At 41.9% G+C, this 57,671-nt stretch carries 57 protein-coding genes and 1 pseudogene (1 of these 58 running past the window's edge); 48 read left to right on the top strand and 10 right to left on the bottom strand.

The annotated features are described in order from the left end of the window. From FCL54_RS17605 to FCL54_RS17535, 15 genes and pseudogenes are all read left to right on the top strand, one after another. Window positions 1-657 carry the 3' portion of a sensor histidine kinase gene (locus FCL54_RS17605; RefSeq protein WP_138128206.1) on the top strand. The gene continues 1,113 nt to the left of window position 1, outside the view, so 657 of the gene's 1,770 nt are visible here — the last part of the coding sequence; its start codon lies beyond the left edge, outside the window; it ends in the stop codon at window positions 655-657. Then, the gene (locus FCL54_RS17600; protein ID WP_138128204.1) at window positions 623-1,354 is read left to right on the top strand and encodes a LytR/AlgR family response regulator transcription factor; all 732 of its coding nucleotides are present in this window, start codon (window positions 623-625) and stop codon (window positions 1,352-1,354) included. Before FCL54_RS17605 ends, FCL54_RS17600 begins: the two co-directional genes overlap by 35 nt. 427 nt (window positions 1,355-1,781) lie before the next feature. After that, window positions 1,782-3,233: a carbon starvation CstA family protein gene (locus FCL54_RS17595; RefSeq protein ID WP_138128202.1), complete on the top strand. Its 1,452-nt coding sequence runs from the start codon at window positions 1,782-1,784 to the stop codon at window positions 3,231-3,233. A 445-nt stretch (window positions 3,234-3,678) separates the two neighbouring features. Further along, window positions 3,679-4,467, top strand: a pseudogene (locus tag FCL54_RS24765) (peptidoglycan-binding protein); the annotation flags it as partial. 111 nt (window positions 4,468-4,578) lie between these two features. Then, a complete protein-coding gene (locus FCL54_RS17585) occupies window positions 4,579-5,550 on the top strand; it encodes an alpha/beta hydrolase (protein WP_138128201.1) in 972 nt (323 codons plus the stop codon). A gap of 139 nt (window positions 5,551-5,689) precedes the next feature. Then, a complete protein-coding gene (locus tag FCL54_RS17580; protein WP_138128199.1) occupies window positions 5,690-6,001 on the top strand; it encodes a hypothetical protein in 312 nt (103 codons plus the stop codon). Continuing rightward, complete coding sequence (locus tag FCL54_RS17575; RefSeq protein WP_138128197.1) at window positions 5,998-6,930, top strand: FAD:protein FMN transferase; 933 nt, start codon at window positions 5,998-6,000, stop codon at window positions 6,928-6,930. Before FCL54_RS17580 ends, FCL54_RS17575 begins: the two co-directional genes overlap by 4 nt. Further along, window positions 6,888-7,448, top strand: coding sequence for a ferric reductase-like transmembrane domain-containing protein (locus FCL54_RS17570; RefSeq protein ID WP_138128195.1), 561 nt, complete (start codon window positions 6,888-6,890; stop codon window positions 7,446-7,448). The genes FCL54_RS17575 and FCL54_RS17570 overlap by 43 nt, the downstream gene beginning before the upstream one ends. Beyond that, window positions 7,449-8,126 (top strand): response regulator transcription factor, encoded by a 678-nt coding sequence (locus FCL54_RS17565; RefSeq protein WP_138128193.1) that lies wholly within the window; start codon window positions 7,449-7,451, stop codon window positions 8,124-8,126. It begins immediately after the preceding gene. Further along, window positions 8,123-9,328, top strand: coding sequence for a sensor histidine kinase (locus FCL54_RS17560; RefSeq protein WP_171016903.1), 1,206 nt, complete (start codon window positions 8,123-8,125; stop codon window positions 9,326-9,328). The genes FCL54_RS17565 and FCL54_RS17560 overlap by 4 nt, the downstream gene beginning before the upstream one ends. A 117-nt stretch (window positions 9,329-9,445) precedes the next feature. Next, window positions 9,446-10,546, top strand: a complete 1,101-nt coding sequence (locus FCL54_RS17555) for a beta-eliminating lyase-related protein (RefSeq protein ID WP_138128189.1) — start codon at window positions 9,446-9,448, stop codon at window positions 10,544-10,546. A 306-nt stretch (window positions 10,547-10,852) separates the two neighbouring features. Beyond that, window positions 10,853-11,239, top strand: a complete 387-nt coding sequence (locus FCL54_RS17550; protein WP_138128187.1) for a GntR family transcriptional regulator — start codon at window positions 10,853-10,855, stop codon at window positions 11,237-11,239. Next, the gene (locus FCL54_RS17545; protein WP_138128185.1) at window positions 11,236-12,138 is read left to right on the top strand and encodes an ABC transporter ATP-binding protein; all 903 of its coding nucleotides are present in this window, start codon (window positions 11,236-11,238) and stop codon (window positions 12,136-12,138) included. Before FCL54_RS17550 ends, FCL54_RS17545 begins: the two co-directional genes overlap by 4 nt. Then, the gene (locus tag FCL54_RS17540; protein WP_171016902.1) at window positions 12,116-12,856 is read left to right on the top strand and encodes a hypothetical protein; all 741 of its coding nucleotides are present in this window, start codon (window positions 12,116-12,118) and stop codon (window positions 12,854-12,856) included. The genes FCL54_RS17545 and FCL54_RS17540 overlap by 23 nt, the downstream gene beginning before the upstream one ends. Further along, on the top strand, window positions 12,853-13,542 hold the full coding sequence (locus FCL54_RS17535) for a hypothetical protein (protein WP_138128181.1): 690 nt from the start codon (window positions 12,853-12,855) through the stop codon (window positions 13,540-13,542). The genes FCL54_RS17540 and FCL54_RS17535 overlap by 4 nt, the downstream gene beginning before the upstream one ends. Window positions 13,543-13,594: 52 nt before the next feature. On the opposite strand, the gene FCL54_RS17530 is transcribed toward FCL54_RS17535, so the two are convergent. Together FCL54_RS17530 and FCL54_RS17525 are read right to left on the bottom strand one after the other, a co-directional pair. Beyond that, window positions 13,595-14,398 carry an alpha/beta hydrolase family protein gene (locus FCL54_RS17530; RefSeq protein WP_138128180.1) on the bottom strand — a complete coding sequence of 268 codons (804 nt, stop codon included), beginning with the start codon at window positions 14,396-14,398 and terminating at the stop codon, window positions 13,595-13,597. A 38-nt stretch (window positions 14,399-14,436) separates the two neighbouring features. Then, window positions 14,437-14,853 carry a VOC family protein gene (locus FCL54_RS17525; RefSeq protein WP_138128178.1) on the bottom strand — a complete coding sequence of 139 codons (417 nt, stop codon included), beginning with the start codon at window positions 14,851-14,853 and terminating at the stop codon, window positions 14,437-14,439. Between the two features lie 118 nt (window positions 14,854-14,971). Between FCL54_RS17525 and FCL54_RS17520 the strand changes: the two genes are divergently transcribed. After that, window positions 14,972-15,439: a hypothetical protein gene (locus tag FCL54_RS17520; RefSeq protein WP_138128176.1), complete on the top strand. Its 468-nt coding sequence runs from the start codon at window positions 14,972-14,974 to the stop codon at window positions 15,437-15,439. A gap of 75 nt (window positions 15,440-15,514) precedes the next feature. Here the strand turns inward: FCL54_RS17520 and FCL54_RS17515 are convergent, their stop codons facing one another. Continuing rightward, a complete protein-coding gene (locus FCL54_RS17515; RefSeq protein WP_138128174.1) occupies window positions 15,515-15,697 on the bottom strand; it encodes a hypothetical protein in 183 nt (60 codons plus the stop codon). A 474-nt stretch (window positions 15,698-16,171) separates the two neighbouring features. Here FCL54_RS17515 and FCL54_RS17510 point away from each other — a divergent pair, with 474 nt between their 5' ends. Together FCL54_RS17510 and mnmH are read left to right on the top strand one after the other, a co-directional pair. Further along, window positions 16,172-16,588: a hypothetical protein gene (locus tag FCL54_RS17510; RefSeq protein WP_138128172.1), complete on the top strand. Its 417-nt coding sequence runs from the start codon at window positions 16,172-16,174 to the stop codon at window positions 16,586-16,588. Window positions 16,589-16,657: 69 nt separating this feature from the next. Further along, on the top strand, window positions 16,658-17,743 hold the full coding sequence (mnmH, locus tag FCL54_RS17505) for a tRNA 2-selenouridine(34) synthase MnmH (RefSeq protein ID WP_138128170.1): 1,086 nt from the start codon (window positions 16,658-16,660) through the stop codon (window positions 17,741-17,743). 33 nt (window positions 17,744-17,776) lie between these two features. Here the strand turns inward: mnmH and FCL54_RS17500 are convergent, their stop codons facing one another. Continuing rightward, the gene (locus FCL54_RS17500; protein ID WP_138128168.1) at window positions 17,777-18,844 is read right to left on the bottom strand and encodes a DUF3900 domain-containing protein; all 1,068 of its coding nucleotides are present in this window, start codon (window positions 18,842-18,844) and stop codon (window positions 17,777-17,779) included. A 274-nt stretch (window positions 18,845-19,118) separates the two neighbouring features. Here FCL54_RS17500 and FCL54_RS17495 point away from each other — a divergent pair, with 274 nt between their 5' ends. The 10 genes from FCL54_RS17495 (at window position 19,119) to FCL54_RS17450 (ending at window position 29,504) form a co-directional block, all read left to right on the top strand. Further along, window positions 19,119-20,105: a ring-cleaving dioxygenase gene (locus FCL54_RS17495; RefSeq protein ID WP_138128166.1), complete on the top strand. Its 987-nt coding sequence runs from the start codon at window positions 19,119-19,121 to the stop codon at window positions 20,103-20,105. Window positions 20,106-20,126: 21 nt separating this feature from the next. Next, window positions 20,127-20,738 carry an alpha/beta hydrolase gene (locus FCL54_RS17490; RefSeq protein ID WP_138128164.1) on the top strand — a complete coding sequence of 204 codons (612 nt, stop codon included), beginning with the start codon at window positions 20,127-20,129 and terminating at the stop codon, window positions 20,736-20,738. A 124-nt stretch (window positions 20,739-20,862) separates the two neighbouring features. Beyond that, window positions 20,863-21,813 (top strand): heme-dependent oxidative N-demethylase family protein, encoded by a 951-nt coding sequence (locus tag FCL54_RS17485; protein ID WP_138128162.1) that lies wholly within the window; start codon window positions 20,863-20,865, stop codon window positions 21,811-21,813. 4 nt (window positions 21,814-21,817) lie between these two features. Next, the gene (locus tag FCL54_RS17480) at window positions 21,818-22,312 is read left to right on the top strand and encodes a hypothetical protein (protein WP_138128160.1); all 495 of its coding nucleotides are present in this window, start codon (window positions 21,818-21,820) and stop codon (window positions 22,310-22,312) included. Window positions 22,313-22,331: 19 nt separating this feature from the next. Then, entirely contained in the window at window positions 22,332-23,294 is a 963-nt protein-coding gene (locus FCL54_RS17475; protein ID WP_138128158.1) for a PDR/VanB family oxidoreductase, read from the top strand. Between the two features lie 302 nt (window positions 23,295-23,596). Continuing rightward, complete coding sequence (locus FCL54_RS17470; RefSeq protein ID WP_138128156.1) at window positions 23,597-24,865, top strand: L-lactate MFS transporter; 1,269 nt, start codon at window positions 23,597-23,599, stop codon at window positions 24,863-24,865. Between the two features lie 61 nt (window positions 24,866-24,926). Then, window positions 24,927-25,292, top strand: coding sequence for a Na-translocating system protein MpsC family protein (locus tag FCL54_RS17465; protein WP_138128154.1), 366 nt, complete (start codon window positions 24,927-24,929; stop codon window positions 25,290-25,292). A gap of 134 nt (window positions 25,293-25,426) precedes the next feature. Next, window positions 25,427-27,784: an FdhF/YdeP family oxidoreductase gene (locus FCL54_RS17460; protein WP_138128152.1), complete on the top strand. Its 2,358-nt coding sequence runs from the start codon at window positions 25,427-25,429 to the stop codon at window positions 27,782-27,784. 12 nt (window positions 27,785-27,796) lie between these two features. Next, the gene (gene fdhD / locus FCL54_RS17455; protein ID WP_138128150.1) at window positions 27,797-28,591 is read left to right on the top strand and encodes a formate dehydrogenase accessory sulfurtransferase FdhD; all 795 of its coding nucleotides are present in this window, start codon (window positions 27,797-27,799) and stop codon (window positions 28,589-28,591) included. A 175-nt stretch (window positions 28,592-28,766) separates the two neighbouring features. Next, the gene (locus FCL54_RS17450; protein ID WP_138128148.1) at window positions 28,767-29,504 is read left to right on the top strand and encodes an SDR family oxidoreductase; all 738 of its coding nucleotides are present in this window, start codon (window positions 28,767-28,769) and stop codon (window positions 29,502-29,504) included. 108 nt (window positions 29,505-29,612) lie between these two features. Here FCL54_RS17450 and FCL54_RS17445 read toward each other — a convergent pair whose 3' ends face one another. Next, entirely contained in the window at window positions 29,613-30,575 is a 963-nt protein-coding gene (locus tag FCL54_RS17445; protein WP_138128146.1) for a D-2-hydroxyacid dehydrogenase, read from the bottom strand. A gap of 185 nt (window positions 30,576-30,760) precedes the next feature. Here FCL54_RS17445 and FCL54_RS17440 point away from each other — a divergent pair, with 185 nt between their 5' ends. The 3 genes from FCL54_RS17440 (at window position 30,761) to FCL54_RS17430 (ending at window position 34,648) form a co-directional block, all read left to right on the top strand. Continuing rightward, entirely contained in the window at window positions 30,761-32,065 is a 1,305-nt protein-coding gene (locus tag FCL54_RS17440; RefSeq protein ID WP_138128144.1) for a lysine N(6)-hydroxylase/L-ornithine N(5)-oxygenase family protein, read from the top strand. Window positions 32,066-32,273: 208 nt separating this feature from the next. Then, window positions 32,274-33,482, top strand: a complete 1,209-nt coding sequence (locus FCL54_RS17435; RefSeq protein WP_138128142.1) for an MFS transporter — start codon at window positions 32,274-32,276, stop codon at window positions 33,480-33,482. Between the two features lie 146 nt (window positions 33,483-33,628). Beyond that, window positions 33,629-34,648, top strand: coding sequence for a TIGR00341 family protein (locus FCL54_RS17430; RefSeq protein ID WP_138128269.1), 1,020 nt, complete (start codon window positions 33,629-33,631; stop codon window positions 34,646-34,648). A 39-nt stretch (window positions 34,649-34,687) separates the two neighbouring features. Here the strand turns inward: FCL54_RS17430 and FCL54_RS17425 are convergent, their stop codons facing one another. Then, entirely contained in the window at window positions 34,688-35,833 is a 1,146-nt protein-coding gene (locus FCL54_RS17425) for a cation:proton antiporter (protein WP_138128140.1), read from the bottom strand. Between the two features lie 308 nt (window positions 35,834-36,141). Here FCL54_RS17425 and FCL54_RS17420 point away from each other — a divergent pair, with 308 nt between their 5' ends. Further along, window positions 36,142-37,074 (top strand): c-type cytochrome, encoded by a 933-nt coding sequence (locus FCL54_RS17420; RefSeq protein WP_138128138.1) that lies wholly within the window; start codon window positions 36,142-36,144, stop codon window positions 37,072-37,074. A gap of 83 nt (window positions 37,075-37,157) precedes the next feature. Here the strand turns inward: FCL54_RS17420 and FCL54_RS17415 are convergent, their stop codons facing one another. Further along, window positions 37,158-37,343, bottom strand: a complete 186-nt coding sequence (locus FCL54_RS17415; protein ID WP_246055332.1) for a YiaA/YiaB family inner membrane protein — start codon at window positions 37,341-37,343, stop codon at window positions 37,158-37,160. 402 nt (window positions 37,344-37,745) lie between these two features. Here FCL54_RS17415 and FCL54_RS17410 point away from each other — a divergent pair, with 402 nt between their 5' ends. From FCL54_RS17410 to FCL54_RS17390, 5 genes are all read left to right on the top strand, one after another. Beyond that, window positions 37,746-38,306: an RNA polymerase sigma factor gene (locus FCL54_RS17410; RefSeq protein WP_138128136.1), complete on the top strand. Its 561-nt coding sequence runs from the start codon at window positions 37,746-37,748 to the stop codon at window positions 38,304-38,306. Further along, window positions 38,303-39,055 carry an anti-sigma factor gene (locus tag FCL54_RS17405; RefSeq protein ID WP_138128134.1) on the top strand — a complete coding sequence of 251 codons (753 nt, stop codon included), beginning with the start codon at window positions 38,303-38,305 and terminating at the stop codon, window positions 39,053-39,055. The genes FCL54_RS17410 and FCL54_RS17405 overlap by 4 nt, the downstream gene beginning before the upstream one ends. A 288-nt stretch (window positions 39,056-39,343) precedes the next feature. Further along, window positions 39,344-40,693: a copper amine oxidase gene (locus FCL54_RS17400; protein ID WP_138128132.1), complete on the top strand. Its 1,350-nt coding sequence runs from the start codon at window positions 39,344-39,346 to the stop codon at window positions 40,691-40,693. 21 nt (window positions 40,694-40,714) lie between these two features. Continuing rightward, the gene (locus FCL54_RS17395; RefSeq protein WP_138128130.1) at window positions 40,715-41,359 is read left to right on the top strand and encodes a class F sortase; all 645 of its coding nucleotides are present in this window, start codon (window positions 40,715-40,717) and stop codon (window positions 41,357-41,359) included. A gap of 128 nt (window positions 41,360-41,487) precedes the next feature. Beyond that, entirely contained in the window at window positions 41,488-43,776 is a 2,289-nt protein-coding gene (locus FCL54_RS17390; RefSeq protein ID WP_138128267.1) for an ATP-dependent DNA helicase, read from the top strand. Window positions 43,777-43,819: 43 nt separating this feature from the next. On the opposite strand, the gene FCL54_RS17385 is transcribed toward FCL54_RS17390, so the two are convergent. Continuing rightward, complete coding sequence (locus FCL54_RS17385; protein WP_138128128.1) at window positions 43,820-45,043, bottom strand: serine hydrolase domain-containing protein; 1,224 nt, start codon at window positions 45,041-45,043, stop codon at window positions 43,820-43,822. Window positions 45,044-45,214: 171 nt separating this feature from the next. Here FCL54_RS17385 and FCL54_RS17380 point away from each other — a divergent pair, with 171 nt between their 5' ends. Together FCL54_RS17380 and FCL54_RS17375 are read left to right on the top strand one after the other, a co-directional pair. Continuing rightward, window positions 45,215-45,871: a hypothetical protein gene (locus FCL54_RS17380; RefSeq protein WP_138128126.1), complete on the top strand. Its 657-nt coding sequence runs from the start codon at window positions 45,215-45,217 to the stop codon at window positions 45,869-45,871. A gap of 97 nt (window positions 45,872-45,968) precedes the next feature. Further along, on the top strand, window positions 45,969-47,297 hold the full coding sequence (locus FCL54_RS17375) for a polysaccharide biosynthesis protein (RefSeq protein ID WP_138128124.1): 1,329 nt from the start codon (window positions 45,969-45,971) through the stop codon (window positions 47,295-47,297). A gap of 57 nt (window positions 47,298-47,354) precedes the next feature. On the opposite strand, the gene FCL54_RS17370 is transcribed toward FCL54_RS17375, so the two are convergent. Then, window positions 47,355-48,560, bottom strand: a complete 1,206-nt coding sequence (locus FCL54_RS17370) for an alanyl-tRNA editing protein (RefSeq protein WP_138128122.1) — start codon at window positions 48,558-48,560, stop codon at window positions 47,355-47,357. Between the two features lie 281 nt (window positions 48,561-48,841). Here FCL54_RS17370 and FCL54_RS17365 point away from each other — a divergent pair, with 281 nt between their 5' ends. From FCL54_RS17365 to FCL54_RS17345, 5 genes are all read left to right on the top strand, one after another. Further along, window positions 48,842-49,189 (top strand): lmo0954 family membrane protein, encoded by a 348-nt coding sequence (locus FCL54_RS17365; protein WP_138128120.1) that lies wholly within the window; start codon window positions 48,842-48,844, stop codon window positions 49,187-49,189. 239 nt (window positions 49,190-49,428) lie between these two features. Further along, a complete protein-coding gene (locus FCL54_RS17360) occupies window positions 49,429-50,076 on the top strand; it encodes a PspA/IM30 family protein (protein WP_138128118.1) in 648 nt (215 codons plus the stop codon). 106 nt (window positions 50,077-50,182) lie between these two features. Continuing rightward, complete coding sequence (liaF, locus tag FCL54_RS17355; protein WP_138128116.1) at window positions 50,183-50,923, top strand: cell wall-active antibiotics response protein LiaF; 741 nt, start codon at window positions 50,183-50,185, stop codon at window positions 50,921-50,923. After that, window positions 50,920-51,960, top strand: coding sequence for a sensor histidine kinase (locus tag FCL54_RS17350; protein ID WP_138128114.1), 1,041 nt, complete (start codon window positions 50,920-50,922; stop codon window positions 51,958-51,960). Before liaF ends, FCL54_RS17350 begins: the two co-directional genes overlap by 4 nt. Further along, window positions 51,953-52,585 (top strand): response regulator, encoded by a 633-nt coding sequence (locus tag FCL54_RS17345; RefSeq protein WP_138128112.1) that lies wholly within the window; start codon window positions 51,953-51,955, stop codon window positions 52,583-52,585. The genes FCL54_RS17350 and FCL54_RS17345 overlap by 8 nt, the downstream gene beginning before the upstream one ends. Before the next feature lie 87 nt (window positions 52,586-52,672). On the opposite strand, the gene FCL54_RS17340 is transcribed toward FCL54_RS17345, so the two are convergent. After that, window positions 52,673-54,073, bottom strand: a complete 1,401-nt coding sequence (locus FCL54_RS17340; RefSeq protein WP_138128110.1) for a tetratricopeptide repeat protein — start codon at window positions 54,071-54,073, stop codon at window positions 52,673-52,675. A 344-nt stretch (window positions 54,074-54,417) separates the two neighbouring features. Here FCL54_RS17340 and FCL54_RS17335 point away from each other — a divergent pair, with 344 nt between their 5' ends. The 4 genes from FCL54_RS17335 to FCL54_RS17320 all read left to right on the top strand — a co-directional run bounded on the left by FCL54_RS17335 (window position 54,418) and on the right by FCL54_RS17320 (window position 57,562). Continuing rightward, on the top strand, window positions 54,418-54,618 hold the full coding sequence (locus FCL54_RS17335; protein ID WP_138128108.1) for a hypothetical protein: 201 nt from the start codon (window positions 54,418-54,420) through the stop codon (window positions 54,616-54,618). 93 nt (window positions 54,619-54,711) lie between these two features. Continuing rightward, entirely contained in the window at window positions 54,712-56,094 is a 1,383-nt protein-coding gene (locus FCL54_RS17330; protein ID WP_138128106.1) for an L-cystine transporter, read from the top strand. 229 nt (window positions 56,095-56,323) lie between these two features. Further along, window positions 56,324-56,536 carry a hypothetical protein gene (locus tag FCL54_RS17325; protein ID WP_138128104.1) on the top strand — a complete coding sequence of 71 codons (213 nt, stop codon included), beginning with the start codon at window positions 56,324-56,326 and terminating at the stop codon, window positions 56,534-56,536. A gap of 177 nt (window positions 56,537-56,713) precedes the next feature. Then, entirely contained in the window at window positions 56,714-57,562 is an 849-nt protein-coding gene (locus tag FCL54_RS17320; RefSeq protein ID WP_138128102.1) for a YitT family protein, read from the top strand. Window positions 57,563-57,671 lie beyond the last annotated feature (109 nt).

Below are 57,671 nucleotides of genomic sequence, written 5' to 3'. Positions count from 1 at the left end.
AAAGAAGCAGAAATCAAGGCACTTCAAGCCCAGATAAGCCCTCACTTTTTGTTTAATACGATGAATGTGATCGGCTCTTTGATCCGGATCGACCCCGCACAGGCCCGGAAACTGTTGATCTCATTATCCAACTTTTTACGGCAAAACTTAACTGGAACAACTGTAGAGGTCACTTCTTTAGAACAAGAACTAAAGCACGTCAAAGCTTATCTCGCAATCGAAGAGGCAAGGTTTGTCGACAAGTTGAAAGTTGAATATGAAATTGATGAAAACGCCCTGGCAGAAAGGGTTCCCCCTTTAACCCTTCAGCCGATAGTCGAAAATGCGATTAAGCACGGCATAAAGGATAAAGACGAAGACTGTGTGGTAAAAATAATCATCAAGAAAGCAGCTTCTGGTGTGGAAATTACAGTGAAAGACAACGGGCAGGGCATCAAGCAGGATAGATTAAAACTTATTGGCGAAAACAGCATGGAATCTGAGACAGGTACCGGTTTTGCGCTGTATAATATCAACCGCAGGCTCACGATGATGTTTGGTGAAAAGGCGGCATTGAATATAAAAAGCGAATTTGGCCTGGGAACAGAAGTTTTCTTTTTTATTCCGGGAATGGAGGATAACAGTGGAAAAATCAATCAAAGCATTAATAGTGGATGATGAACGATATAGCCGAGATGAATTAAAGCATCTATTAAGTGTTTTTCCTTCCATTCAAATTGTAGGAGAGGCAGATTCAGGAGAAAGTGCTGTTCTTCAGGCCATTCAACATGGACCGGATGTTGTGTTTTTGGATGTAGAAATGCCGAAAATGAACGGACTGGAAGCGGCAAAATCGCTTTTAGAGTTAAAGAAACGGCCGTTGATCGTTTTCGCTACAGCTTATCCCCAGTTTGCGGCAGAAGCCTTTCGGTATGAGGCGATCGATTATATCTTAAAGCCCTATGATGAAGAGCAATTAGAGCAAACAGTGTCCAGAATCGAAAGGCAGCTTATTCCGGAACCAAAAACGGATGTTCCTAAACCGCCAGGAAAGCTCGCTGTCGAAAATGAAGGGGAAATTCGTTACATCGATCCAAATGATATCCTTTATATCTACCGGGAAGAAAAGGTGTCCAAGATCACCACAAAAACCGGGGAATTTGAAATAAAGACTCCGTTAAAAGACCTTGAAAATCGTTTGGTTTCTTATCCGTTTTTCCGCATCCATAAGAGCTACATCGTAAACCTCGATTATGTAACAAGATTGATCCCATGGTTTAATGGTGCATATCAGCTTGAAATAGAAGGGACAACTGAAAAACTTTCTGTCAGCAGAAATTATGCAAAACCTCTGAGGCGGAAGCTGGAACTTTAAAAGGGTCTAGTCGAGCTTTTTTTATATCGACTACGCCTTACCTTTAAAACGATACTGGGGCACCTGAACGCCTACGAAAATACACTTCGCTAGAATAGGAGTAATATTGATCTTTTTGCAGGAGATCACTTCCAGCGCAGGTGGTCTGCCGCAAAGGTTTGCAACTTAAGAAAACGGCCCGAAGGAAAAATCCGAACCGATTCGAATTCTGATCAAAGAATTTTGAATCGGTTCGGATTTTTTTTCGGTTAAATACTTTTGTCCAGACCCCTATAGTGCACCATGCTTTCAAAAAGCTGCATCTTATCCTCTAATTTATGCATCATACACCTTCTATTTTACATCTTGGACTCGATTTTCACATTTTTGACACAGTTCGACTTATAATCTATGTAAACGCATTCATATTTCGTGAGGAGGATTTATCATGTATACATTTTTAGCCGGTATCGCTCTTTTGATTATAGGATACTTTACGTACGGTAAATTTGTTGAAAAAGTTTTCGGTGTGAACGAAGCAAGAACAACACCAGCCTTTACCCATAAGGATGGCGTCGACTACCTTCCGATGAATACAAAGAAAAATTCACTCATCCAGCTTTTGAACATAGCAGGTGTTGGTCCCATTTTTGGCCCGATTATGGGAGCTCTATACGGTCCCGTAGCCTTTCTCTGGATTGTATTAGGAGCTATCTTTGCGGGAGCTGTACATGATTATTTAACTGGAATGATTTCCATCCGTAACCGTGGTGCCCATCTTCCAGAGCTTGCAGGAAAATTTCTAGGCAAGTTTATGAAACATGTCGTAAACGCTTTCGCGGTTTTGCTGTTATTGTTAGTTGGTACTGTTTTCGTGACAGCTCCAGCAGGTTTACTTCATAATTTGATGAACGGTTGGGCTTCTATGGGCTTAATCCTCGGAGCTATCTTTGTATACTATATTTTGGCTACGTTGCTTCCGATCGATAAAATTATCGGCCGTTTTTATCCAGTTTTCGGTGCGCTTCTGTTGATCAGTGCCTTTGGAGTCGGTGGTATGCTTATCTTTACTGGAGCACCGATCCCTGAACTGGCGTTTACTAACTTACACCCTGATAATGCGCCGATTTTCCCATTGTTGTTCTTGACGATTTCTTGTGGAGCTCTTTCTGGATTCCATGCAACACAGACTCCGATTATCTCCCGTACAACTGAAAACGAAAAGAACGGTCGCAAAATCTTCTACGGCATGATGATCGCTGAAGGAATTATCGCAATGATCTGGGCTGCAGCAGCAATGAGTTTATTTGGTGGCTCTGTAGGACTAAACGAGCTTCTTGCTAACGGTGGACCGGCTGCTATAGTGAGTGAAGCTTCAACATTAATGCTCGGAGCAATCGGTGGTACGCTGGCAGTGCTTGGGGTTATCGTCCTTCCTATCACTTCCGGAGATACTGCTTTCCGAAGCTTAAGAATGATTATCGCGGATTACTTTAACTTTTCTCAAAAGAAAGTGGCGAGCAGACTTGTGATCGCACTTCCGCTGTTTGTTATCTCTTTTGCACTTACTAAAATTGACTTTACACTTCTATGGCGTTATTTCTCCTGGGCGAACCAATCAACAGCTGTCATTGCACTGTTCGTCGGAGCGATGTATCTCTATATCGCAAAGAAAAATTATTGGATTCCGCTGCTGCCAGGGGTGTTCATGCTAATGGCGACAACAACCTATATTTTAAATGCACCAATCGGATTTGGAATGGCTTTAAGCAGTTCCTATATAGGAGCCGCGACCATCTCTGTTATTCTTGTCGCAATCTTTTTCATCGCTGCTAAAAAGGCAAGAGCAAACGAAATTCCGCTTGAAGACGATATTTCAGGATGGAAGAAAACTGCATAGTTGTTTGTTGTACTCGATATGAAGATAACAATGCTAGAGGGATCGGTTCTCTCTGGTATTGTTATCATAACTCTATAAAAAGCGGGAATCTGTTTTGGATTCCTGTTTTTTAATTATACTGAGGGAAATCATTGGTGTTTTGCGAACATACATATCAAACAAACGTTTATTTGAAATATCAAACATTTATTTTATTGTAGTAAAAAAGACTTCGTTTTGGGGTGCTTTAGTTAGTAAAAATGCAACTTCACCCTTTTGCAAAATTCACGTAATATAGTCAGCGTTAGACAAATATTGCTAAATTTTTCATTAGGGGGAAACAAAATTGTTTAAGAAAGCTTTGGTTACTTCAGCCGTGGCCGGTGCTCTATTTTTAGCACCTGCGACAGGTGAGGCAGCATTAGGGGGACAAATCTTAAAGCAGGGTATGTCTAATTCAGACGTAAAAGAGTTGCAAACATTGCTTATGAGCAAAGGATACTTCTCATACCCTACTGCAACAGGTTATTTTGGTTCTATCACCACTTCAGATGTAAAAGATTTTCAGCGTTCAGCCGGAATAAAAGTTGATGGAATCGTAGGGCCGCAGACGGTAAGCGTATTAAAAAGCGCCGGTAGCAGTAGCAGCTTCGATCGGACGTTACGAATCGGATCAACCGGAAACGATGTAGAAGAGCTTCAGAAGAAATTAAAAACGCTGGGGCATTTTACCTTCTATAAAACGACAAATTATTATGGAACAATTACGGCAGATGCGGTGAAAAGCTTCCAACGCGCGAATGGCTTAACAGCCGATGGAATCGCAGGGTCAAATACTTTTCATGCTTTAAACAAGAAGTCTAGCTTCATGAAACCCACATCAGGAACTTTAACAGCTAAAACAGGAATGAGATGGGGAAGCAGACATACAGGCGTTGACATAGCTAAAGCTGGAACTGTTTCTGTTGTAGCGGCAGCTTCTGGAACAGTAGAACGTTCATATTATTCATCTACATACGGCAATGTTGTGTTTATCGCACATTCGATAGGTGGTCAAAAGTATACGACAGTTTATGCTCACATGAGAGAGAGAAAGGTGTCGGCAGGGCAAAGGGTATCCCAAGGGCAATTGCTCGGGCACCAGGGAAACACTGGAGATTCTTACGGCCAGCACTTGCACTTCGAACTTCATAAAGGATCATGGAACATTAACAAGACGAACATGGTTGATCCACTGGATTATATAACACTATAATTGCTGGGTGAAAGAGAGTCTGCCAATCTTAAAAGGTTGGCAGGCTTTTTCTGTTTTTACATAAAAAAACAGTTATAATTAACATAACAGAAACAGGAAAAGGAGTTAAGAATGATAAAAAGAATGGTTTGGATAACTAGTAGTCTCGTTGTTTTCATAACAGTTTCCTTATTGGTCGCAGGTGAATACTTTTATAATGTTGCGGTCAGTAGAAGCCATGATGCAGTCGACTTATATGGTGGAAGTGATGGAAAAGTAGAGGCGGCAAGCGCCATGGTCGAAGAAGAAAAACAGGCGAAACTTGAAGAAATCATGAAATGGACAGAAAGGCAGTCGTTTGAAACGGCTGAAATAGAATCAGAGGATGGCATAAGGCTGAAAGCAGTCTTTTTAAAAAATGAAAATTCAAACGGAAAGGCTGTTGTTTTAGCACATGGCTATAAAGGCAACCATACCCAAATGCCAGGTATCACGAAGTATTACTATGAGCTTGGCTACGATGTGTTGAAGCCGGATGCCAGGGGTCATGGTGACAGCGGTGGCGATTATATCGGATATGGCTGGGATGATCGAATAGATTATCAGCGATGGGTTCGGTATCTGATTGATGAAAAACAGGAAGAAACGATTTTCCTTCACGGCTTTTCGATGGGCGCTGCTACCGTTCTGATGACGAGCGGGGAAGAACTTCCTCCAGAGGTTAAAGGAATAATTGAGGATAGTGGCTACACATCTGTAGAGGAAGAACTGGCACATCAGTTAAAATACTTATATCATCTGCCGTCATTTCCGTTAATGCAAGTAACGAGTGCAGTGACAAAAGTTAGGGCAGGCTATTCGTTTGGGGAAGCATCAGCTCTTGAACAGGTGAAGAAAAATAAACTTCCACTGTTTGTGATCCATGGCGACCAGGATGAGCTTGTCCCAACTGAAATGGCCAGTCGCATTTACGAAGTGGCGGGTGGGATTAAAGAAATGTGGATCGTGCCAGGGGCAGGTCATACGGAAGCATACACGATAGCAGAAGAGGAATATCAGAAACGGTTGGGGAAGTTTCTTGAGAAAGCAAAGTTGGCCAAATGAAAATGGAAATTGATAAAAGGACAGGTTCTTATAATTTTAAAGAACCTGTCCTTTTAATCGTTAATTGGGTTTGTTTTTTCATTTTAATTTCATTTTCGTTTGCTATTATAGTTGCAAGAATACGACGGAGGTAAGGAAAATGAATAAAAAAACTACAGTGAAATGGTTTTCGGGTATTACTACAGCAGTGGTAGCAGCCACTTTTATAGGATTTGTACAAAACCATCAACTCACTGATAACAGTAATGCAGTAAGAGGAGAAGAATGGTCTGTTGATGCAGAAGAGAGTTACAGAGAAGCTTCCCGATACGGGAATGGGGAAAACAATCAAAGGTTAGATGGATTTGAAGACCATAGATATGGTGAAGAAGATGAGTATGAGGACCATGAGTTTGGAGAGGGAGAATATCAAGGGATGGAACCATCAGACAGAAGAACAAGGCACTCATGACAAAAAGTATTGAATTTTCATGTATGGGCTCGTCCTTTTTTGTGGAAGCAGAAAACCATGCTGAATTGAAACAGTGGTTTAACGATATAGAACAAACGTATTCCCGTTTTAGAAATGAAAGTTATCTTTCATGGTTTAATCGATTGGAACCATCAGATAAATGGGTCACCGTTTCTCCGGATTTCTATTCCATTTTAGTTGAAGTAACGGACTATATGAAAAGGATGGATGGCCTGTTCAATCCATTTTTGGGTGCACAGTTAAAGGCGCTTGGATATGATAGACCATTTTCCGAAATGAAAAGAAGAGGAATAAAGGCCTGTTTACCAGCTTATCACGAAAATAAAATTTTACTTCATTCCGGGCAGCCACTGGTCAAAAAACTGCAAAATGTTGAATTGGATCTCGGTGGATTTGTCAAAGGGTGGAGTGTTGACAGGGCTTATCACATGGCTCGTGGACATAACGTGTTTATAGATGGTGGAGGAGATATGCGGTTTTCTTTTGCAGAGCCGGAAGTGATCGGGATAATGAACCCGTTCGATAGCAATACAGATATCGTACAACTAAAGATAAGAAAAGGAGCGATCGCCACCTCAAATGTGTTGCATCGCCGCTGGCAAACAGAAGATGGATTTTATCATCATATTTTAAATGGGAAGACGGGTGAGAATCCGGAATCTGATGTTGTGCAAGTAACAGTTCTTGCCTCGAGCGTAAGAGAGGCGGAAGTTTATGCAAAAGTGCTCTGTATGATGAATGGAGAACTCGTGGAATCGTGGTTGGGGCAAAGAGACCGTTCGATTGCCGCGATTGTTATTACGGATGATAAAAAAATACGAATAACAGAAAATATAGCAGAATTTTGTGAAGGAGTGAAAACCGCATGGTCATCACAACATGGGAATGGACAAGGATCTCAGGTCTAACGTCCTTTTGCCTTCTTTTTTTATCGATATTTGCAGGGCTTTTGCATAGCTCTGGTCTTATTCCTTTGAAATGGAAAGGTTCCTGGAACTTATTTCATCAATTTACAGGATGGATAGGCTTCTTAATCATAATTTTTCATGGGACGGTATTACTCTTTGATAGCTATGTGAGCTATCATTGGTACGAAGTTTTTATTCCTTTTTATTCCGATGAACATCGGCTTTTGAATGGAATTGGAACGGTTGCACTTTACGGAGTCTTTCTAATTTTGCTTTCATCCGATATGATGAAGATAGTAGGACGTTCGGTTTGGAAGAAAATCCATCTCTTTTCTCTGCCTGCTTATTTGCTGGCGCTTGCCCATGGAGTGTTGATCGGGTCTGACAGCACAACCGAACCGATGATGGCCCTTTATTTCGGAACTTCTATCCTTCTCATAACAGCATTTTGTTTAAAAAGGTTTTATGTTAGCTTTCAGAAGAAAGGTCGTCATGTAGCAAAAGGGGGAAGATTATAAATGAATATATTACTGGCAGAAGACGATCAAAAGTTAGGTCGTCTTCTTGTGCATAAGTTAAAAAAAGAATTTCATCAAGTAGATTGGGTGCAAGATGGACAATCTGCTGTTGATTATGCGATATCACATCCATATGAAGTGGTTATTTTAGATTGGATGATGCCGAAGATGAGCGGCCAGGAAGTGTGTGCTGTGCTCCGGAAAGAGAACTGCCCGTCCTCCATTTTAATGCTTACTGCACGTGATAGTGTAGATGACCGTGTGATCGGCCTGGATTCTGGTGCAGATGACTATATGGTAAAACCGTTTGAGTTCAATGAACTGTTTGCGCGCATTCGAGCACTGGCACGAAGAGCTGCCAAACCTCTTCAACAAGAAACGATCGCAATCGGGCCGCTTGTCTTAAATAAAACAGCCCATACCCTTAGAGCGGAAGAACAGGAGATTATGCTCACGTATAAGGAGTACCAGTTAATGGAGGCGTTAATGATAAACGCTGGACGTGTTCTGACAAGAGAGCAGTTAATTGATAAGATCTGGGGCATCGATGCGGAAGTTTCAGATAATAACCTGGATTCCCTTGTGAAATTAACGCGAAAAAAGCTGAGAGATGCAAAGACGGACCATGTAATTAAAAGTGTACGGAATGTAGGTTATCAAATCGGATGGATAACATGATAAAGAAGACAAAGAAGCGACTCATGTGGATCTTCGCTATACTAACGATGCTTTTTCTTTTATTGTTTGTGGTTATTGCTTATATAGCGGTGTCAAATTCGATTTTAAGCGACCAAAAAGAAAAGGCCATCGAAATGATTTCAAACAAATCTGTCTCCCATTTGATTCATGAGGCCAATGAACCTTATGAAAGAACAAAGGGAAGCTTGTTAGCGGTTGTAACGCCAACAGGAGAGATAGTCCATCGGCACGGCGAATCGATTGATAACATTATAAAGGGGTGGACTCCAGATTCACTGGAATCTAGAGAAATAGATGAAGATAATCGCGAGTATTTGTTCGTCGCAAAGCCGATTGAAGCAGGTGGATATGTTTACAGCGGGGTGGACATTACACAACAAAAAGAAGTGTTGAACCGGCTTTTTACAGTCCTGATCTTACTCACAGTCCTTTTTACATTTGCTGCGATGGGACTTTCTTTTTTGATGGCAGGAAAGGCTATCGGGCCTATTATTAATTCTTTTAAACGTCAGCGTGAATTTGTTAATGATGCTTCCCATGAGCTCCGGACACCATTGAGTATTTTATCTGCCGGCCTTGAGATCTTAGAAGAGGAAGAGGAGAACCATCTTTCTGAATTTTCAAGGCAAACAGTCAATGATATGTCCGCTGAGGTGAGGCGAATGACTTCGCTCGTTAACGATTTATTGCTTCTTGCCCGGTCAGATTCGGGGAAGTTAGTTTTAGTAAAGGAAAAGTTCGATCTGTCAGGGCTAGTCAGCCGATCCGTCCGAGCGTTCTCTAAAGTCGTTCAGGACAATGGGCTATCGATTACTAGCGAAATACAAGAGAATGTGCATATGTCTGGAGACCGGGAAAGGATCCAGCAGGTGATTTATCTGTTCCTGGATAATGCAGTCAAATACAATCAAAAAAACGGAACGATCCATGTCCGGCTAACTTCAACAGAGAAAAAGGTTTATATCCTGGTCAAAGATTCCGGGATCGGAATACCTCCTGAGCACCTAACAAAGATATTCGAACGCTTTTATCGGGTTGATAAAGCCCGTTCACGAAATTTAGGAAGTAATGGTATCGGTCTTTCTATTGCCCGCTTTATTGTAGAAGCTCATGGGGGGAACATTGAAGTGAACAGTACCGTAGGAGAAGGAACCTCTTTCTTAATCGTGTTGTATAAATAAGTTTCTATCACACGCCTCTCGATTTTGGTGAAGGTTTATCTTTAAAGCTTGTAGAAACTTATTATAGATAAGAAAAATTAAAATATAGCATACAGTTTTTTGAAAGGGGTTTTGTCATTGAGTGAAAAAAATTCTTTAGCAAAAGCGTTTAAAAGCACAAGATACCAGATCTCCGGCCACGGAAAAAGAGACGTGCAAGTATTAAAAGATGCATTTGAAAATATAGGTGGCGGTCAAGAAAGCGATCTTTACGGGACAGGCCAGGTTATTAAAGATTTTCAGGATAAAATGGCAGGGATTTTAGGGAAAGAAGCTGCTGTGTTCTTTCCGAGCGGTACGATGGCCCAGCAGATTGCGCTCCGGATATGGTGCGACAAAAAGGGAATTAAAAAAGTAGCCTACCATCCATTGAGCCACTTAGAAATCCATGAAGAAGATGGTTTGAAAGAACTGCATCACATCGAACCTGTTTTACTTGCTGATAAAAACAGAGTGATCGAACTGGAAGACGTAGTGAACATGGAAGAGGAAGTCTCCTGTTTGTTGCTCGAACTGCCCCAGCGCGAGATCGGAGGCCAATTACCGGACTACGAAACACTTGAATCAATTTCTGTATACTGCCGGGAAAAAGGGATTGCGTTACATTTAGACGGAGCAAGGTTATTTGAAGTGCTTCCATACTATAAAAAATCTGCTGCTGAAGTTTCTGCTCTTTTCGATAGTGTCTATGTATCTGTTTATAAAGGGATCGGCGGCATTGCGGGGGCGGTTCTAGCAGGAAGTGAAGCGATTATTAAAGAATCAAAAGTATGGAAAAGGCGCCACGGTGGTGATTTGATCAGCCTTTATCCGTATATTATCAGTGCTGATTATTATTTTGATCAAAGAGCCGGTAAGATGGAACAGTACTATGAAGATGCGAGGGAGCTTGCAGGTCTGTTCAATCGATGTGCCGGTGTTTCAACGTTACCGTTAGAGCCGGTTTCAAATATGTTCCATGTCCATATTCAAGCTCCTAAAGAAAAGCTGGAATCAGCATTAACAGACATTTACGAAGAAACTGGTATCGGCTTAACGAGCTATTTAAGAGAAAACGATAATGAGGGATATTATTTTGAAGTAAGCATTGGCGACCAATATACACGGGTGTCAGAGGAAACGTTAAAGAAAGCATTTCAAATGCTCGATGAGAGGCTTGGCGAAGTTATTAACGCTTAAATAAATAGATGACATAAGTCAGGTAAGTTCTTTTTAGTCGAAAAGAACTTACCTTTTTTTTGAAAGTCTCTAATAAGCTACACATTAGAGATGAACTGCGACATACGGATGGATGACCGCTACGGAAAGCGAACTGCCCGGAGCGGAAATCAATGCTGCAATTGCGTCGCAGTCTATCTCTTTTAAGCAAAAACAAAAATCTTTTAGAAAAGAGCCTTTTTGAAAAAATGTTGCTTTTTTATCAGAAATAGCATATAGTACATTACAACAGTAATGCACTATGTCTCTTTTCCTGGAGGTGGAGATTTGATCCTTAACTCGGACAGTATGAAGCCGATCTATATCCAGATTGCCGAATGGCTTGAAACTGAAATTATAAGTGAAAACATCAACCCGCATCAAAAGATTTACTCTCAGTACCAGCTTGCAGAGATGTTTAATATTAATCCGGCAACCGCTGCAAAAGGACTGAATATTTTAGCGGATGAAAAAGTGCTGTATAAAAAACGGGGACTTGGAATGTTTGTGACTGATGAAGCAAAAGAAACCATTCTTTCAAAACGTAAGAATGAGACGTTGAAAACGCTGGTAGTCGATCTTGTGAAAGAAGCGGATTATCTAAATGTTAGCGAAATAGAATTAATCCAGATGGTTAAGGATGCAAGCTCATGCATAAAGGGGGATGGGAAATGAATGTGATTGAATGTAAAGGGCTCACGAAAGTGTACGGGAAGACTAAAGCCCTCAACGATATATCATTCACGCTTACGGAAAATAAAATTACTGGCCTGATCGGAAGAAACGGTGCAGGTAAAACAACACTGCTCAAAATTATTTCGGGTTATTTAAAAGAAACATCAGGTGAAGTCAAAGTATTTTCCGAATCTCCTTTTAACAATTTAAAAGTATCGGCAAACCTCATCTTTGTAAACGAGGAAATGAGCTATCCGGGGTCCTTGAACTTAGGGGAGATCCTAAAAGCAGCAGCGACCTTTTATGAAAACCTGGATATGGAACTGGCTGAACGATTAATGAACTATTTTTCACTGGATTTACGTCAATACCATACGAGTCTATCAAAAGGAATGAGGAGCACCTTTAACACGATTGTCGGTATTTCCTCTCGTTGTGCACTAACCGTTTATGATGAACCGACATCTGGAATGGATGCAGGTGTAAGAAAAGATTTTTATAGGGCTTTGCTGAAAGACTATATCGCTTATCCCCGCACAATTCTTTTATCAAGCCATCTTTTAAATGAAGTTGAAGATATATTGGAAGATATCCTGTTGATAAAAAGTGGAGAAAAGTACCTTCACATGGCAATGGGCGACTTGAAAGAATATGCAATCGCGCTTAGCGGGAGATCAGTTTCTATCACAAAGTGGGCCGAGGAAAGAAAAGTGATTTTTCAAAAAAGCCTGGGCGCCGGAAGTTCTTATATCGTTGTAAAAAATGATCTTTCTGCCTTAGAGATCGAGCAAGCAAGGAACGAGGGGATCGAACTCATGCCTGTTTCTGCTGATGATCTTTGCGTGTATTTAACGAATAAAACCATAGGGGGGATCGATGATGTATTTAGCAGAAGCTAGAATGCAAGATGTAGTGAAAAAGCAGCTGCAATTTAAGCTGAAAGCATACAGGGGTGTTTTCACTTCTCTAATTGCAGTACAGGTACTGGCAATACTGTTCTCGCTTGGAGGGATTGGAATGAGCGGGGGCGAAACTGAAAATTTTTCATATGAAGCTAACTATTATTCGGGAAACATTGTTATTGTATTAACAATGTTATGGGGCTTCATCACCGCGGTCCTTCTTACAACCAGGGCATATCGGTTCGATGACTTTTCTTTTGTGACGAACAGGGTGAGCAGTAATGTATCAAATATTTATTTTCTTATAGTTTCATGTATTCTAGCAGGTATTACTGCTATGCTATCAAGCTTTTTACTTAAAGTATTGGTCATAAGTTTTGTAAATACTGACGCATTTGTTCAGGCTTCTGTTTCTTTTCCCGAATACAGTACTGGAATGATTGGGACTATCCTTTACATCATTCTCTTTTCTGCTCTCGGCTACCTCGTCGGGATGTTTACGCAGATTCACAAATCTTTAATTGTGTTACTTCCTGTCTTGTTGTTAAGCACACTGATCCTTTCGACGGGTCATCCTGAGTTGATTCAAAACATCATTGGCTTTTTTGGCAATGAAAACTCATTTTTGGTATTCGCTTTAAAAACGATTATTACAGCTGTGGTTCTTTTTGGAGCGTCTCTTCTGGTTTCGGGACGAATGGAGGTGAAGCAATGATTATTATTAGCCTCCTACTTGCTTTTATCTCAGTTATTGCTGGAATTTATATTTTTAATGCGTTCATGGGAAAGTATCATATTAAAAAGCCTTTGAAGTGGATATTTGGAGGATATGCGATTATTTTGATCGGTTCGGTATTGATATACTTCATGCTGCCTGAGGATACGTTTACACACGCCAAAACATACAGTGATGAAGAAATAATGCAAGAAGAGAAAAATCAGGAGGAGCTGTACCGGCTTGCTCTTAATGGAAAGATCGACCAGGTCGATGATAAGTATATTACGCAACAGTGGGAGTTTGAGTTGAAAGATGACCGGCTCGTTCTCACTGCGCCTGAACCCCAGCATTCAGCAGTTACCGTGTTAGCTGAAAGGGCGGGTACCGATAAAAAAATAAAGATTGATTATTATGGCATGAAAAGAATCGTAGGGAACGTGGATGTCAGCAGCAAAGTAAAAGCTCCTGAACTGGAGTTTGGGGAAAACACCATCCATATACGAAAAAGAGAGAAGGTTAATGTTAAGGTTGCTAACTTTTCAAAGGAGTTTACTGTAAAGCAATTTTCCGATGGGAAAAAGTCAGAATCGCGCATGAGCGCTATGATGGATCAGGACTTCCTATATATGCAGATACCAGTGGGTGTTGAAGTTACTGGCGGTGTTATTTTTATAGATGAATAACAAATATTGAAAAAAGTTCCAGACAATGATACTGGAACTTTTTTATAGACGACTAGCCTTTGTTGATTAATAAAAGCATTTCTTCCCGAACAGCTGCCCATGCTTCAGTAGAAGTATCGATAATCATAAAATGCTCAGCATCTGGCAACTCAACTAATTTCACAAAGTCGCCGGCTTCTTGCGCCTCGCGGTGATAGTGGTCGCTTATACCTATCGGGACATTGATATCAAGGGCACCGTGGACGAGAACCTGCTGTACTCCTAAAGGCAGCAATTCGATAGGGGAAGCCTCCTTATAACGTTCTGGATGTTCTTCGGGGCTCCCCTTTAACAATTCAGCTGTCGGATTATTTGGATCCAGGGAAAACAATTTATCTCTGAAGTGGTGTACACCATACATCATATCGAGATCGCTGACACCTGCTAAACTAACAACAGCCGAAATAGGAAGAGGATTATTGGTAATATGTAATTCACTCTTATCTGGTATACGGTGGCGTCCTGCAAGCCATAACGCAAGATGGCCACCGGCAGAGTGTCCGATCGTGATCACTCTGGTAAGATCAAGCGGATAGGTGTCTGCCAGAGTAGAAACATAATCGGTGGCAAGTGCCACATCCGTTAACGTACCGGGCCATGCTCCGCCTTCTTGTCCAACCCGCCGATATTCGATATTCCATGTGGCAAATCCATTTGCAGTTAAGTCTTCGGCCATATCTGTCATCAGATCAAGCCCAAAGTGAGCCTTCCAAAACCCTCCATGAATAACGACCGCGACGGGATGAGGCCCTTTTCCCTCAGGGAGACGAAGTTCCCCAAATTGGTTTTCATTTTCCCCATAAAAAATCTTTTCCATCGTTTTCACCTCTTATATGAAGATATTGTTTATTAACGTTATTGATTGGGATAGTCACAATACTCGATGATTGCGCCTCCTGTGTCTGCAGGGTTCAAATAGATTAACCTTCTCCCATGCTTGTTCACACGAAGAGTCTCTTTCATTACTCTTATTCCCTTTAATTCCAATTCTTGTAAAGCTTTATCAAGATCTCTGACCCGGTAAGCGATATGATGGACACCCTTTCCCTTTTGCTTGATAAAGCGGGCGATGGGAGAAGTCGTATTGTTAGTAGGAGAGAGTAACTCGGTTCTATTCCCGTTCACTTCCATGACCGCAATTTCACTTTCGACTCCTTTAGCCTCACTCCTATAGCGGTCAATAAGATCAGCGCCTAATATATCAGTATAAAAAGAGATGCTTTCTTCTAAATCACGGACTGCGACCCCAATATGATCCAGCGATTTGTTCATTTTTGCTCACCTTCCTCTTAAATGACTCTATACATACAGTATAAACTTTCCCTGTTTGGTTGTCTTTACAGCAAGTGGTATAATGAATTGAAAAACATGATTAAATACTGGAGGAATTATGCTTACATTTGAAGAAAAGCTTGCAGTTATAGAATCGTTTCCTGAATTGAAACGGAAAGATGTATCCCTTGGACGAGTTAATTTTCATTACGAAGATAGTGCGATAGACAAGAAGAATGTGGTCTACCATTTGCATCCGAATGGAAATGGGTTTGTATACGCTGAATTGATCGGCAGTTACAAAACCGATGAGAGAGGCATGGTTAATATTCGCGATTTTTCAGAAAGAAGGCTGCATCGGATTATTGAGCTAGCAATTGAGTCAATGGCATCAGATGCTGATGAAAAATCGGTTGAAACAGACTTTACCGAAGAGCGATGGGTAAATGCTGAAAACCATTCGCTAATGTTAGTTAAGGAAGAAGACCTGTGGAACGTTTATGCAGGACTAAACCTGGACGGGACATTTACAACATACGGTGAAGCAACAGAGTATCTTGAAGAAGAAGGTTTTAGAAGGGCTTAGTGGGGGTTATTTCTCAAAGTACCGAAACCATCCAGTAAATTGGGTGGTTCTTTTTATATGGCTCTTTTCGCATACTTATTCCTTTATAAGCTTCACATTTGAGATGAACTGCGCCGTAATTGCAGCATTGATTTCCACTCCGGGCAGTTCGCTTTCCGCGGGCAACGCTTCAGCTTCCTCGTCAGCAAAGAACGCTTCCTGCGGGATCTTCAGCTGTTGCTTTTCCCGCAGGAGTCGACTGCCCTCTGCTCCAATCAACTGAAGTGTTTGATAGTTAATCCTTGAATGAAAACTACAAAGCAAATCTTAGCGAAGGAAATCACGTAGACTCCTCGAAAATGAACATCATATTTTCTTCGTGCGATGTCTTGCTGCCGTAGCCTTTCTTATCCTGTGGGACAGCGAAGACGTTGAGACCCCGCAGTGTAGAAAGGTGGAGGCGAACGCCCAGGGACGTATGGATTAGACTGACTCGTATGGAGATAAAGAAAACACGGCGAACGAAAGAGAGTCGATGTTGCCTTATCGCAAGGAGGTGAGGGAAATCCACTAGTCTCTGTGAGCCGTAACCAGACAGGCGATCTTTGCGATCGAGGAGGCTCAGCGCGAGCCCGCGGAAAGCGTAGTGTATTTCCGTAGCGGTCAGCAGTTTGCTATGTCGCAGTTTATCTCTTTTGCGCAAAACCAACAATCTTTTAGAAACCTTATAAAAGACTTTTTAAGGAGGATGTAATGAAGCTGCTTGGAGCTGTGTTCGCGTTTTTTGTAACTGACTTCTTTTTCCATGTTATTGATGCTTTTGCGTTCGGATTAAAGGCCGAGACCCAGATGGAGCGAATCGGAGCGGTGGTGTTTGGCATATGTGTGCTATTAATCTTAATGGTGCTTTTTAAAAGGATATTTTCGGCTTCCTTTTTTCATGGTTTTACCGTCGCTACCGGACTTTTTCTAAGTTTTGACATTGTCGTTTTTCACTGGGTTTTCCAGCTTCATCGTATTACAAACGGACCGGAGGCTAACTGGTTGGAACCCGTTCTTGTTGTGGCAGGTGCAGTATTGGTATGGCAGGGAGTAAAAAAGGAAAAAACAACTAATAGAAAAGCCTCCGGGGATGAGAAGTTATCAGAACCAGTTAAAGGAAGCTTTTAATGTTAAAATAGTAGTTATCAACAGAATTTCTTATTGGGTTTATTTTATAAATATAAAGGATGAAGCAACTTGGATATCCAATCTATTAAAGTGGCAAAAGTTGAAAATATAAGTACTCATGACTTTCATATTATTGATGTTCGTTCTCCAAAAGAATATGAAGAATTCCATTTGCCGGAAGCGGTAAATGTGCCGATCTTTTCCAATGAAGAACGTGCCAGGGTAGGGACCATGTATAAACAGATTGGCCAGGATGATGCCAAACAGCTCGGTATAGAACTGGTTTCTCCTAAGCTTTCCGGTTTCTATCAGAAATTGAGGGAGCTGCAGGAACAAGAGCAAAAGCCTGTACTGATCTATTGTGCAAGAGGCGGAATGAGAAGCAAGAGCATTGCCTCTGTTATGACGATGATGGGATTGGACTGTAAGCAGCTCGAGGGCGGAATACGGGCGTATCGCCAGCATGTTGTCGTTGAGCTTGAAAGGTTTAAGCAGCAGGACAAGCCTTTTATCGTTCTTGAAGGCCATACTGGTACAAGAAAGACAGAATTTCTTGAGCGCCTCCAGCTGGAAGGGTATCCGGTGATCGATCTGGAAGGTATGGCCGGGCATCGCGGTTCTTTGTTCGGGCACGTTGGTTTAAAGCAGCGCTCACAGAAAGAATTTGAAAGCCTTCTTTATCAACGTCTTGAAGAGTTGAAAGACGCTGAGTACTACATCATCGAGTCAGAGAGCAAGAAAATAGGAAATTTGTTTGTTCCCAAATGGATACTAAAAGGAAAAGAAGAAGGTACAAGGATTCGAATGCATGATGCTTTGACAAGCAGGGTAGATTTTATTTGCCAGATCTATAAACCTGAAGAGCATGCTGAGGAGTTGAGGGGAGGGCTCCAGAGAGTTCTTAAACAGCTGCCTGATGATGTACGGGCAGACGTTATCGAAAACTTTGAAAAAGACGATTATTGGAAGGTTATAAAAGACCTTCTCGTTCACTATTATGATCCACGTTATGATCATGCAGCACAGAGGTATCATTCCGAGGTTATCGATATCCAGATGGACCAGGAAGATGATGTTTTACTTGTGATTAAAAAGACCATCGATGATATAGTGTCAAAGCAGGCAGTCTTTAGTAATGTAAAAGAAAGACAGTGAGCAAACTTACCGTTGCTCACTGTCTTTCTTGATTTAAGCCTGTCCCTTTTTGCTTATCCTGTCGATCACTTGATGAAGGTCATCCGGTTTGTAAAATTCGATCGGAGAAAATCCTTTTTCAAAGTTGACTGTTTCAGCTTCGATAAGGAGAACATAGCGTCCGTTTACTTTTGCTAGATGCACCGTGTCGCCGAAATCGGCAAGCAACGATTTGACCGAGATGTGATCGAGCTTTAGTTTCAGCTCAACCTCCGGGGACTGTTCAACGATGTGGGAGGTTGCTTCGACGACCTGCTCAGTTGATAGGCGTTCCTGAATTTCTCGTTTTGGCGTGATCGCCCATTCTTCGATTGCCTCTTCAAACTCTCTTTTCTCCTCGCTTTCTTCCGGAAACGTTTCCTGGATATGGCTCTGGACCATCCCCATCGTCTGTGTTTTTACAATCTCAGGCATCGATTGCTCGTATTCGATAAACTTTAAGAAGTCTTCGAAATAGCGGGCATGGGAAGCCTGGTGAATCTTGATCTCCGCGTTATCGACCATGCCTTCTTCAGGCATATACGGATATTGGATCGACTTCATGTTTTTCGTTGTGATCGCCATTTCTACATTGTGAATCAATGTTGATTCGTCAGTAATGCTAGCGACCTTAGGTTCGAAATCACACTTTACGATAAATAAGAACGGATCATCAAAGAATTTGGTTAGCTTTGCGGTTGCGACAAGGAGAGCCCCGCCACGGATGGCGCTTGTATCCATATACATCCTGACGATCTGTTCTGCAGCACTTCTGAATTCATCTGGAGAGCCGGCGAACCGGGTCTTATGGAACAGGTTATAGTTCGGGTTTGACGTCAGTTCATGGCCGGGCTCCACAATGAAACGGCCGATTTTAGTCGGGGCACCTTCCGACTTAGAATGGCGTTCCACTTTTCTTTTCGTAATCTTTGCGAATTCCCCATCAAGGAATGTCTTTAACGGACTGCTTTCATAGTCTGCATGATTGAGTGTCTGAAAATGCTTAAACTGCTTATTTTGATCTTCCCCTGTACCTTCTACCTGGATCAGATAAAAGGATAAATAATTTATGTTAAACTCCATTTTTGACCACCTGTCTCTTTCGGTTCATTTTTTCAGTATAGAAAAGCAACTGGCTTTCGTCAATAATACGAAAGAGCTTTATAGATTGGCCAAAAGGTGCTAAAACGAAACCCATTTTAAGCGGGGTAAAATATAATCATAATATCTTCAAGTCATATATCTTGAATTCGAGATATTTATCGGATATGATTTGAGTAGGGAATAAAAGTTGGAATCTTTCAGAGGGATACTTGGAAAAATAAAAAAATTATCATGCTATGGAAGGTGTGGAAAAATGGAACGTAATCTAAAGCCGTTAAAAGGAATTCATCACGTATCAGCGCTGACAGCAGATGCAAAACGAAATTTTCAATTTTATACAGAAACACTTGGGATGAGGCTTGTAAAAAAATCGATCAACCAGGATGATACTTCGGTCTATCATTTGTTTTATGCAGATGAAAGAGGCAACCCGGGTACCGACTTGACGTTCTTTGAAATTCCGAATGCCGGGCGTAACCAAAGGGGGAACAACAGCATTTCCGGAACATCGCTGAGGGTTCCAGATGATGAATCGTTAAACTACTGGAAAAAGCGTTTTGAGGAGGAAAACGTACAACATGAAGAAATATCCAGTCAAAGCGGCCGTGCAACGTTAGCGTTCGAGGATTTTGAAGGCCAGAGAATGATTCTTGTTTCTGATGAAAACAATGAGGGAGCAGAAGGCGGGAAGCCATGGAAAAAGAGCCCGGTCCCGGAAGAGAATGCTGTTTACGGCCTTGGACCGGTTCACCTGACTGTGCCGAATGCTGACCCAACAGAAAAGGTTCTCACTGAAATCCTTGGCTTTCGTGAAACTCGGAAGTATCCTTCAAGTGTGCAAGGGCAAAAGGATATTCGGGTTTTTGAAACCGGGGAAGGCGGTACAGGAGCAGAGGTCCATCTCGAAGAAAGAAGCGACCTCCCGCCGGAAAGGCTTGGCCGTGGAGGTGTTCACCACGTAGCTTTTAGAGTAGAGGATGAAGAAGAAATTCGGAAATGGGCGCAGCTAATGAAAGAACTGCGTATTCCTAATTCAGGATTTGTGGAGCGTTATTACTTCCGTTCCCTTTATTTCAGAGAACCGAATGGCATTCTTTTCGAGCTGGCGACAGACGGCCCGGGCTTTGAGGGCGATGAAGATTTTGAACATTTAGGGGAAAGGCTTTCCTTGCCTCCGTATTTTGAAGATCAGCGGGAAGAGATCGAAGCAAAGCTTAAGCCTTTAAAAACAAGCAATTAAGCGAAGGGGGGAGGTAAAAGAATGGAACATATTTTTAAAGAAGGAAATAAAGAAGCGCCAGTGCTGTTGCTGCTACATGGTACTGGAGGCAATGAACGTGACCTGCTTCCGGTCGCAGAGATGATTGATCCGAATGCTTCTGCTCTCGGTGTAAGAGGTAATATTGTAGAAAACGGCATGCCCCGCTTCTTCCGCCGTGTAGCAGAAGGTGTGTTTGATGAGGAGGACCTGGTCTTCCGTACAAAAGAGCTGCACGAATTTATCAATGAGGCTGCAGAGAAATACGGGTTTGACCGCAATAAAGTTGTCGCTGTAGGCTATTCGAACGGTGCCAACATAGCAGGAAGCCTTTTGCACCATTATAAGGATTCGCTTGCTGGAGCTATTTTATTTAAAGCAATGGTGCCTTTGAGAGGTATCGAGCTCCCTGATCTGAGTGATATCCCGGTGTTTATTGCAGCAGGAAAGCAAGATCCTTTAATCCCACCTTCTGAAACAAGTGAATTGGTAAGTGCTTTGCAAAATGCGAATGCCAGCGTGACAGAGCACTGGAGCGATATCGGACATCAGTTAACAAGGGAAGAGATCGATTTAGCCACTTCCTGGTATAAAGAACATTTTACGAAAAGTTAAGGTACACATAAGCCTCCTCGAACGGATCGAAGAGGCTTTTTTGTGTCCCAACTTGTAAATTTAGACAAATCAAGCTTTTTTCTTTAAAAATTAAAAATAACAATATTCAGAAAAAGGTGAGGCTATGTTGCAGGTTGATGAACTGAGGCGTTTTCCTTATCCATTCAAGGGGGACATGTATCGTTATTCCAATAACTCCACTCCTCTGGAGCATGCATGCAGTATAGAGGTAACATCAGGTTATCTAAGAGAGATTGGCCTTAAACGAAAGCTGTTATCAAAATATCCGGAACGCTGTTATCAATCTCGCTCTCACACATTGCAGGGCCAGTGGGAGATTTTAGAGTTCGTTTCAGAACATCTCACAACCTATCATCCTGATAAGTTTATGGTTCGGAAAAATGGAAACGAGTGGACGTTTATTAATAAGCTGCTTAGAGAGGAGCAGTCGTTTACCTTTGGAGATGAAACGACTCTCCCGTTTGAGCCTTTAGATTTCATTGGACGCCATGTTCAGGAAGATATGATTTTTATGATGCAGAGGGATGGAGACCTGTTTTTGGACGCCGGCCAGCTGTGTTTTCCGGCAAATTGGTCACTGGCATTTAACGTAGGGATGAGCTTTAAAGAGATACATCAACCTATTCCAGGATTCAATGAGGAAAAGTTGGATGAGCGTATTTTGAAATTTATCATGCAGATGGAGGCGGGTGATCCCTGGTGGAGGAAGAACTGGTCACTGATGGCCGGGAATCGTCTCGACGCATCAATTGAAACGTTTGATGAATGGGGGCAGGACCGTAAGAAAGTTACGAAGGAAAACGCCGGGGAATTTGTTCATTTAAGGGTAGAGGTTCAAAAGTTATTTCGTTTACCCCTTACCAACGGCATTTTATTTACCATTCATACACATCTTCTTCCTCTAAAAAAACTTGCTTCGAAAAGGGAATGGCTGGAACAGTTTACGAACATTTTAGCAGAACTCCCATCCCATATTGCTGAATATAAAGGGATTGTATCCTACAGAAATTCCGTACTCCAATATCTAGAAGAACGGCTCAAGGAAAGAAGGTGAGCATTTGAACACAGAAAAAGCTACTTTCATTCCTGATAAGCGGAAATATCTTTTTTTAACTGACCAAAAGGGTTTGGTAATCTTACAGCATGTTATTGATGCTGTTGTTGAATCTAATCTTCCTTTTGAGCTGGTTTTTATAGGGGGGAGTTCGGAAGATGAAACGCCTCAGACTGATGTATCGATGTGGCTCAGCCAGCAGAAAATGGGGAACTTCCTTTATGTCTCACTACAATGGGACAAGCTCGATAGTATAAAAAGGTTAGCAGAAGATATTGGATTTTCAAATGAAGAAGCACAATACATAGGCTATGGGGAAAAAAAGACAAACGTGTTCTGTTGCCGATGCCACGGAATTACAGTTGTGCGCGAGAAGGAAACCAGCGAGGAAAAAGAACTTCCTGAAATCCGTTGCAAGCACTGTGATTTGTTGCTTTCCGTTTCTGATCACTATTCCTCACTAAGGGACGCTTATCTTGGTTATGTTGCAAAGCTATAAATGAGATGGGGGATTAGCCATGCATCAAGAAAAAACGATACCTGTTATCGTAAAAGCCATTCATAGAGAAACTCCTTATGTAAAACGGTTTACCCTTGCTCCGGAAGGGAATGAACCACTCCCCCGGTTTAGTGCTGGATCCCATATCACTACCTATATAAAACCGCCAGAAGGAAAGCTTGCGAGATCATACTCTTTAACAAACTATCCTGCTGACTCTGGCAACTATCAGATTGCGATTCGTTTAAACGAAGCTTCAAAAGGCGGTTCCCGTTTCTGGCATCAGGAAGTAAAGGAAGGGGACAGACTGCAAGTCAGCTTTCCGAGAAACCACTTTCCTTTGAGCTTTAAAGCAAAGCATCATGTGTTTTATGCTGCAGGAATCGGTATAACTCCTTTTTTATCCATGATGGCAGAGCTAAAGGAGAAAGGTGCTTCATTTGAACTTCATTATGCTGCAAAAACAAAGGAGCAGTGTGCTTTCTACCATCTTTTAAAGGAAAAATATCCTGGCCGATGCCGTTTTTACTTCTCAAGGGAAGATAATGCAAAACGGGTGAGTGTCTCTTCGCTACTTCAACATAAGATTGGAACACATGCTTATTTTTGTGGACCGGAAACTTTTATTGCGAACTTTACAGAGGCAGCGAAACGGTACGGTTATCCTGAGTCATCGGTTCACTTCGAGCGTTTTACAGCTCCGCGACCTGAGAAGCTCGAGCCTTTTGAGGTGGAACTAAAAAGTGGAAGGATATTGAAAGTGCCAAAAGAAAAGTCGCTTCTTGAAGCGCTATTGGAAGCGGGGATCGATGCTCCTTATTCCTGCAGAGCCGGACGCTGCGGATCATGCGAGCTAAATGTAAAAGAAGGCCAAGTCGATCACTATGATTCCTTCTTGACCGAAGAGCAAAAAGCGGCACAGGATAGAATCTTAACCTGTGTCTCGCGTGCGAAAACCAGAAAGATTACGATTGATATTTAACGGGATAATCCTTTTGATAAATAGAGAATTAACCTTGACTGTGCTACCAAAATACATTAAGATAATTAAGTGATTTTGAATCTTTTGTGAACATTACTACATATCTTATGTTTTTGATTTTGGAACAGCGTCCCTGTTTCCTGTTAAAAACAACAGATGTAACCGTTTAAGTTGTGACCTGGCTTTAGCGCAGCGAACCTGTGTTTTACTACCGTCGCACTTTATTTTCTATGGTTTTTTGAAAACCTTAGGAAAAAAGTGCGGCGGTTTTTTATTCATATAGAAAAAGAGGGGGAAAAGAGTTGGGTAAAAGTAAGAATCGTTGGCTTATTGCACTTTCGGCAGTGGGGATTCACATTTCAATCGGATCAGTTTATGCATGGAGTAACTTTACGGCTCCTTTAATGGAGAAGTTTGACTGGACAGCAAGCCAGGTCCAGTTAACATTTAGCCTTGCTATCCTGTTTTTGGGACTATCAGCAGCTTTTTTAGGGCATTTTGTTGAAAAATACGGACCAAGAAAAGCGGGGCTCTTAGCAGCAGTATTTTTTGGAGTAGGGATTGCAGGTTCAGGACTTGCAGTTAACTTAGGTTCTTTGTCTTTATTATATATCTTCTATGGTGTGTTAGGCGGAATAGGCCTTGGAGTCGGATATATCGCTCCTGTTTCGACGCTTGTTAAGTGGTTCCCGGACCGCCGCGGGCTTGCAACCGGACTTGCGATCATGGGATTTGGATTTGCAGCTGCAATCGCCTCACCTGTTATGGACACACTAATTAAATCGGTTGGCATTGCGAGCACGTTTTACATTTTAGGAATTTCTTATTTTATCGTAATGGTACTCTCTTCACTTTACCTTGAGAAACCGGAAGAAGGCTGGCTTCCAGAAGGATTTAAAGAGAAGGTTAACAGCGGAAAAGGTAGAATTAAGCAGGATTTGGCACAGTTAACGGCGAATGAAGCAGTTAAAACAAAACGCTTTTATTTCTTATGGATTATGCTGTTTATTAATGTAACATGCGGCATTGCGATTCTATCAGCCGCTAAGCCGCTTGCACAGGAAAGCATCGGCCTCACTACTGCTGAAGCAGCCGCTCTTGTAGGGGTATTAGGAATCTTTAACGGACTTGGACGGATTGGCTGGGCTTCCGTTTCAGACTATATCGGACGTACAAATACGTATACAACATTCTTTGTCTTGCAGATCGGCTTGTTCCTGATGCTTCCAAATGTTACGACAGCGATCATCTTCCAGATCATGCTTGCTGTTATCTATACCTGCTATGGAGGAGGGTTTGCTTCCATTCCTGCTTTTATAGGAGATTTGTTTGGAACAAAACAGCTCGGTGCCATCCACGGATATATTTTAACTGCCTGGGCAGCGGCAGGCCTTGTCGGGCCGCTTTTCGCAGCATGGATCAAGGATACGACCGGAAGCTATGCGAACAGTTTAACATTCTTTGCCGGTTTGTTTGTAGTCGCATTTATCGTTTCTTTCTTAGTCCGCTTTGATATCAAGAGACTCAAGAAAGAACAGGAAAGTAAAGCGGCTCAATCTGTTGCAAGTTAACAATTCCTGGTTTATAATTCTCTATTAGTAATTGAAGGCTTATTTAAAAGGAATGTCGCAAATGACTAACTATGAAGCAGAGTTTAGCAACCTTGTGAGAGCATTTCGAAAACGCCATATGGGGAAAGGGCCGCGCCAGATCAAGACAACCTTCTGTAAAAACTGGGCGATCTGTGAAATGGAGGGCAACCTGTCTCCGGTAGAAAAGTTTATTTCTACATCAAATGATGGAAAGCAAATGCTCCGGGCAGCCCGTACTGAGATGGTTAAAGAAATGTATAAGAATAACCGGCCTGTCGAGATGGAAGAGCTGCTTGGCGCAAAATTGATTGATCTTTTTGTTGACATTGATATTGAAAAGGATTTTGGCATGTCGATCTTTGTGTTTGATCATGATATAGCCGATAAGTTTGTTAAAAATAATTAAATAGATATGGTTAAGTGTGTTGGCACTTGGCAGCGTTCCTGTTTAAGACTAACCACCGTAGTTTCCCGCTTCAAGAGTAACGGAAGACTTCGGTGGTTTTTTGTTATCAAAATAAAAAAGTAAAGGTGATGAAAATGGGCGAAACAAAACATCAAGGACCAATCCATCATAAAATGATGCCCCAGCCAAAACACTGGGTCAGTCCGATTCCCTTCGGATTGGGGAAAATAAAGCCACATCATTTCCGAGACACGATGAAGATCGCTTTAGACAACAAAGATAATTTTCGTTACGCAACAAAAATTATTACACAGGGTGTTTGTGATGGTTGCGCGCTTGGGGTTTCAGGGCTTAAAGACCAAACGCTGAAAGGCCCTCATATGTGTACAACTCGTTTGAACGTTCTTCGGTTAAACACACAGCCAGCGATCGAAGAAGAGATTCTTCACGCTGATATTGATGAGCTGCGTAAATATGACAGTACTGAGCTAAGAAAATTAGGGCGAATTCCATATCCGCTTATCCGTAGAAAGGGAGAAAGGAGATTCTCCCGTTTAACATGGGACGATGCGATGGATATGATTGCAGATAAAATGAAAGAATTAGACCCGAAACAATATGCGTTCTATTTGACTTCACGGGGCATTACGAACGAGTCGTATTATGTAGCTGCAAAAGTTTCCCGTTTCCTGGGAACAAACCACATCGATAACGCCAGCCGTATCTGTCACTCACCATCAAAGACAGCATTAAAGCGGTCTGTCGGTGTAGGGGCTTCTACTTCGAATTACCAGGATTGGTTCGAAGCTGATGTGCTATTGTTCTGGGGCAGTGTAGCATCCAACGCTTCTCCAGTTTCAACGAAGTATATGCTGGAAGCTAAAAAACGTGGAGCGAAAATCATTGTCGTTAATCCTTATAAGGAGCCGGCGATGGATAAATACTGGATTCCTTCCAATGCCGAGTCTGCCATTTTCGGAACAAAACTCGCCGATGACTTTTTTCAGGTTAACATAGGTGGAGACATCGCATTTATGCATGGCATCATGAAGCAATGGTTCGAAATGGAAGAAAAAGAACACGGATCTGCCGTTAACCATCAATTTATAGAAGAGCATGTGAACGGATATGATAAGTTAAAAGAAGCGGTACAATCACAATCCTGGGAAGAGATCGTAAAATCTTCCGGGATTTCAAGAGAAAGAATCGCTGAATTAGCCGTTTTATTGGCTAACAGCAAAAATGCCGTTTATGCCTGGGCGTTAGGATTGACGATGCATGCATTTGCGACAGACAATATTTCTCAAGTCGCTAACCTTGCACTCCTTCGTGGTCATTTAGGGCGTAAAGGGGCAGGGCTTATGCCGTTTCGTGGACATTCCTCTGTTCAAGGTTCCGGGGAAATGGGGGCGGACCCATTCGTTTTGCCGGGCGGTGCTTTTGATGAAAAAAATATCGATAGAATGGAAAAGGTCTGGGGATTTGAGATTCCGAAATGGCAGGGGGATATCGTAGGTGTTACACTAGAAAATATTGTTCTTCCAGAAGACCATGAACGGAAAGTGAAACTCTACTACATGTCCGGCGGGAATTTCTTAGAAACCATGCCTGATCCGAACTTTGTTGAAAAGGCGCTTTCCGAGTTAGAAATTCGTGTTCATCAAGATATCATTCTTAATACATCGACTCTAGTTGATGCAAAAGAAGCAGTCATCGTACTTCCTGCCAAAACGAGATATGAACAGGATGGTGGCGGGACTTCTACTTCGACGGAACGCATGGTTTACTTCTCTCCTGAAATCACAGGGAACAAAAACCAGGTGGAAGAAGCCCGTTCTGAATGGAAAATTTATGTGGATCTCGCAAAGCGGGTTAAGCCTGAAACTGCTCATCTTGTTGACTTCAAGAGCGGACAGGAAATCCGTGACGAAATTGCAAAAGCGAACACGGACTATGACGGTATTCAACATTTGAAGAAAAGAGGAGACGTCTTCCAGTGGGGCGGGGCCTGGTTATGTGAAGGCGGCGTCTGTCCGACACCGGATGGGAAGGGGAACCTTATCCCGGTTGAAATCCCAGACCTGGGGAAAAAAGAAGAACAGTTCATTCTTACAACACGCCGGGGCAAGCAGTTTAACTCGATGATTTATAAAGAAACAGATCCATTCAACAATTCGGAACGTTACGATGTGTTGATGAACCCTGAAGATGCGAAAGAAAAACGCATGGTTGAAGGGGAAAATATAGTTGTCCATAACGGTTTTGGTGTATTCCAGGGGAAAGTGAAATGTGCTGATATTGCAAAAGGAAACCTTGGGGTGCATTTCCCTGAAGGTAACTTCCTGCTTCCAAGGGGAAGATATGAGAAGTATGCTGGCATCCCTGATTATAATATCACCGTTTATGTAGAGAAAGCTGACAGATACAATGCAAAAAAAGACACCAAATACTATGAAAAGCGCATTGAGGACCTGGAGATGGAAATTAGCTAAGAAGGAGATACTATGAATGACAACGTGATGAAGAATCATAGAATCTTGAAATATGAAGGCGGTGAACTGATTGAAACTGAAGACCAGGTTGCGGATGAGTTCCCGCTGACGATCTTTGTTAATGGTGAAGAGTTTGCAACGATGGTATGCACACCTTCCTATCTAGAAGAGCTAATCGTCGGATTCCTGGCTTCTGAGGGAATCATTCGGTTCAAGGATGAAATTTTAGCGTTGAATATTAACGAAGACCGTGGATTTGCATATGTTGATGTGAAAAATAAACAGGCTGTCAACAGCAGATCGCATTCCAAGCGGTTTATCGGCTCGTGCTGCGGCAAAAGCAGGCAGTTTTATCTGCAGAGTGATGTGAAAACAGCAAAGACGATCATGAGAAGATCAACCATTTCTGTTGATCAGTGTATTAACTTGATGAAAGAGATGCAGGACAGTTCCTCGGATTTCCATATGACCGGAGGATTGCATAATGCTGCTCTTTGCAATACTGAGGAAGCGATCGTCTCAAGATCTGATATCGGTCGTCATAACGCACTTGATAAAATATACGGCTATTGCATGCAAAATAAAATATCATTGGCCGATAAGGTCATCGCGTTTAGCGGAAGGATTTCTTCTGAGGTCTTGTTAAAGGTTTCAAAAATTGGAGTGGGAATCATTTTGTCAAAGTCTGCTCCAACGACACTGGCATTGGAATTAGCCGATGACCTGGGGATAACAGCAGTCGGTTTTATTCGCGGAAACCGCCTGAACGTTTATACCCATCCTGAACGGATCACCATATCAAAATAGGGAGACATCTCCCTATTTTTTCTTTGAGGATAAAAGAGTTGAAATCATGCGGATTTATTATTTCATTCACCAGATTAGTAAGCATATTAGTTCGGTAAGAAAGAGGACCTGTGATAGTGTTTAATTAGAATCAAAAAGTTACAAAAAAGCCTTTTAAATCGGAGGGAGAGTTTTTATGAAGCTTAAAGAAAAAGTAGCGATTGTTACCGGTGCGAGCAGCGGGATCGGAGAAGCCATTGCAAAGCATCTTGCTGATGAAGGCGCGAAGGTTGTTCTTGCGGCCCGACGTGAGGAAAAGCTTGCGGATCTTTCTTCAAATATTAATGAAAAGAATGATGGTTCAGCGATTGTTGTTAAGACGGACGTAACGAGCAAAGATGACATGGAAAACCTTGTTGCCCGTGCAAAAGAAGAATTCGGCAAAGTCGATATCGTTATTAACAATGCGGGCGTAATGCTGCTATCCTTCATAAAAAACGATAAAGTCGATGAGTGGGCACAAATGGTCGACGTAAATATCAAAGGTGTGTTATACGGTATCCATGCGGCTCTTCCAGACATGCTTGAGCAGGGGAGCGGCCATCTAGTGAACGTTTCTTCTGTAGCTGGCCATGAAGTTTTCCCTTCGAGTACTGTATACAGTGCAACGAAATATGCAGTACGCGCGCTTTCCATGGGACTTGAAAAAGAGCTATCGAAAACAGGTGTCCGTGTAACTAATATCTCCCCGGGAGCGGTTGAAACAGAGCTTACACATCACATTACAGATGAAGAAGTAATGGGCATGTTTAAAGACAGAGCGGACAGAAAGAAGCTGCACGCTGATGATATCGCTCGAGCAGTTGTATATGCTGTTACGCAGCCTGACTATGTGAACGTGAATGAAGTCGTTGTCCGGCCGATGGCAAAATAAAATAGGATGGCGAAAAAGGAGGGCGCTGGCTCTCCTTTTTTATGAAGTAAAAAGGAATGAGTGAGACTGACAAGAAAAAAGGCTCCTGCTTCGGAGCCTTTTTTCATATTAGTATCCTTTTGAAAAGTCTACAAGATTAACTGAAGGTTCTTCGCCTTTTAAGTAGTTTTTTAAGTTAGGGATGAAAATATCTTCGATCACTCTCTTGTTATAATGTTCAGTCGAGCCGGCAGTGTGAGGGGTAATGATGACTTTCTCCATCTTCCATAAAGGGCTCTCTTCAGGAAGTGGTTCTTGTTCAAATACATCGAGTCCAGCCCCTGCTATTTTGTTATCCTTCAAAGCGGCGATCAAGTCCTCTTCCACGACGATTCTTCCTCTTCCTATGTTGATGAAGAAAGAAGATTCCTTCATCAAGTTAAATTCTCCAGCTCCGAATAAGTGTTGTGTCTTTTCAGTAAGCGGGACTGTGACAACCACGTAATCGCAGCGTGGAAGTATGCTGTGTAACTCTTCTGGCGTAAACATTTCATCCACATTTTCGGCGGGATTGCCTGAGTTTCGTACACCTAACACAGTCATATCAAAAGCTTTAGCGATTTTGGCAGTTTCCCGTCCGATTGCTCCTACTCCAATTAATCCCAGTGTCTTGCCATGGATTTCAAGCTTCAGGTTAGAGTGATGCCAGGTTTTAGCAGCCTGGTTCCTCACATATGTATCAATCTTTCTAGTTAGTCCAAGCATTAATGCAAAGATCGTTTCAGAGATCGGATAGGAATGAACGCCGTTTGCACTTGTAACGTAGACATCGTTCTGTTCAAATTTTTCTAAAGGGATGCTGTTTACGCCTGCACTCCAGGTCTGAAGCCATCGAAGCTTTGCATTATCACCAAACAGCTGGTCTCCGATTCCCTTTTTCCAGCCGGCAACAACCTCAGCATCCTGCAAATGGTTTTCCCAGGTATCACGGTCCTTGCCAACAATAACATCCCAATCCGGTACGAGCTCGTTTATGCGATTCACGTATTTCTCATCAAGATTATGAGTGATTACCATCTTTCGTTTCTGCATCGTTACCTCCATTGAATCTGTTTTTCTTTATTTTAACAGAGGGAGCGGGTGCCAGGCACCAAAAATGGACAGTTGTCCTTTTATGGTGCCTGGCACCCTGTGAGTAATTTGCTTCAATGGTGAATCCCTTATATACTTTCTTTACATAATAAAACAAAGAGAGTTATTTGATAGGAGTGGAATAAGTGGGGAATCGAAACGAATTGGTGGATCTGATAGGGGTTGGGATCGGCCCTTTTAACTTAAGTCTGGCTGCGCTGCTTGAAGACGTTCCGGAGATCGATGCAGTTTTCTTTGAACAAAAGTCTCAGTTTGACTGGCATCCCGGAATGTTGATCGAAGGGACGAAATTACAGGTTCCATTTTTGGCAGACTTAGTAACGATGGCAAATCCTAAAAGCCAGTACAGTTTTCTTAACTATCTAACAGAGCATGACCGCATGTATGCTTTTTACTTTTTGCAAAGATTGGATATGCCTCGCCGCGAATACAATGATTACTGCCAGTGGGTGGCAGGCCAGTTAGATAGCTGCAAGTTTGGCAAAACGGTCGTGAATGTGAAGCATATAGAAGCAGAAGAGCCTTACTTCGAAGTAGAAGTGTACGACAGCGAAACCGAATCTGTAGAAAAGATTAAAGGAAAAAACATGGTCCTTGGAACAGGAAGCACACCGGGTATGCCTTCTTCCTTCAGGGGTATGCCGGAAGATGACGTGTTCCATACGGCAGATTTCAGAAATCATCAAAAACGATGCAGGGAAGCAAAATCAATAACGGTAGTAGGATCAGGGCAGAGTGCTGCTGAGGTGTTCAGGGAGTTGTTAAAGGAGCAGCGGGATCATCACTATCGATTGGACTGGCTCACACGTTCAAGCGGATTTTTATCGATGGAAGAATCGAAGCTTAATCTGGAGCATTTTTCGCCTGATTATGTAAATTATTTTTACCAGCTGCCTCAAGAAAAAAAGGATGAGATCTTTGCTACCCAGGATTTGTTATACAAAGGAATCAGCATGCATACGATTACAGATATTTATAACCTTCTTTATGAAATGTCAGTCGGCGGAGAAACACTTGATGTAGGTTTGCAAACCTTAACAGAAGTGAACGAAATCAAAAAAGAAGGTAATACTTATAAACTAAAGTGTGAACAAAGAGAACAGGAAAAAGAATTCACACATGAAAGTGAAGTCGTGATCGTCGGAACAGGATACCGTCCGAACATCCCCGAATTCATCCTTAGCCTGGAGTCCTTTTTACAATGGGACGAACATGGCAGGTATAAAGTGGGGCCTGACTACCGGTTAAAGCAATCATCCGCTACGCCGAACGAGGTATACGTTCACAGCGGCATTTCCCACTCACATGGAGTAGGTTCAACTAACTTGGGGCTAGCCGTTCATCGTAATAAAGTTATTATTAATCATCTAACCGGAAGGCCTGTCTATCGGATTTCAGAACAGAATGTTTTCCAAAACTTTGAGGTATGAAAAATCTCATTTAGGAGTTGGCCAAACAACAGCCGACTCCTAGCTTATTTTCAACTTTTTAAGGGTAAAACTTTCCCATTCCATTTTAGGCAGTGATGTGATAATATTTAGTGAGCCGAAATAAAGCTTAATACTTCGTTGGATATAGATGGATCTTCATGCAGGAAGGTTCTTTTTTGATTTTTTATGGGAAAAGGGAGGGGAAGTAATGAAGCAAAATCAGTTAGAGCCGTTATGGACAAAGTCGTTCATTATGCTGATGATAGGGAATCTATTTGTGTTCATGTCATTTCAAATGCTTATTCCGACATTGCCGCCTTATATAAAATCCATTGGTGCCTCGGGGCTTGAAATAGGTCTTGTTACCTCACTGTTCTCCATTGGAGCGGTTCTCAGCCGTCCGTTTATCGGATACATGCTAGAGTATAAAAAAAGAAAAGCGCTTGTAATAATCGGGGTCGTTTTTCTGTTAGCCATTACGATGATCTACCCGCTTTCACAGGTAGTGGTGATCTTCTTGCTGTTCCGGTTCGTGCATGGGCTTGCATGGGGATGGTCGACTACAGTGAATGGAACGGCAGCATCAGATGTTGTTCCGAACTCAAGGCTAGGAGAAGGCATGGGATACTATGGACTTTCGATTACAATCGGAATGATCATCGCGCCGAGTCTTGGAATTTATGTATTCCAGGTTACTTCATTTACAAATCTTATTTATATTTCCGGTGCTCTAGGCTTGGTTGCAATCGGCCTTCTTGCAACCGTTCGCTATCATACTCCTGAAGCAGTAAAAAACACACGGAGAGAGGACCTCAAGTTCTCTTACTTCGGGTCTCTAGTGGAAAAGTCCAGCTGGTACCCTGCTTTTATTACGATTATGACTACCTTTGGGTATGGTTCGATCGTCACGTTTATTGTTATCTTTGGGGAAGAACGCGGCATTGACCAGATCTTTTTATTCTATTTGTTCAATGCTATTATGGCTTCCCTTTCACGCCCGGTCGCAGGAAAATGGTTTGACCAGAAAGGGCCTTTTGGACTTGTGCTAACGTGCTTATCACTAACATTTATCGGAATGTGGGTGCTATCATTCGCTCATTCTAACTTGCTTATTGCCGTTGCGGGCGTTTTATTCGGCGTTGGATTTGGCTCGTTGATTCCAACCCTTCAGTCATGGACACTTTCCAAAACGCCTGCAAATCGACGCGGAGTTGCGAACGGAATGTTTTTCTCCTCGATCGATCTTGGTATCGGGCTGGGAGGGCTTGTGTTTGGAATCCTTGCCCAGTTTGTTGAACTTGGTACACTGTTTCAAATATCAAGTATGTTCTTAATCGTAGCGATTGCTTTAACCATAATAGAAGCACGGAAAGAGAAAGGCAGGGTGTCTCACCATCAGCCCGTTTCTTCAAGTTAAATAGAGAAAAATGATTGGCTTGTAACAGGGCCAGTCATTTTTTATTGGAAAAAAGGGTATTACTTACTTTATAGTGGTAAAAATGTAATACCGTCCAAAAAGCGATCTGTGTGATTCAGCAGATGATGAAAGAAAAGGAGCGCCTTATGGAAGTCCAATTGATCGAAGCTTACGTACCAAAAAAATACTTTGATAAAATAAATGAATCCTTGCAAGAATTTCCGCATGAATCATACTGGGTTTCAAATGAAACCGATGATTATACATTGATTCGAATGCTTGTAAAAACGACAGAAACAGAGGAGATTCTAGATTACTTAGAAAACCGGGTTAATGTAATCGAAGGATTTAATGTGCTGCTGTTTCCGATTCAAACCTTTCTTACAAGAAAGTCTGAGGAAGAAGACAAGGAAAAAGAAAAGGAAAAGGAACCAGAAGATACGAACAGACTGCAAAGGGTTAGCAGGCAGGAACTATTATCTGTCATTCAACAGTCCAGTAAGATTAGTTTATCGTATACTCTTCTTGTCATTCTGTCTGCGATCGTAGTTACGGTAGGTTTTATAAGAGATAGTGAAGCGGTAGTGATTGGAGCGATGGTTATTGCCCCTTTGCTCGGTCCTATTATCTCCGTAGCATTTGCTGCGATTCTCGGGAATTACCGGCTTGTATTACAGTCGCTTGGAACGCTGTTTTTTGCTATTGTCATCGTTATTTTCATATCTATCTTGTTCAGCATGGCACTGCCTGTATCCATAAATACACATCAATTTATGTCGCGAACGCACGTTAATCTACTCGATATCGTTTTGGCTTTAGCTTCAGGGACTGCAGGAGCCCTATCAACACTACGGCGGCTCCCCGGTTCTCTTGTCGGGGTAATGGTCGCAGCTGCATTGCTTCCGCCTACCGTTGTTCTCGGAACCACAATCGGCGATGCGATGTGGCATGAGGCATATGGATCGATGTTACTTTTACTCGTAAATATCACCTCCGTTATGCTTGCTGCCATCATTGTCTTTTCATTAAGCGGTATACAGCCTATTAAGTGGACTGAGGTGCAGAAAGCAAACACTTCAAGGAGACTGTCGATCATTTTCGTCAGCGCAATTGTTATCCTCCTTGCAATCGCAATCCTGATGGGGGAAAAAGTTGATTTAACATAAAACAGGGATTGACTTAGATAAGTCGATCCCTGTCCATACTTAATCATCAACTTTTTCGGCTTTCCTGTAGAATAATTTAGTGATTTTCGGGGCGAACTGGAACAACAACATACCAACAAGAGCTGCAACTAAAATATACATACCTGCAAAAACCTTTAATCCTCCCGTTGCGAGCCCGGCTATAATGACGGAGAATTCTCCGCGAGGGGTTAAGGAGATCCCTCCCTGAAGAGCCTCTTTTCCTGAAAGTCCATACCATTTCCCGCCAACATATCCAACGATGAGTTTATGGATGATTGACCATATTAGAAGTAAAAACAGAAGTTCGATAGAGGGAATATTTTTGGTTAATTCCATCGTTATCCCAAAATGTAAGAAAAAGAATGGGAGAAATATATTTCTTACAGGTAACACTTCATCTTTTATCTTATCTTTAAGTTGAGTATCAGCGAGCATGATTCCCGCTAAAAATGCTCCAATAATCTCTGATAACCCTAAATACAGTGCAAGGCCGCCATATCCAAGTGCAATGCCGATCACAAGAACAATGAACACATCATCATCTGTTACTTTATCAAGCAATATCTGAGCTTTTTTAAATACGATCTTACTAAAAAAGACAGCAACACCAGTTAATAAGGCTACTTTAAGAAAGATTAAAATAAAATCTGTTGCTGTGAATCCATCTCCTGATAATCCGATTAAAACAGTGACGAGAATGGGGGCAACCAGGTCTTCAAAGATTAAAAGAGAAAGCATAAAGTCTGATTCTCTATTTTCCATTCTATTTGTACTTTCAAGAAGCTTAGCCGACATAGAAGAGCTTGTTGCATAAACGATGCCAGCGATTATGAGGCAAGTTAGGAAGTTCAGATCAAAAAGATAACAGATAAGGGTAGTGACCCCGATCCCGAGAAGGACATCCAAAAGGCCGGCTTTCCAAACCCTTTTGCCGTTCCTGGCAAATTCCCCAACGGAAAACTTCATTCCGAGCAGGAAAAACAGTAATACCAACCCGATTTCCCCTGCCACTTCAATTACTTTTGATTCAGGTAGTAGCTCTTTTAAAGCAATTCCAAGAAGAATATATAAAACAAGGTCAGGTATCCTAATCATTTTAATCCCGATTAGCCCTGTAATAGATAAAGCCAATAACACTAATCCGATAGCGAGAGGCAGGTTCATGGAAGTTTTTCATCCTTTCGTATTTCTAAGCCAACCTTTGTTCACGGAAACAATGGATGTCTGAATCTATTCCCCGTGGGCCAAATTTAAACCCTTCTTGTTAACAGGTATTACTTACCATTTTATTGCCTTTCGCAGTCCGTAAAAGCGACAATCTTTTAGAAATAAGCCTTTACGAAAAAAGTTTATCCTTCTTCTAAGCCTTTTTAACTAAAAAAATATGAAAGGCATTTTTGTGATATGTGTCACTGCATGTCTTTATTGGAAAACGTTATTGTTAAGTGGGTAATAGGATAGGGGGTATGAAATTGAAAAACGCTATAGCAATTTTGATCGGATTTTTTCTTTTAGGTGCATTTTGGGTTGGCTTTAAGATAAGCCAGGAGCTAATGACTGAACAAGCGGTATCGACTGCAGCGCCATCATCTTTAACAGAAAGCCTGGAGCTTGTCTTTAGTCCGCCTTCATTAGATGATGTACCGGACGGGCCGCTTGGGGAATCTATTAAGTATGGACATAAGTTAGTGGACGAATCAAGCTCAGCGATGCCTCAGTACGTCGGCAATAAGCTTTCTTGTACAAGCTGCCATGCAGGTGCTGGCCTGGAAAAGGAAAGCTCTCCGCTTGTTGGAGTAGCTTCTGTTTTTCCTCAGTATCGTCCTCGTGAAGGGGTAGTCTTTACACTTGAAGATCGAATCAACGGATGCATGGTGCGCAGTATGAATGGAGAAAAGTTGCCTTATGACAGCAAAGAAATGAGAGCCATGGTCGCATACTTAACGTATATTTCAGAAGGGGTACCAGTAGATGCAGATGTCCCATGGAGGATGCAGAATACGATGAAGGACATTCCTGAGCCGGAAGTTGCAGCCGGAGAAGAATTGTATCAGAAGTCTTGTATTGCGTGTCATGCTGCTGATGGAGCAGGCTTGGATTCCAACAGTGGCCCGGCTCTATGGGGAGAGAATTCATTTAACGACGGGGCAGGAATGTCACGGCTGGCGAAAATGGCAGGATATCTGCAAAATAACATGCCTAAAGGACAGGAAGGTACGCTTTCAAAGCAAGATGCGGCAAACATAGCAGCGTTTGTCCTTTCCCATGACAGGCCTGAGTGGAAAGGGCACGAAACAGATTGGCCAAAAGGCGGACGCCCGAATGATATCATCAATAAGGAACGAAGAGAACAAATACAAAATAATACAATCGATTGGAACGAGGTTATCAAACCTGCCAACTAAATGGAAAGGTCTTGCCGAAAGGCGGGACCTTTCCCATTTAAAAAAGAACAGTTTTTTAACTGTTCCGGTTTATGTACTAAAGCTCAGGCGCCGTTTTTCTCTTTATAATTTTTAATATCATCATCAAAGAAAGAATCTTCCGTATCCTCCTGGTTACCGCGTGTAACTTTTGCAACCATAAAAGAAGTAACAATAATGCCTACAGTTCCCATAAAGTAGTAGCCTTTAACAAACAAAGGCTCTTTTAACGTATAAAGCCCGATGAACATCAAGCCTGCAAAAATACAAAATCCTGCTCATGCCAAAAAGGAAAACTGAGGAGTATTGCGCTTTTTCTTCTTCAAATCGATGCCTCCAATTCAAAAATTTTCATATTTTTAGAATAGTTTACGATATAGATAGGTCTATTGGAATGGTGTTTTTGGCGGGATGCCAGTTTGGATAGAAGGTTTAAGTGATTTGCCTGTGTTAACAGGATGTAACCTAAAAACAAAAACGGGAGCATAAAAAGTTGGCTCCAAAATGATAAAACAATATAATGAGATAGGGACAAACCATGCTGTATGCATGGTTTTTTACTTTTGAAAGAGATCCAAAAAGGAAAACAGTTCGTTTACTCTATAGGTGCTTTTTTTATCTTAAAAACAAAAACCTGACAGAAGGAGAATGTTATGAAGGAGATGAACGATGAAAGACTGTATGAAAAAATACAGCAAAGGGATAAGAAAGCACTTGAAGCTCTGTATGACAAATACGAGAAGTTGCTGTATTCTTTTTCTTACAAAATGACAAAAAATAACGAGCTGGCAGAAGAGGTTGTACAGGAAGTATTTATCAAGTTATGGAAAGGCAATGGAAGTTATTCTTCTGATAAAGGGAAATTTTCATCCTGGCTTTTGACGGTGACCAGAAATACGGCACTTGATGTATTACGAAAGAAAAAACGTAATACGGCATTTGAGTTAGAAGATCGGGATATGCTTAAGAGTAATGAGGAAACCGTAGAAGAGCAGGTAACATGGAAGGAAGATGCTTTAACGGTCCGAAAAGCTGTTTCAAAGTTAAAGAAGGAACAGCAAAAAATCATAGAGCTTTTTTATTTTAAAGGACTGACCCAGAGAACGATCGCTGAGAAATGCGGGATACCGCTTGGAACAGTAAAAGGAAGAATTAGGCTGGCATTAAAGCATTTGAAAGAAAGTATTGAAGAAGAAAGGGGGTCTGAAGGATGACGAACATGGATTGTAATAATGTGATCGATTATTTCAACCAGACATTAACAGACGAAGAAAAACACCGATTTGAAGAGCATCTTCAAACATGTAAAGACTGTCAGGAAGAGTTAAAGGAGCTGGATGAATTGACTGCTGATCTTCCTTATTTGTCAGAACTTCAAGACCCTCCTGCAGGAATGAAAGATCGTATTTTGAATGCAGTTTTTGATAACGAAGGAAATAGTGAGAGTACACAAAATGTTAGTTCTGAGACCGATGATAACGTTATTGAAAAGCAAATCCAGAAAAGAAATTGGCTGATGCCATTATTGGCTGCTTCCCTTCTGTTCTCGCTGATCGGGAATGTCTATACTTATACAAAGTTAAATGAAGTTACAGAACCAGAAACTCGAGAAGAAGAGGAAACCGCCAAACTTGTTCAATCGGTTGGATTGCAGCCTACAGAGGTAAGCAGCGCAACGGGAACTGCATCGATGATCCAAAAGGATGGGACAACGAAGCTTGTTGTGCAGGCTAACGATTTACAAAAGCTAGAAGGGCAGCAAGTGTATCAAGTGTGGCTTCTGGAAAACGGTAAGCCGTATCGCGCAGGTTCTTTTGTCCCTGATCAAAAAGGCAGTGGGGCGGTCGATTTTCCGATGAGTTTTGAAGGAGAACACAAGTGGGACACTGTTGCGATAACATTAGAGCCAGACGCAACAAGCAAAACGCCAAAAGGAAATATCGTCTTAAGTTCGGGATTGTAAAGTGAAACGAAGAGGGCCAGGTTATCCTGGCTCTTTTTATACATATAGGAAGTATAGATTTGTTATCAAGGCAAATAGAGGATTCAATGTCCGATAAAATCATCCAGGCTTTTTAGTTCATTAATCATTTAGTATTACAAAAACCATTAAATTGGACGAGCTCGAACATCATGAAAAAAAGCCTGGTATGAAAAAATAAATGTTTTTTTAAAAAAAAGTGATCCAGATTCATTTTTCTATCGTTAGCCCAGTGAAATCAAATTTTTTAAAAGGGAGAGTGTTAGAATAATGAATTGGAAAAAAGGAATCGTAGCATTACCGTTGAGTGTATCTCTTTTATTGCCGACAGCAGGAATCGTAAGTGCACAAAATGGTGAAACACATAGTGCCCCGACAGTGGAAACACCAGCGGCGGATTTAAGAGCGACACTAGGCCATTTATTAAGCGAGCATGCGTACTTTGCGATTGAAACGATGAGAAAAGGAGCGGAAGGAGCAGCAGACTTTGAGGAATCTGCAGGAGCGTTAAGCGACAACACAGAAGACCTGGCAAAGGCGATTTCCTCTGTATATGGAGAAGAAGCAGGCAAGCAATTCCATGATATGTGGAGCAATCACATCGGTTTCTTTGTCGATTATGTGAAAGCAACTGGCAACAAAGATGAAGATGCAAAGCAAAAGGCGTTGGATTCCCTTGCAAACTATAAAAATGAATTTTCCCAATTCCTCGAAACAGCTACAGGGGAACGATTGGAAGCAGATGCACTTGCAGAAGGACTACAGATGCATGTTAACCAGCTTATCGGTGCCTTCGACAGCTATGTAGCCGGGAATTATGAAAAAGCGTATGAATATGAAAGAGAAGCGATCAACCATATGCATATGGTCGCGAAAGGCTTATCGAGCGCCATCACGGATCAATTCCCGGACAAGTTTAACAACACGATGGCTGTAACCCCTGCTTCCGATTTAAGAGCAAAGCTTGGCCATTTGCTTGCTGAACATGCTGGTCTCGCTATGATGGCAATGCAGAACGGCATCGATGGCTCAAAAGACTTTGAAGCTTCTGCACAAGCTTTGAGTGAAAACACCGATGATCTCGCTGCAGCAATTTCTTCGGTTTATGGCGAGGATGCTGGGATGAAATTTAAAGAAATGTGGTCCGGGCATATCGGTTATTTCGTCGATTATGTAAAAGCGACAGCAGCAAACGATGAAGCGAAGAAAGAAGAAGCTTTAAAGAACCTTGAACAATACAGGGAAGATTTCTCAAACTTTCTTGAAACAGCAACAGACGAGAGATTAAAAGCGGATATGCTGTCTCAAGGATTGCAAGACCATGTGGAGCAACTGATCGGTGCGTTTAACAGTTATGCAGGTGAAAATTATGCAACGGCCTATGATAATGTTAGGGAAGCATATGCCCATATGTTTACTCCTGCAAAAGCTCTTTCGGGAGCATTTGTGAACCAGTTCCCTGAAAAGTTCGAGAGCAGCATGCCTTCTGATATGCCGAAAACCGGTATGGGCGGCACGGCACAACAGCAAGAGTTTCCGTTTGAATTGCTCCTTGCAGGTTTATTGGCGATCGCAGCGGCCACTGGAGTAGTTCTACGAAGAAAGCAGATTGAAAGATAACATTCAATAGGAGTGAACTCCATGATGAACGTATTAAAGCTATTGATGCCTGCCATGCTGTTGCTATCCGGTTGCAGCATGGCTGCACAATCTGCTGGCGACAGGGATCAAAATTCCGGCATGCAAGAGAACATACAACAGGAAGACCCATTACGGACATTACCGGACTCGAACATTTCTAAAACCGATTCAGACAAAGAGATAATCAAAGATAATCGAGAGGGAATCATACCAGACAGGCTTCAAATCCCTGCGATCGGCGTGGATGCAGAAGTGGAAAAGGTAGGTATGCTTTCCAATGGAAAAATGGATGTGCCGAAAAACGACGAAAATGTTGCATGGTATCAAAAAGGGGCCCAACCCGGACAACCCGGCAATTCCGTTATAGCAGGACACGTCGATAACAAGACTGGACCTGCCGTGTTTTTCAAATTAGAAAAACTAAAAAAGGGCGATGAGATAAAAGTTTCCGGATCTGATGGGAATCAACGAACCTTTGTCGTCTATGCAGTAAAGAGCTATCCGCGTAACGAAGCACCGCTGAATGAGATTTTTGGATATACCTACAGGAGCGGCCTGAACCTGATCACCTGTACAGGGGACTTTGATCATGAAGCTTCTACTCATAAAGAGAGGCTTGTAGTTTATACACAATTGAAAAACTAACTTAGAAGGCAAGAGGATCATGGATATCCGCTTGCCTTTTGATTTTTTACAAAAATTAAAGCTCTTTATGCGCGATTTTAACCAAACCTGATAAAATAGAAGGTACTACGATGATTACAGGTGATAGTATGCCGGATAAAGTGAAGATCTCAGTTCGATCCCTGGTTGAATACGTTTATCGAAGCGGAAGCATCGATTCGAGGTTTCGAACGAGTACCACTCTGCACGAGGGGACAAAAGCCCATCAAAAAATACAAAAAACATATAACGAAAAGGATGAAAAAGAATTTTATGTTAGTGCTGAAATCCCGTATGAAGGGTTGGTTTTTACTATTGATGGAAGGTGTGACGGACTTCTATTCTCTGAGGATATGGTGACCGTTGATGAAATAAAATCAACATCCGGAGACCTGAGCAATATTTCAGCTGACACTTATCCTGTACACTGGGCACAGGCGAAATGCTATGCTTACATGTATGCTAAAGACCACGAGATTAACGAGATCTACGTTCAGCTAACATATGTCCAGGTTGATACTGAGGAAAAAAAGCAATTTATTCAATCATTCAGCCGGGAAGAACTTACGTCTTTCGTTATGGAAACGGTAAAAGGGTATTTTCCTTATGCTTCCTTTAGGATTGAACATCAGCTAGGAAGAGATAACAGTATTAAAGAACTTCCTTTTCCGTTCGATGCTTATCGAGAAGGCCAGCGAAAGCTTGCCGGGGCTGTGTATAAGACGATAAGCGATGAAAAGAACCTATTCGCAAGGGCACCGACGGGAATCGGAAAGACGGTTTCCACAACATTTCCTTCTATAAAAGCGATTGGAGAAGGACACATTCAGCGAATCTTTTATCTTACTGCAAAGACAATAACAAGGGAGTCGGCGGAGGAAGCATTCTCTCTCATGCAGGAAAAAGGACTCTGTATGAACGCTGTAACAATCACGGCAAAGGACAAAGTTTGTTTTAAGGAAAAAACAATCTGCCAGAAGGGTTATTGTGAATTCGCTGATGGTTATTATGACCGGATCAACGGGGCGGTGCTTGATATCCTTCGAAACGAAAAGCTGATTGACCGTAAAACGATCGAAAAATATGCGAAAAAGCATACGGTTTGCCCATTTGAGTTTTCGCTTGATGTTGCCTATGCTGCTGATGCGATTATTTGTGACTACAATTATATTTTCGATCCTCGCATTTCTTTAAAGCGTTTTTTTGAAGAGCAGAAAAAGCAGACCATCTTGTTGATTGATGAAGCACATAACCTTGTGGATAGGGCGAGGGAAATGTTTTCGGCGGACTTGTTCAAGTCACACTTCCTGCAGATCAAGCGTGAATACAAAAATGACAATTCACAGATCTCTGATTCGGCAAAAGCGGTTAATGATAGCCTGCTTGCTTTGAAAAAACAGTGTAACGAACAAAAGAATCTTATCTTGCAAGAGATTCCTGAACAGCTAGTCGAGTTACTTGAGGTTTTTAGTTCGCATGCTGAAAAAGAGTTAGTGAACCAGAGGGATGGAGAATCACAGCAGCTGTTGTTAGATACGTATTTTTTAGCACAGGGAATTATCCGAATCTCGCAATACTACGATGAACGTTATTTAACGTATGTAGAATATGAGAAGAGCGAGGTTCGTATTAAACTTTTCTGCCTCGACCCTTCCGCTCTGTTGCAGAAAATGGGGAAAAATTATCGCTCGAAAATCTATTTTTCTGCTACCTTATCCCCATTGGATTACTACCGGGACATGCTTGGAGCAGATGATGAGGACTATTCGATGTCAGTTCCATCCCCTTTTGCAAAAGAAAATGCAGAAGTATTTATACAGCCTCTGTCTACTAGATATCGGGATAGGGAAAGAACGAAAGAGCCTATTGCCAAAATGATCGGCCAGCTTGCCGGGGAACGTCCAGGAAATTATCTGGTTTTCTTCCCGTCGTACCAATATATGATCAATGTGTACGAGCAATTCATGGAACAGGGCATTGATATTCCTACGATCGTGCAGGATAGAGGGATGTCAGAGGAGGAACGAGAGGCGTTTCTTTCTTCTTTCAAGGCGGAAAGTGAACAAAAGCTGATCGGCTTTGCAGTTCTTGGGGGGATATTTTCTGAAGGAGTCGATTTGAAGGGTGACAGGTTAAATGGTGTCGTTGTCATTGGAGTAGGACTTCCTCAGTTCGGGCTCGAACGAAACATTATCAAGGACTATTTTAATAGTGTTGGGAAAAAGGGTTACGACTACGCCTATGTATTCCCGGGAATGAACAAAGTTCTTCAGGCTGGAGGAAGGCTGATTCGCTCGGAGAACGATCGGGGAGTAATCGTGCTTGTCGATGACCGCTTTTTGCATCGTAACTATCTGTCCCTGTTACCGGAAGAGTGGAAGGACTATACAGTGATATAACACGAAAGAGCGGTGCACGATGCGCCGCTCTTCTTTACTATAGTTATAGATTGTTGGCCATCTCATAGAAAATCTCCGGCCAGGCATCCACTTTCCCGTAATCTTTGCCGTTTCGCACAATGATGAGGTTTTTCGAAGGGCAAACATAGATGAACTGGCCAAAATTCCCCATCGCGAAAAAATCATGTTCCCCATTCTTTCTTTCATATCCCCACCACATGTGAGAGTAATATCCCTTCTTGTTTGAGAAGAGAGCCCAGTCTTTGGTGTTCTCATAATAGCCGGATGGTATGACGGGTAAAGGGCTGGTAGATTCGGTTACCCAACTTTCGGATAAAACCTGTTTACCGTTCCAGTTCCCTTTGTTTAAGAACAATCGGCCAAACTTAGCAAAATCTATTGCTCTTGCATTAATTCCGCTCTCCATCTTTTCAAAACCACTGTCTTTGCTATCGATGCTCCAGGATCCTTCAAATTCCATTCCAAGAAGCCTCCATATCTTGTTTTCTAGATAAGCTGACACTGGCTGCCTCGTTGCCCTTTCCAAAATAAGACCGAGCAGTAGAGGGTTATAGTTGTTATATAAAAAATGTTCCCCGGGTCCTTCCTTTATGAAAGTTTCTTGAAGCGCAATCTTTCTTAGATCGGGGGGATAGTACGTTTTTGCACCGTCCCCGAACAACAGGAATCCGTCAGAATAACTTAACCCAGATGACATAGTGAGCAGGTGGCGGATCGTGATAGCCTGCATGTTCTTTTCTTTCAGCTCAGGAAGGTAGTTAGTGATCGGGTCATCGAGGCTATTAATATACCCTTCTTCAACAGCCTTGCCTATTAAAGCAGACAGGAACGATTTTGCCATCGAAAAAGAAGTGTTGACAGAATTCCGTGAATAACCGTTAAAGTACTTTTCATACAGGATAGTATCGTTCTTGATGATGAGGAATGCAGTAGTTTCGTTATCAGTCAAGAAAGACTCCAGATTTGTAATCTTGGAAGGTTTACCGCTAGCAAAGTAGGTTATTTTTTCAGATGCTGAGTGAACCAGTTTTTCATTAATGTTTTTCTTAAAATGAAAGGTATTTTCCTTTGCTGCAGCCAATCCCCTGGAAGGAAAACGCTTATAATCTTCAATGTCTGCTTCGCCCCAGAGTGCTCCCCGCAAAAAATAAGTAGTTGTAAAATATTCCGGTATAAATGCATGCATGATACTAAACGAAATATATAGGATAGCGATTGTCATTAACCCGATGTTATTTTTAATCAACTTGTGTGCTCCTTTACCAAAGATAAACTAATAAATTCGACGTCCAATATAATTCCCCTTCTTGGAGAAAAGGTAAAAAGGAGGGGCAACTTGCTTTTTTGTTTAATTATCTTGAAGAAATGGAATGAAGATATATGATGAGATACATGAAAATGAGTCATAGGAGGTCGTATGGATACATTTCTCTATACTGTATTTGCACTATCATATCTTGGTTTGCTCCTATGGGGGATATATTTGGCGCCAAGCTATGGAGGATCTGCATCAGGGAAGGTGTTGCTTCTCGTTACAGCAGGGTTATTTTATGACAATGCTATAGTTGCGTCAGGAAAGGCAATAGGAAAAGGCTCTGTCCTTGAAAGTTTAAATCTTCTCCGCTTCTGGTTCCATGCGATTTTAACTCCGCTTCTCGTGGTGTTCTCCTGGTATGCTATCGCCAGAGCAAGCGTTACCTGGGCGAAAACAAAGCTTGCATGGATTATTACAGTCGTGTTCACAGTGATACTCATATTACTCGAGCTTTTCACTAAAACGCTTGGAATACATCTAGAGCCCGAAATAACGAATGGGGTATTAAAGTATGAACCTGCAGCATCTGGCGGACCGCCGCTCATGGTCATTCTAGTAACGATTCCGATGGCAGCGGCAGGAATAATTCTCTGGATACGCCAGCGCTGGGGATGGATGCTTATAGGAGTTGCCTTTATGGCTCTTGGAGGTTTTATTCCCATCCCTATAGATAGTATTGCGATCACTAACGGATTCGAGTTGATTTTACTGCTATGCCTCTGGACCACAGAAACATACCAGGACAGGCTTGTTGAATGATTTAGAAGAAAATGTCCAAAAAATGGGCCAATACTAAAAAATAATCTCTTTGCTTGTCTCATATCATTAAAGTATGAAAAGGGACAGGAGAGATTAGATGAATACATTTATTAAAGGGACATTAATTCTAGTTGTTGCCGCATTCCTTGGAGAATGCCTGGAATTTCTGATCAACATAGTTCTTGCTAAAGAGCTGGGAGAACATGGACTTGGCTTATATATGGCAATTTTGCCTTCCGTTTTTCTTGTTGTAATCATTGCCAGCCTGGAGCTGCCGATCTCCGTTTCAAAATTCGTAGCTGAAAAAGAGAAGAAGTACCATTTGAACATGCTTGGCCATGCTCTGAAGATCGCGGTGGCCACAGCAGTACTGTTAACGATCCTAGCCGGCATTACCTTTCCGTATATACCGGTTTTCCATAACTATCATCCCGCTGTTAAATGGTTGGTGGTCTTCCTTATCCCGATCATTTCATTTTCTTCTTTAGCGAGAGGCTATTTTATGGGTGTCCAGCACATGGGGAAGATTGCTTTTGCGAACTTCCTTAGAAAAGCAGTTCAACTTATCCTGCTGGCGTTTGTTTATCAGGCGTTCCATTTTGAAACAGGCACCGCGCTATTGATAGCACTATGTACACTTGTCGGAAGTGAACTGGTTGTTTTTATTTACTTGATGCATGTTTATTTCGTGCAGCTTCATTATTTAAAGCGCAATCCGAGAGCCTATATTCATGGGAAAGAGGTTAGGAAAAACCTTCTGGCTATATCTGTCCCTACGACCGGCCTTCGTATCTTTCATGCGATAACAAACGCAGTGCAGCCATTTATTATAATTTTTGCATTGGGAAGGGCCGGCTTAACGGAAACGACAGCGATGGAACATTTCGGTATGCTTGCCGGGGTTGCCATCACGATCGGGTTTTTTCCGGCTTTCATTGCCCATTCCCTTTTAATCGTTCTTATCCCGACTGTTTCTGAAGCGTTCTCCAGCAGGAACTATAAAAAGCTCCAGTCACTTTTACAGCATGTGATGAAATTAACCTTTGCCTATGGGGTTCCCTCGGTAGTGATCTTTTACTTTTTTGCAGAGCCACTAACGAAGTTGTTTTTTGATTCAACTGCTCCAGCTATCTATTTAAAGTTGCTGTGGCCGTATTTTCTGTTTCACTTCTTTATAATGCCGATGTGGGCTTTTCTTATAGGAATGGGGCTTGTCAAAGACGCTTTGATCCATTCGGTCTGGTCAACAATGGTTTCCTTTGCCTTGATGGTTTTATTAGGCTCACTGCCCCAGTTTCAAATGGCAGGAATCATCTTAGGCATGAACACCGGGGTCGTCCTGCTAATGCTGATGCATTACTTAACAATATGTAAAAAAATCGGCGTTTCCCTCATAGGAATGAAACCGATCAAAGAGAGCTTCTAACAGTGGAGTGCCAGGCACCCTAAAAGGACAGTTGTCTTTTTAAGGTGCCTGGCACTGTTAATTGAGTGTATTTGTCACTTCCACCATTTTTCCGATCAATGCTTCGGAAGAAATAATCTTTTCTCCTCCCCCTTGTACAACTGTTTCGCTTCCTCCGCCTTTACCATTTATTTCAGGTAGGATGCGCTTAATAAGTTCCCTCATGTTGATCTCGATATCATTACTTCTCGCACAAACAAGTTGAAGCCTGTCATCGTTTTCGTTTACTAACAGTACCAGCATGCTGTCGAAATTATGGATTATGTTTTTGGCCAATTGTTGAAGCTCAGCCATAGTCCAGCCTGAATAGGCTTTTTCCACAAGGTTATAGCCGTTCGTTGTTATTGCATGCTCGGTCAGTTTGTTTGCTTCTTGAACCAGAAGCTCGGTTTTCAATTCATCAACTGTTTTTTCGAGATTCTTCTGTTGCTCCAGGATACGAGTTGCAGCAGCCTCCAAATCTTCCTGGGGAGCGCTTAACACTCCATTTAAGCGCTGGATGACAAGATTCTTTTCGTGAAGCTGCTTTAATACTCTGTTGCCACATACAAAGTGGACGCGGATATTTTTCTTTTGTTTTTCCCACTGAAGGATTTTCAGGGAGCTGACTTGTCCTGTCGTATTTGGATGGGTTCCTCCGCAGCCGTTGTAATCAAAATCAGGAATAATGACGAGGCGGATATCATCAGTAACAGATAGAGCCTTTCTTAGCGGGTATTTACTGATCTCATTTTCTGTTACCCACTTTGTATCAATAGGGCGATTTTCAAGAATGATAGCATTGGCCCTTTCCTCCGCTCGTTCAGCTTCCTCTTCATGAAGTGTTGGTACTTCAAGATCAATGGTGCAAATTTCTTTTCCTAAATGAAAGCTTACAGTCCTATAGCCGTATATATCTTCAAATGCAGCTGATAAAATATGTTGTCCGGCATGCTGCTGCATATGATCGAACCGACGTATCCAGTCGATCTCTCCATTACATTCTTTCCCTTCAAGAGGTGTATCGGTAAAATGCCGAACTTCTCCCTCTACTTCCTCAACGTCATAAACATCTACACCATTGATTGTCCCGGTATCATGTGGCTGCCCACCGCCTGTTGGATAAAATGCCGTTTTATCTAAAACAACATAGAAACGTCCTTTTTCATCTTTTTCATTTTGAAGGATTTGAGCAGAAAAAGACCGTTTGTATGGATCCTGGTAATATAACTTTTCTGGCGTCATGATTTACACTCCCCTGTCTTAACGCGATATCTTAAATTGATACTATCATTTCATAAGCCTCTATACATCATCAAGTGGTTTCCGACCATATTTTTAAAACCGAAACTTGGTGATCGAACTAAAAATCCATCGTGGGCTCCTGCGCTTTATCCACCGTATTAATAATCAGTCTCTAGCAATAAGCCTTATAAGCCTCAAGTCTTAGTAGAAAATATAGCTCAGGTTCATTATGAGAAAGCCCCTATCGAGATAAGATAGAGACAAGAAAGGAGGAAACGAAGATGAAAAAATTCGGTTTACTTATACTTGGAGGTTTCGCAGCAGTAATCCTGCTCGCTAATCTTGGCCCGATGGTGGGGTTAGCAATCAGTCTACTTATTCTCTATTATGCAGCGAAGGAGTTCTTGAAGACAGATTCTACATCAGGAAAAGTCATCTGGGGAATAATCGCACTGATTGCCCTGAGCGCTTCTGCTTCAAATTTTCCGGCAGTGGTTGGGCTTGCAGCGATCTATGTTCTCTATGTTGTATATAAGAAGTGGAATGAGGAGAAGTCAGTAGAGCAGCAGCAGGATGAAGACCCGTTCACGAGCTTTGAGAAGCAGTGGGCGGAGTTAAAGAGAAACTAAGGATTTAGAGACGGCATATTTGCTCTCCCTGGCGGCTCTTATGTATCCCTGGCTTCTTACATGCGAGCATGACGCAGCCGGGAACACAACGTGCCTTGTCGCTACGCTCTTGTAAAAATAGATTTAGTATCTATTTTTTAGGGAGAGCAAAGAAGTGTCGCTTTGTGGTCCTAATTGTACATTATTTAACAGAGGTTTTAAAAAGAGTTAGAAAAAACAACTATAAAGGAGAGATTACAGTGGGTAGTTTATTTGGCCGTATTAAAAACTCTATCGAAGCTGATTTTCATGAGATGTTGGATAAAAAGGAGCAGAAGAATCCGATTTCGGTGTTAAACCAGTATTTACGCCAGTGTGAGCAGCAGGTTGAAAAGACGCGTAAATTGGTGGAGCGCCAGTATCTTTTGAAGGATGAATTTACCAGGGAGTATCATCAGGCACAAAAAATGGTAGAGAAGCGCAAGCAACAGGCGGAGGTTGCTTCAAAAGCAGGGGAGAATGAGCTTTATGAATTTGCACAAAGGGAGCGATCACAATATGAAGAACGTGGTATTCGCCTGAAGGAATCCCTTGATTCGGCTATTCGCGAGCTTGATAACCTGGAACAGAAATATGAGCAGATGAAACATAAGCTGAAAGATATGTATATCAAACGCATGGAACTAATGGGCCGTGAAAATGTTGCCCGTGCAAACCATGGCATGAATAAAGTGCTTGAGCAGGAAACGTATTCTTCTAAGCCATTTTCAAAATTTGAAGAGATTGAGCAATATTTAGATCGAATTGAGCACCAGGTTAACTCAGACTATCATCATAATACGATAGATGCGCGGTTCGCCCAGCTTGAAAAAGAACTGAAAATAGAAGAATCACATTCTATTTCTTAATGTAAACATGGTATTCTAAGAAGGCGTAGTGCTCTACGCCTTTTTTCTCATAAATCTCATAGGTTATTTTTCTTTACTTCATCGATAGAAAGAGAGGCGATCCGCCATGTCCAATAAAAAGAAATCAGATTTTATGGGCTGGATTCTCCTGATCGGTATTATTCTTCTGTTATTAGAAATATCATTTAACGGCGGAGGCCTGATTTTTTATTTGCTCATTTTGGTCGGTTTAATCTATATTGGGCGAAAACGGATGCCTCGTACTTCGGGGAAGATTTTATTTTGGATCGGGCTTATCAGTCTACTGATCACGATATTGAATTTGATGGCATTCAAGTTCTTTTTGGTCGCTGTTTTACTTTATATTGCAGTTCAGTTTTACAAGTCGAAACAGGAGCCAGAATTTATTAAACCTGAAGTGAAAGAAAAGCAAGATACTTTATCACAGGAAAAGGGTCCTTTACTTAAACAAAAGCCGCTTTTTGAAAACATGTGGTTAGGCCAGCAAAAAACTCCTGAACAAGTATATGAATGGAACGATATCAACATTCAATGCGGCATCGGCGATACGGTGATCGATTTAAGCTATACGCTGCTGCCGCAGGAAGAATCGGTTATTGTTGTCCGCAACTTTATCGGAAACATCGAAATCCTCGTTCCGTTTGATGTGGAAGTAAGTGTCCATCATTCGATCCTTGCTGGTTCTGCGGCTATCTTTGACCACGAAGAACCTAAACTATTCAACCAGGTATTGCACTATCATACCCCTGATTATGAAAATACAGATCAGAAAATTAAGATCGTTACTTCGATGATGGTTGGAAACCTTGAGGTGAAGCGCATATGAGTACCGTTCAGCGTTTCATTTTAGCGGGAGCTGGACTTGCGATCATTGTTCTGGGCATCTTGATGGGATCGTTCTTAGTCGCTTTTCCTTCTGCCGATTGGTCAGTCTTTTGGTCAAGGACAGTAATGGATCTACCCTTTATAATTTTTGTGCCTGTTTTAAGTCTTTTGATCGGGGCAGTATTTGGATTGTTTGCGGGAATCATCTTGAGAAAACACTTTGAGGCAATAGAAGATTCTCTAAAAATGCTGGAACGCGGCAGACAGGTGAGCAAGAAAGACCTCTGTGGTGTACCGGAACTTGATACGATCAGAAACACGATAGAAAGAATCCAACAACAGATCTCAGAACAGACAAAGCTATCGCAAAAGCTTGCAAGTGAAAAGGCGGAAGTACAGGAGAAACGGATACAGGAAATGGTCTCCCAGGAACGCCAGAGGCTTGCAAGAGAACTTCACGATTCGGTCAGCCAGCAGTTATTTGCTGCATCTATGATGATGTCAGCAATCAATGAATCAAAATCCTCTACAGATGAGCGTGAAACGAAACAGCTAAAGATGGTGGAAGAGATGATTCACCAGTCCCAGCTTGAAATGCGTGCCCTGTTACTTCATTTACGGCCTGCAGCGTTAAAAGGAAAATCGCTCCAGGAAGGAATTCAGGAGCTATTGGGTGAATTAACACAGAAAGTGCCGATCAACTTGAAGTGGAAAGTGGAACCGTTAAAGCTTGATAAAGGAGTCGAGGACCATCTATTTCGAATTTTGCAGGAAGCTGTCTCCAATATATTGAGGCATTCAAAGGCTGAAAGTATGGAAGTTTTATTGATCGAGCGTGAAGGGTTGATTATTCTGCGTATAGCAGATGATGGGATAGGCTTTGAGATGGACAAAGAAAAAACAGGTTCTTATGGAATGCAAACGATGCACGAAAGAGCAGTTGAGGTAGGCGGTTCTATGAAGATAGTGAGCGTGCCAAATAAAGGGACGCGCTTAGAAGTAAGAGTTCCTATGATAGAGGGTGAAACAGATGATTAGCGTGTTATTCGTTGATGATCATGAAATGGTAAGGATAGGCGTTTCTTCTTATCTTGATGCCCAGCCTGACATCGATGTGGTTGAGGAAGCGGAGAATGGAAAGAAGGCGGTTAAACTTGCACTTGATTTGCGTCCCGACATCATTTTGATGGACCTGGTCATGCAAGAAATGGACGGCATCGAAGCGACAAAGAAGATCATCGAAGAGTGGCCGGAAGCAAAGATTATTATTGTGACGAGCTTTTTGGATGATGAAAAGGTTTACCCGGCCCTTGAAGCTGGAGCAACAAGCTACATGTTGAAAACATCCAAAGCCAGTTCCATAGCAGAAGCGGTTCGAAAAACCTACCGTGGGGAATCTGTGCTGGAACCGGAAGTCACCGGGAAGATGATGTCCAGAATGCGCCAGAAGAATAACCAATCTCCACATGATGAGCTGACAAACCGTGAAATGGAAATTTTATTGTTGATGGCCGAAGGAAAGTCGAACCAGGAAATCGCAGATGAGCTATTTATCGCTCTTAAGACAGTAAAGGTTCATGTAAGCAATATCTTAAGCAAGCTTGAAGTGGCGGACCGAACCCAGGCAGTGATCTACGCATTCAAGCATTCACTTGCAAAATGATAAGTTATGTACATAAAGGGACTGGCTAAAGTGTGGAGGTGCATTCAATCGCCTCTTCAGCACAAAAAGTCAGTCCGTTTTTATCGTTCAGTTCGCCCTTTTATTCATGGAACGAAGAAGCTGTTGGTAGGTTTGAGATTCTTCTGGCTGTCCGTTTTCTGCATAGATCTTGGACAGCGATTGTATAGGTTTGGGATCGTCAGGCTTGAGCTCCATATCCCACTTGAAGCATTCGATCGCTTTTTCCGATTGTTTAAAGAAGTAATACATTTCCCCGAGTGACGATTGCTTATCCGGGTCATCAAGAACCATGATCATCTCGTTGATTTTTTTAACAACAGGAAGAGGGTGTTCCGACTGTTCGAGCGGTCTAAGCCAGGCTTTTATATAATTAATATCATGTTCTTTTAGCAAGTATGACACACAGGGCATCAATATTTCGTTCAGTTTCTCTGAATCGGATGCGAATAATTGCTGTAGAACAACGCTTAGCTTTTCGATTGTTTGCTTTTTAAGAGATGGAAGGCTTTCGAGTATAACATCTTTCAGTTCTTTTTTCTGTAAAGCAGTTAACGGGAGCCTATGAAGGGAGACCAGATCGATTGCTTCGTCATAGTTATGTAAAAGCAGACTGGTCTGAAATAAATGGTGCTGGAGTTCAGGAAGATCAGGTGACTGCCTGTAAAGGTGATTAAGGATGTTTGCTTTTTCGGAGTCTTCGGAAATAAAACGCCCAAGAAGGGTAATGAGTGTTTGGAACCTGGCGGAATCAGGCGCTTTTGCATAGTGGTCGATCGTTACAGAAAGGAAATCTGTCCATCTCTTACCTGTCGTTAGTATAGATGATAGTATAAGCTGGCATTCAGGGGAAGTTCTTTTTTCAAAACAGATCAGTTCTGCGTAAAGGGGATCTTTTTTAACGATCTGTTCAGGAGACTGATTGTAGAACATAGCATATTTCTGGTAGTCCATATGGTTCACCTGTTGTTTAATCCATCCATGCTCTGGTGCAAAGTGATTCAGTATTCTTAGAATCTGGTAGCCCATATATAATTTCCCGTTCCTTCTGTATTCATAAAAGAGGTTCTGGGCAAGTTTAATAATTTTTTGTTTGTCGATAAAGGTATCAAAAAAGGTGAAGATCAATACGGTTTCTTGAGGAGTATATGTTTGTTGTATTTTATTTAGCAGCTGATTGAAACGCTGGAACTTAATTGAAGAGGTACTGTTTAAAAGATTGTTCAAGAGAGGATGGTCCGAATCAAAGAGAATGCCGTTTTTAAAGGCTTTTTCAACAAAAGAATGGCGTTTAACATCACTTGCCTTTTTGCCTGTTAGAAAAACTTGTTTGTAAAAGAAGAGATAGTATGTTTCATGGTTTTCATCATGCGCCTCTATAAGATTGCACCGGTGGTACATTGCAAGTCTTTCGGGGGTTAACTGAAGCTGTTGTTTTCCGTTCATGACAGTAATCATATGTTTTTCCATGATTGATTCCCTCCTTTATACCTCCACTATACCACAACCAGGAACAAAAACAGTAATTCCCTCTTCCTTAAAGGCTCTTTTCGCATACTTTGTTGCTTAATAAGCTTCACATTTGAGATGACTTGCGACATAACGGATGGATGACCGCTGCGGAAATACACTACGCTTTCCGCGGGCTCGCGCTGAGCCTCCTCACTCGTCTTCGCTGCTGTCCCGCAGGATAAGGAAAGCTACGGCAGCAAGACATCGCACGAAGAAAATGAGACGTTCATTTTCGAGGAGTCTACGTGTGTTGCTTCGCTAAGAGTTGGCTTTGGTGTTTTTCATTTCTGAGAATACACCAATTGATTCCAGCGGAGGGCAGTCGACTCCTGCGGGAAAAGCAACAGCTGAAGATCCCGCAGGAAGCGGGTTTTGCTGACGAGGAAGCTGAAGCGTTGCCCGCGGAAAGCGAACTGCCCGGAGTGGAAATCAATGCTGCAATTGCGTCGCAGTTTATCTCTTTTGTGCAAAAACAACAGTCTTTCAGAAAAGAGCCTTCTTAAAAGATAAAAAGATATAGGATATATAGCCAAGCTATTTTATAGGAATTATTAGCATATACATAGAGAACTTGAGGGAAAAGGGAGGGATAGGTTATGGCGTTTACTTTGATTAATATTGTTGTAATGTGTGCATTGATTTTTGGCTTATATGCGATGCAGAAAAGGCATGTTTCCTTCTCAATACGAGTATTTACTGCTTTAGGGCTGGGAATTCTGTTTGGGGTAATCCTTCAGATCATTTATGGGGCAGCATCCGACACGATCAAAAACTCGATCGATTGGTTCAACATTGTTGGTTATGGGTATGTAAAGCTATTGCAAATGATTGTTATGCCGCTGGTGTTTATTTCGATCGTCGCGGCATTTGTGAAGATGAAATTGAAAAATAATGTCGGGAAGATAAGCGGATTCATTATAGGAATTTTAGTAGGCACTACAGCTATTGCAGCAGCAATCGGTATCGGAACGACCTTTGCCTTTGATCTGGAAGCTATACAGATACAACAAGGAGACGCTGAAATTGCGAGGGCCCAGCAACTTGAAGAACGGCTGGGAGATATGGAAAGCTTATCTTATCCTCAAAAAGTTATAGAATTGCTACCCGGAAATCCTTTTCTAGATTTTACCGGGGCAAGGTCAACTTCTACGATAGCAGTGGTAATCTTTTCAGTTTTCATTGGATTAGCCTACCTTGGTGTCAGGAGGAAAAACCCTTCACATGCCATGATCTTTGCTAATCTGGTGGATGCAGTACACGCAGTTGTTATGAGAGTAGTCACGCTTATCCTTCGTTTAACTCCTTATGGGGTGCTTGCCTTAATGACTAAGGTTACCGCAACAAGTGATTATGGGGCGATATGGAAACTTGGGGAATTTGTACTCGCTTCATATGTAGCTTTGTTGTTAATGTTCATTGTTCATCTGGTGTTGCTGGCAATTGCGGGATTAAATCCTTTCACTTATGTTAAGAAGGCTTTTCCGGTTCTGGCGTTTGCGTTTACCTCTAGAACAAGTGCCGGGACATTGCCGTTAAACATTAAAACACAAACAAACGAGTTAGGTGTTTCAGAAGGAATAGCGAACTTTTCTGGTTCTTTCGGGCTTTCGATCGGCCAAAACGGATGTGCGGGAATATATCCGGCGATGCTTGCTGTGATGATTGCCCCAACTGTTGGCATAGACCCGTTGACTCCTTCGTTTATTTTATCGTTGATTTTAATAGTAGCGATCAGTTCTTTTGGGGTAGCAGGGGTTGGAGGCGGAGCAACCTTTGCGGCAATCCTGGTTCTTTCTGCAATGAACCTGCCGGTTGGCCTTGCAGGCTTGCTTATTTCAATCGAGCCTCTTATCGATATGGGGAGAACCGCAGTGAACGTCAGTGGAAGTATGACTGCCGGCCTTCTCACAAGTAAAGCGACGAATGAGTTAGATATTAAAGTGTATGCCGCAGAAACCAACGATTTGGAAGAAGCATAAAGATATAGAGTCGGCCTGGAAATGGTCGGTACCGACCCCCGAAAGTTAGAGTAATAAATCTAACTTTCGGGGGTGTTTTTTATGTTAATAAGGGCGCTGAAAGGATAGGACACTTTGACACCATTTAAGTTTGCCAGGAAAACAGAGTCTCCTGGAAGAATAAAACATAGGTTCCTGATCTCCCGGACTGTGAATAAACTATCTATCATTGTTTAGGGAGGTTTTTCTTTTGTTTCATCCTTTTCCAGTTACCGAAAGACAGCGCCCGATATATTACTGGCCGACTTACACGACTTATCCATATCCGCATTTTTATGGAGGGAGTTATCCGGGGCATTATTCCGGAGTATTCCTTATTTCACCTGCTCAAAGCTCCGCGCCGTTTGTTCCTTTTACAGCTCCGTATGCCGACCCGTCACCTCATTTAGCCGGCTGGGGATAAGGCGCTAACACAGGTGGCCGGCATTATTTTAAGAGTCGGAATGATAAGAATTTTAAATGAAAGCGATTTTATATAAAAAGGTTTGCTTTAACTGTTTACAAACCCACTTTTCCCTACTATAATCCTAATTCGAATTGAATATTTTACAGAGTATATTTGGGTTTGGAGGTCGATGTTATGCTTAATCAAATCAAGTCATTTTTACTGATTACACTGGGGTCTCTCGGTGTAGCAATTAACATACATTTCTTTTTATCACCTAACAATCTTGCAACAGGTGGAGTTAGTGGTCTTTCGATCGTCATGAACGAGCTTTTTCCCGGGCTTTCACTCGGGACAATCATGATCGTACTAAACGTTATCTTATTTATCGTAGGAGTTATTTTTCTCGGTTTTAGTTTTGGGGCAAAGACGATTTATGCTTCGTTTGCTCTTTCGTTTGGCGTATGGGGACTGGAGTGGCTTTTCCCTATTGCGGAACCACTGAGCAACGATTTACTTATACAATTGATTATCGGGCAATGTATTGCAGCTTGCGGCATGGCGCTGGTCTTTTACCAGCAGGCTTCTACCGGCGGAACGGATATTATCGCGATGATTTTAAATAAATATTTTTCAGTAGAAATCGGAAAAGCAGTTTTGCTTTCTGATATTGCTATCGCGCTGTCATCTGTCTACATGTTTGGACCCGAAGTAGGAATGTATGCATTCTTTGGCGTTATTCTGAATGGTATAGTCATCGACCATACTCTCCAGCAGTTTAATACAAACAAAGAGATCGTTATTATCAGCCAGGAAAGCGATGATATTCGTTCTTTCATCGTCCAGGTTCTCGGAAAGGGTGCAACGATCCATACAGCAAGAGGAGCGTTTACTTCTGATCAAAAGGAAGTGATCACAACGATCCTTGACCGAAAAGATTTTATAAAACTGAAAAAGTATGTAACTGAAATTGATCAAAAAGCGTTCATCACCGTTCACAGCATGAACGAAATATTAGGACAGAACTTTAAGCGGCTCGCTTAAAAAAGTAAGAGAAAAAGAGGCTGGGACATAACTAGCCTGAAATAATTAAAAATGGTTCCGATCATCGGTTTTTGATGATCGGAACCATTTTTTGTTGGATTGTTTCTAT

Source organism: Exobacillus caeni (genome assembly GCF_005747095.1).
GTDB lineage: Bacteria > Bacillota > Bacilli > Bacillales > Guptibacillaceae > Exobacillus > Exobacillus caeni.
Note: the sequence above shows the minus strand (reverse complement) of the source record. Positions and strands in the feature narration are given on the sequence as shown.

Excerpts from the sequence above, each read along its gene's own strand:
- FCL54_RS17380 (WP_138128126.1), top strand. The coding sequence starts at position 45,215 with ATGGATACATTTCTCTATACTGTATTTGCACTATCATATCTTGGTTTG.
- FCL54_RS17400 (WP_138128132.1), top strand. The coding sequence starts at position 39,344 with ATGAATTGGAAAAAAGGAATCGTAGCATTACCGTTGAGTGTATCTCTT.
- FCL54_RS17415 (WP_246055332.1), bottom strand. The coding sequence starts at position 37,343 with ATGTTCATCGGGCTTTATACGTTAAAAGAGCCTTTGTTTGTTAAAGGC.
- FCL54_RS17340 (WP_138128110.1), bottom strand. The coding sequence starts at position 54,073 with ATGGAAAAACATATGATTACTGTCATGAACGGAAAACAACAGCTTCAG.
- fdhD (WP_138128150.1), top strand. The coding sequence starts at position 27,797 with ATGAATGACAACGTGATGAAGAATCATAGAATCTTGAAATATGAAGGC.
- FCL54_RS17570 (WP_138128195.1), top strand. The coding sequence starts at position 6,888 with ATGGTCATCACAACATGGGAATGGACAAGGATCTCAGGTCTAACGTCC.
- FCL54_RS17575 (WP_138128197.1), top strand. The coding sequence starts at position 5,998 with ATGACAAAAAGTATTGAATTTTCATGTATGGGCTCGTCCTTTTTTGTG.
- FCL54_RS17410 (WP_138128136.1), top strand. The coding sequence starts at position 37,746 with ATGAAGGAGATGAACGATGAAAGACTGTATGAAAAAATACAGCAAAGG.
- FCL54_RS17460 (WP_138128152.1), top strand. The coding sequence starts at position 25,427 with ATGGGCGAAACAAAACATCAAGGACCAATCCATCATAAAATGATGCCC.
- FCL54_RS17585 (WP_138128201.1), top strand. The coding sequence starts at position 4,579 with ATGATAAAAAGAATGGTTTGGATAACTAGTAGTCTCGTTGTTTTCATA.
- FCL54_RS17390 (WP_138128267.1), top strand. The coding sequence starts at position 41,488 with ATGCCGGATAAAGTGAAGATCTCAGTTCGATCCCTGGTTGAATACGTT.
- FCL54_RS17345 (WP_138128112.1), top strand. The coding sequence starts at position 51,953 with ATGATTAGCGTGTTATTCGTTGATGATCATGAAATGGTAAGGATAGGC.
- FCL54_RS17375 (WP_138128124.1), top strand. The coding sequence starts at position 45,969 with ATGAATACATTTATTAAAGGGACATTAATTCTAGTTGTTGCCGCATTC.
- liaF (WP_138128116.1), top strand. The coding sequence starts at position 50,183 with ATGTCCAATAAAAAGAAATCAGATTTTATGGGCTGGATTCTCCTGATC.
- FCL54_RS17520 (WP_138128176.1), top strand. The coding sequence starts at position 14,972 with ATGCTTACATTTGAAGAAAAGCTTGCAGTTATAGAATCGTTTCCTGAA.
- FCL54_RS17495 (WP_138128166.1), top strand. The coding sequence starts at position 19,119 with ATGGAACGTAATCTAAAGCCGTTAAAAGGAATTCATCACGTATCAGCG.
- FCL54_RS17510 (WP_138128172.1), top strand. The coding sequence starts at position 16,172 with ATGAAGCTGCTTGGAGCTGTGTTCGCGTTTTTTGTAACTGACTTCTTT.
- FCL54_RS17535 (WP_138128181.1), top strand. The coding sequence starts at position 12,853 with ATGATTATTATTAGCCTCCTACTTGCTTTTATCTCAGTTATTGCTGGA.
- FCL54_RS17475 (WP_138128158.1), top strand. The coding sequence starts at position 22,332 with ATGCATCAAGAAAAAACGATACCTGTTATCGTAAAAGCCATTCATAGA.
- FCL54_RS17430 (WP_138128269.1), top strand. The coding sequence starts at position 33,629 with ATGGAAGTCCAATTGATCGAAGCTTACGTACCAAAAAAATACTTTGAT.
- FCL54_RS17545 (WP_138128185.1), top strand. The coding sequence starts at position 11,236 with ATGAATGTGATTGAATGTAAAGGGCTCACGAAAGTGTACGGGAAGACT.
- FCL54_RS17490 (WP_138128164.1), top strand. The coding sequence starts at position 20,127 with ATGGAACATATTTTTAAAGAAGGAAATAAAGAAGCGCCAGTGCTGTTG.
- FCL54_RS17425 (WP_138128140.1), bottom strand. The coding sequence starts at position 35,833 with ATGAACCTGCCTCTCGCTATCGGATTAGTGTTATTGGCTTTATCTATT.
- FCL54_RS17435 (WP_138128142.1), top strand. The coding sequence starts at position 32,274 with ATGAAGCAAAATCAGTTAGAGCCGTTATGGACAAAGTCGTTCATTATG.
- FCL54_RS17485 (WP_138128162.1), top strand. The coding sequence starts at position 20,863 with ATGTTGCAGGTTGATGAACTGAGGCGTTTTCCTTATCCATTCAAGGGG.
- FCL54_RS17320 (WP_138128102.1), top strand. The coding sequence starts at position 56,714 with ATGCTTAATCAAATCAAGTCATTTTTACTGATTACACTGGGGTCTCTC.
- FCL54_RS17560 (WP_171016903.1), top strand. The coding sequence starts at position 8,123 with ATGATAAAGAAGACAAAGAAGCGACTCATGTGGATCTTCGCTATACTA.
- FCL54_RS17565 (WP_138128193.1), top strand. The coding sequence starts at position 7,449 with ATGAATATATTACTGGCAGAAGACGATCAAAAGTTAGGTCGTCTTCTT.
- FCL54_RS17465 (WP_138128154.1), top strand. The coding sequence starts at position 24,927 with ATGACTAACTATGAAGCAGAGTTTAGCAACCTTGTGAGAGCATTTCGA.
- FCL54_RS17395 (WP_138128130.1), top strand. The coding sequence starts at position 40,715 with ATGATGAACGTATTAAAGCTATTGATGCCTGCCATGCTGTTGCTATCC.
- FCL54_RS17530 (WP_138128180.1), bottom strand. The coding sequence starts at position 14,398 with ATGGAAAAGATTTTTTATGGGGAAAATGAAAACCAATTTGGGGAACTT.
- FCL54_RS17350 (WP_138128114.1), top strand. The coding sequence starts at position 50,920 with ATGAGTACCGTTCAGCGTTTCATTTTAGCGGGAGCTGGACTTGCGATC.
- FCL54_RS17450 (WP_138128148.1), top strand. The coding sequence starts at position 28,767 with ATGAAGCTTAAAGAAAAAGTAGCGATTGTTACCGGTGCGAGCAGCGGG.
- FCL54_RS17330 (WP_138128106.1), top strand. The coding sequence starts at position 54,712 with ATGGCGTTTACTTTGATTAATATTGTTGTAATGTGTGCATTGATTTTT.
- FCL54_RS17595 (WP_138128202.1), top strand. The coding sequence starts at position 1,782 with ATGTATACATTTTTAGCCGGTATCGCTCTTTTGATTATAGGATACTTT.
- FCL54_RS17370 (WP_138128122.1), bottom strand. The coding sequence starts at position 48,560 with ATGACGCCAGAAAAGTTATATTACCAGGATCCATACAAACGGTCTTTT.
- FCL54_RS17540 (WP_171016902.1), top strand. The coding sequence starts at position 12,116 with ATGATGTATTTAGCAGAAGCTAGAATGCAAGATGTAGTGAAAAAGCAG.
- FCL54_RS17500 (WP_138128168.1), bottom strand. The coding sequence starts at position 18,844 with ATGGAGTTTAACATAAATTATTTATCCTTTTATCTGATCCAGGTAGAA.
- FCL54_RS17365 (WP_138128120.1), top strand. The coding sequence starts at position 48,842 with ATGAAAAAATTCGGTTTACTTATACTTGGAGGTTTCGCAGCAGTAATC.
- FCL54_RS17405 (WP_138128134.1), top strand. The coding sequence starts at position 38,303 with ATGACGAACATGGATTGTAATAATGTGATCGATTATTTCAACCAGACA.
- FCL54_RS17580 (WP_138128199.1), top strand. The coding sequence starts at position 5,690 with ATGAATAAAAAAACTACAGTGAAATGGTTTTCGGGTATTACTACAGCA.
- FCL54_RS17445 (WP_138128146.1), bottom strand. The coding sequence starts at position 30,575 with ATGCAGAAACGAAAGATGGTAATCACTCATAATCTTGATGAGAAATAC.
- FCL54_RS17525 (WP_138128178.1), bottom strand. The coding sequence starts at position 14,853 with ATGAACAAATCGCTGGATCATATTGGGGTCGCAGTCCGTGATTTAGAA.